The following is a 53,354-nucleotide window of genomic DNA, read 5'->3' as shown; positions in this document are numbered from 1 at the left end:
CGTATTTTTTTGGAACGCGGCTGGTTCAAACCATTGTCCAAAAAACTGCCAACTAAAAAAGCACCTAGACCAATTGAGGTCTAAGTACTCCTATAAATCTAAATCAACTCTACTTGACGAAGTGCCAATTTAACTACGAGTGAAGGTGTTAAAGCGGTGGCTTTGGCACCTTCTTTTAAAACGTATGACTGAGTGACTTGTAGAAAAAATTCTTAGTCGATATAATTTAGGCAAGAAACAAGGTAAGTCACAGCGGAATTGAATCTGAACTAAAAGCAAACCATGTGATTGAAGATGAGCATCAGTCAGTCGTCTTTGGAAGTCGAGGTAACTATTTTGGCGATAAAAATTAAGGGAATTGCAGCTAGTGATGGTATTGGAATTGCGAAGGCCTATCTGTTAGTCACGCCTGATTTAAGCTTTAAAAAAGTGGCTATCAAAAATCCGGAGGCTGAAATCAAACGCCTGCAGCAGGCACTTGATGTCTCAGTTAAGGATCTAGAGGCAATCAAGGCACGGGCCAAGGGGCATTTGGATAACGAAGTATTAACGATCTTTGACGCGCACATCGCACTTTTAACTGACCCAGAAATGATCAAACAGATGGAACAGTTGATCACAGTGCAAAAGGTTAACGCAGAACAGGCCCTAAAAAAGGTCACGACTGATTTCATCAACACGCTTGAAGCGATGACTGCGAATCAGTATATGCAAGAGCGGGCCGCCGATGTCAGAGATGTGACTAAACGAGTCCTTAGCCATTTGCTGGGGAAAGACTTACCTGATCTGGCAGCCATTAATTGCCCCGTCATTCTTGTTGCTCATGAAGTGACGCCTTCAGATATCTCACAGATGGATACGCAGTATATCAAAGGTATCATTACTGATCTCGGTGGTCGGACCAGTCATTCAGCCATCATGTCACGGACGCTGGAAATTCCGGCCGTAGTGGGCGCTGGTGACGCGACTCAAAAAATTAAGAATGATGAATCAGTAATCTTGGATGGTCTGACTGGTAACGCCATCGCCAGCCCCGATGATACTGAAATTACAGCTTACCGGCAACAGGCTGAAGAATTTGAAAAACAGCGTGCTGAATGGGCAACGTTGGTGAACGCCCCGTCAGTTTCTGCAGATGGTAAGAAATTTGAGATTGCGGCTAACATTGGGACGCCGACTGATATGGCGGATGTTTTCAAAGCTGGTGCGGACGCTGTGGGCTTGTTTAGGTCTGAGTTTTTATACATGAACAGCAATAGTTTGCCTACTGAAGAAGACCAGTTTAAGGCGTACAAGCAGGTAACCGAAACGATGCACGGCAAACCGGTCGTCATTCGTACCATGGATATTGGCGGTGATAAGCAGCTGGATTACCTGTCGCTGCCAAAGGAAATGAATCCGTTTCTAGGTTATCGGGCGATTCGGATTTCCTTGAGTCGCCAAGCAATTTTTCGGACCCAGTTGCGGGCGCTGATTCGCGCTTCTAAATTCGGTCAACTACGGATCATGTTTCCCATGATCGCAACCTTGGAAGAATTTAGAAAAGCTAAAGCCATCTTTATGGAAGAAAAACAAAAGTTGCAGGTGAATGATCCGGGAATTGGCGATGACATTAAGCTGGGCATGATGATCGAAGTTCCAGCAGCTGCTATTTTTGCTGAAGCATTTGCTAAGGAAGTTGATTTCTTCAGTATTGGGACTAACGACCTGATCCAGTACCTGTTTGCGGCTGATAGGGGCAACGAGTGCGTTTCTTACCTGTACCAGCCTTATAACCCGGCACTATTAAAGCTGATCAAGCACGTGATCGACGCTGCTCATCAGGAAGGCAAGATTGCTGCTATGTGCGGTGAAATGGCCGGTGATGCGGTTGCGCTACCATTACTGATGGGGATGGGGCTTGATGAATACTCGATGAGTGCCAGTTCTATCTTACGGACCCGCAGTACCATGAAAAGACTTGATACGACGAAATGCGCGGCGCTAGTTGATCACGTTTTGAAACACGCGTTAACTAATGACGATACGGAAAAAATGGTGAAACAATTTCTCAAGTAATTAATATACACCACAAAAAGTGGGTTGATAAAATTATTATCGACCCACTTTTTATGATGTATTTTAAATTTAGCGTGTTTCGTTTTGCACCCGTTGGACTTCATCAAATTGACGCATCATCCAGGCCTTGTAGCTGGTGTGCGCTGGCTGTGATTCGGTTACCCGCACGATTGGTACACCGCTTTGCTTTGCCAGTGAGAGTAGATTGGTGGTCATTTTACTAATTTCTTGCGTGTTCACAACGAAGAAGGCAATCTTATGCTGGCGGATATCGGCCTGCATCTGTTTGATATCTGCAGGGGAGGGGTCGGTATCATTTTGGACGGCCTGCGCGTAATGGTTATTGTTTTGCCGATAGCCCATTTCAGCTAAGGAATAGTCGAAAACGGGTTCGGAAACGTTGACCCGCGCGTGGTGACTATGACGACTGAGCTGCGTTATTTTCTGGTCTAGGGGGGTTAGTGAGCGAATATATTTCTGGGCATTACGTTTAAAGTAAGCCTTGTTTTGCGGCTGACGTTTAGTAAATTGGCTAGCGAGTTCATTGGCTAATTTCGGCATCGTTTTCATGTCGTACCAGATATGTTCGTTATCACCATTGTGCCGGTTCATAATGCCTTGAGCAACGTTAACCTTAGTCGTGCCCGTATTATCAGCGGATAGGCGGTTCATCCAGGTATCATAGCCGAGGCCGTTATAAACGATCACGTCAGCATCACTGACCTGCTTGGCCGTCTTGGTCGTGGGTTCGTATTCATGGGGTTCCATACTGGGCTTATCAATGATCGAAGTGACCCTTCCCTTATCACCCAGAACGGCTTTGGCGGTCTCGCCGTAGAAGTCTAGCGAGGCCACCACGTTGATTTGATGCGAATGGTGGGTCGCGGTAGTTTTTGACGTGCAGCCTACGAGTAAAACTGCAACAAAAACGAGTGTGAGTAAAGTGCTAAGTGGACGAATATAACGCTTTAACATGTATCAGGCTTCCTCCTAAGTTAAATGATAATGATTACCATTATATACTTATTACCAGTTAATTCAAAGCTAAAAAAAGTTCAACAGGGCACTTATTCTACTAACCGATAAGTATCCCGTTGAACCACTGATAATATCAATAATTAACGCATTAAGTTTAAGCACCATTAACTCTCAAATTAGTTCAGAAGATTAGCAGTGTGATATCAATTGTTTATTCTTGCCAATAATTACCTTATTTTTAATTCATACTGTGTTGTTCATGACGCTGTTTAGCAGTCAGATTCTTGGCGTGAACTGATTCAATATTACTCTCTGACAGATTAGCCTGTTGAAAGGCGTCTTCCTGCTTTTTCTCAGCTGCGACAACTTTTTCATCCTTGGCTTTAAGGTTGAAGACGCGCCAAAAGATGAGGGCGGCAGACCAGGTAATAATGAAGAGAATCACTAAGCAGATTCCCAAAATATTAAAATTCAGAGCTTGCGCAAATTTGATCACTGGATTGTGCCACTTTAAAAAGCCGCCAATGGCTTGGAGAACGTCCACGATGCCCACAAAGAAAGCTGCGGTTACTGATAATCCAGTCAAAGCCAGATTATAGTAGACTTTTCGAAATGGTGATGAGAAGACCCAACTGTAGGCGGTACTCATGAACAGCCCGTCACAGGAATCCATAAAGCACATGCCAGAAGTAAATAAAATCGGGAATGAAAAGACCGCGAACCACGGAATTCCCTTACTAGTGGCAACGGCGGATGTGGCTAATACGGCAATTTGGGTGGCCGTATCAAACCCCAGTCCAAATAAGATACCGACGCAGACCACCTGCCAGTTATGGTTAATAACGTTGAGTGCCCGTTTAAAGATCCGGAATATCCGGGTATCAGTTGACGCCTTAGCGGATGAAAAATCACCCTTACTAATAGATTTAAAGGACTTCCAGATACCTGCCAGGATGACAAGATTAATCGTACCTAGTAACAATAGCATGAATCCGGCGAACAGGGTACCCAGCACACCGCCAACGTCCTGAATCTTTGGCAACTGATTTTTGGACCATTCAACGAAAAAAATGGTCAGTAGCGCCATGACAATGACCACTAAGGAGTGGCCAAGCGAGAAGAAGAAACCGACGCCATGCGTGTTTTTTCCATCGTTGACTAACTTTCGGGTCATGTTATCGATAGCCGTAATATGATCCACGTCAAAGGCGTGCTGCAGCCCAAATGTAAATGATAAAAAGGCCATTGCTAACAATGATGGGTAGCGGTTAAGGTAAGCAAATACCAGTCCCCAACCGACGACGAATAGAAACAAGACGTAACTGCCGAATTTGAACAGATCCGGTTTTAATGGATAATGTTGAACTTTAGACTCCAAAGGAATGCCTCCATGCTTATCAGCTCGTGCCATACTGGTTAGTGATACCAGAAAAATGGTGCACAGCATAAGTTAACGTTTATTTATAGCTCTCAGGACTTAACTGGACCAACCCGTTTTGATCATACTTAAAAACGCCAATGATAATGACGGTTTTACCCGTTTTGTCCGCAGACTAATTTAAGCGGTTTCACTTACTGGCAAACGGTTCGCTTTAACTAGCTAGATAGCAGATTATTATTTTGGATTTTTGATTAGGTTTGAATTAGGTGTAGCCGGTTAAAGTCACTTTAAGTAAAGTATGCTCATCTCTTATCAAAAGACTACTAATATAGAGTACCACAATGTGACAGCAGGAAACCACTAGTTTAAAATAATTACTAGGTAGAAAAGAAAACTCTTATCATCAGGTAAATAAAGCTATTGATTGATAATACTGCTGATCAGCCGGCCGACATTTTCTGCCAGTTGAGATAAATTCTTAGGTCCCTCAGCAAGAGCTTTTTTTAGTGTTGTCACACCAGGAACGATTGGGAAGATAGCGTCAATCGCTGTTTTATCGTACAAACTATCGATACCATCGCCGACGTTACCGGCTAAAACGATGACTGGCGCGTTGGGTGCAACAGACTTGGTTGCTTGAGCGACACCATAAGGGGTTTTCCCGAATTTAGTTTGAAAATCAATGCCGCCTTCACCCGTAAACACAAAGTCGGCTCCTAAAGCGCGTTGCTTTAAGTGTGCATATTTGATTACGATAGCGATGCCTTTTTGCATATCAGCGTTCGTAAACGCTAGCAAGCCGGCACCCAGTCCGCCAGCGGCACCAGCACCCGGTCGATTAGCTAAGTCGATATGTAGGTCACGTTTAATAATCGCAGCGTAGTGCTGCAGGTTAGCATCTAATTTTGCGACCATGTCAGGCGTAGCACCCTTTTGGGGACCGAAAACGGCGGATGCGCCATTTGGTCCCACCAGTGGATTAGTGACGTCTGAAGCAATTATAATTTTAGTTTGAGCGACTAACGGATTCAGGTGGGCGGTTTCAATTCGGGCTAAGCGGCCAAGTCGGCCACCGCCAAAGCTTAATTCATGCTGATTTTGATCTAATAATTGGACCCCTAAGGCCTGAGCCATGCCAGCACCGCCATCGTTAGTGGCACTGCCACCAATCCCGAGAATAATTTGGTGGACGCCCTGCGACATTGCATCCAGCATCAACTCACCAGTCCCGTAAGTGGTGGTTATCAACGGATTATGTGTCTGGTCAGTCACAAACTGAATACCGCTCGCCGAAGCCATTTCAATGACGGCGGTTTCTTGGTCACCTAGGATACCATACTCAGCTTGAACTGGTGTGCTAAGGGGGCCGGTGACTTGTTTTTGAATGAAATGCCCATCAGTTGCGTCAACCAGCGATTGAACGGTACCTTCGCCGCCATCTGCCATGGGAATCTTTTCAAATTCAGCTGCTGGGAAGATCTTCTTTAAGCCATGTTGAATGGCATCAGCCGCTTCTTTGGCGGTCATGCCGCCCTTAAAAGAATCCGGGGCAATTACGAATTTCATTTTTCCTCCTGTGAGTGCCTGTAATCGGATGTAGGGTAATTAAAGCTACCTTCAATTTAACAGCGTAATGCCAGGACTTTCAAGTTAAAAAAAGCAGCTCGCTGATCAGTCAGTATTTGACCAATCGGTGAACTGCTTATTTTTAATGGTTAATCATAACTAGTCTAAGATCTTTAAACCAGTTGCTTTAATATCAGCTTCAAAACCCTTGACGGTGTTCATGGTAACTTCATCACCAGTTTGACCATACTTGGCAACTAGCTTGTCTAAAATGGTCGGTGGCACGGTCACGATATCAACGCCCAGTGCTTCAGCCTGAGTAATATTGTAAATTTCCCGGGTGCTGGCCCAGAGTAATTCAACATCATCACGCTCAGCAGTTAGTTCAACGCTTTTCTTAACGAACGGCATTGGATCAACGCCAGTATCGGCAACTCGGCCAACGAAGATCGAAACGATACTTGGTGTGCCAGGAACGATGGCAGCCACACTTTCTTTGACCTGTTCGGCAGTGGCAATTGCCGTGATATTGACCTGAACGCCGGCAGCTGTCAGATCATGAATCAGATCAGTGGTCGGTTCGCCAGCAGTGGTTCGAATGGGCACCTTCACGTAAACGTGCGGGCCAAGTTCATGCAGCAACTTGGCTTCTTTTAACATGGTGTCGTAATCGTTACTGAAGACTTCAAACGAAATTGATTCGTCGGGGAAAGTCGCAACGGCTTTTTTAGCAAATGCTAAATAGTCGGTGACGCCAGCCTTCTTTAACAGGCTAGGATTAGTTGTAAACCCAGTGACAAAAGCATTTTGATTGATGGCCTTCATATCTTCCAAATCGGCGCCATCTGAATAAATTTTAGTTTTAAACGTTGGTGTAGACAAATGATTTCACCTCTATATGAATTTATGCGTTAACTGATGTATCAGCGAAGGCATCTAAATAAGTGGCAGTGACGTTTTCAGCAGTGATGCCGAATAATTTAATGATCTCATCTGGATTACCCGATTCGCCAAAGCGGTTGGTGATTCCGATCTTCTTACCCTTCAGGCCGACATAACGCTCCCAGCCAAAAGTGGCACCCATTTCAATGGAAACCCGGTTAGTGACGTGACTTGGTAAGACCTGTTCGCGGTAATCGTCTGATTGGGCATCAAAGAGCTCAAATGAAGGCATGGAGACCACCGAAACATCATGGCCGGTTTTTAGTAACTGTGCTTGAGCGGCCATGGCGACTTGAACCTCGGAACCAGTGGCGATCAGGATACCCTCTGGTGAGTCACCTTGAGCGGGTGATAAGACGTAACCGCCACGCTGGACACCTTCATCAGCTAAATTTTCGGTCTCTGGTAAGGTGGGCAGATTTTGACGTGTCAGCACTAATAAAGTTGGGGTGTGAGCAGAAGCTAAGGCAGCTTTCCAGGCAGCTGTGGTTTCGTTAATGTCGGCAGGACGAATGACGTTCACGTTGGGCATTGCTCGGAAGCTCATTAAGTGTTCAACGGGTTCGTGGGTCGGGCCATCTTCACCAACGGCAACTGAGTCGTGGGTGAAGATGTAGGTAGCTGGGATCTTTTGAATCGCAGCCAGCCGGATTGCGGCCCGCATGTAATCAGAGAACACGAAGAAGGTACTGCCAAAGGCGTGGACACCGCCGTGAAGGATCATACCATTAACGGCAGCGGCTTCGGCGAATTCACGGACCCCAAACCAGATGTTCTTACCCATTGGATCATTGGATTCGTAAGCATCAGCGGTTTTCACGTTAGTCTTATTAGAGGCAAACAAGTCGGCACTGCCACCCCAAAAACTTGGTAATTGTTCAGAGAGGGCAGCAATCACGCGTTGACTGGTATTACGGCCAGATTCGGATTCACCAACGTGGCTGACCGGCAGATCAAGTTCAGCATGGACCGGTTTGAAGCCCATTAAGAATTTATCGGCTAAATCAGGAAACTGGACGGTATAAGCAGCAAATAACGCGTTCCAGCGGTCTTCGCTGGCGATACCGCGCTGCTTAACGTTAATGTCAAAGCCTTCGCGAACGTCTGATGGAATTTCAAATGGCTGGTAATCCCAGCCTAATTTTTCACGAGCGTAAGCCATGTGAGCTTCGCCAAGCGGCTTACCGTGAACGGCATTAGTTCCGGCATCGGGTGCCCCAAAACCAATGATTGTTTTGATATCAATTAAAGTTGGCTGATCAGTATGTTGTTTGGCGTATTCGATGGCTGCGCTGATCTCGGCAGTATCGTTACCGTCAGCAACGTGTAAGACTTGCCAATGGTAGGCTTCAAACCGCTTAGTCGTATCATCGGTGAAAGCCATGTTGGTAGGACCATCAAGCGACACGCCGTTGTCATCGTATAAGACGATCAGCTTACCTAGCTTCAGATGACCAGCTAGACTGGCAGCTTCGTGCGAAATACCTTCCATGAGGTCACCATCACCGGCTAAAGCGTAGGTGTAGTGGTCCATAATATCAAAGCCTGGGCGGTTATATTGAGCAGCTAAGTGCGTTTCCGCCATTGCCATACCCACGGCCATGCCTAAGCCTTGGCCTAATGGTCCGGTAGTTGCTTCTACACCATCGACGACACCGTATTCAGGGTGGCCTGGGGTTTTACTGCCAAGCTGACGGAAGTGTTTGAGATCATCCATAGTCAGCTTGAAGCCCGACAGGTGTAATAAACTGTAAAGCAGTGCGGAACCGTGTCCGGCTGACAGAATAAAGCGGTCACGGTTGACCCATTGCTGATCAGTAGGGTTAATGTTTAAATGTTTAGTCCACAAGGTGTAAGCCATTGGTGCGGCACCAAGTGGCAGGCCGGGATGGCCCGAATTGGCTTTTTCAATCATATCAACACTCAAAAATCTCAAGGCGTTGATTGATCTTTGGTCTAGGTTACTATTTTGCAAGTTAATCACGCTCCTATGCCTAAGAAATATAAGGTAACTGGCGAGATATGTCAACTCGTTAACCATAAATGGTATAGTTGGCATATCCAGCTGTTTCATTAAACTTTCATAGCATTTTGATTAATAGAAAGCACGCTAATTTAGGACTTTCCAATTCATCGAATTAAAAATTCTAACGACTATGAAAGTTTCAGGGCATGAAGCGAAAATCTGAAATAGTTTTCAATTCAAAATAAATTCAGCGAAAAGATCTGAACTTATTTCTGGGAAGGACTGATTAGCTGAGTATTTTATGAAAACAAGTTACATTTAGGAAGTCAGACTAAATTTTGGGAAGGTAGCCTGTCTGTTTTCATGAAAAAATCAGCACTTCAGTAATTATTAAAGGAATATTAAGAAAAATATTTGAAAAGTTTAATTAATAGTACCACGAGTTCCGACATTAAAAAAGGCATTTTAAGCTTTTTGTAGCATTAAAGCATGCTATACTCAAGGTATATTAACTAGGGGCGCAAATTGCTGAGACGGTCATGGACCGAACCCTTTGAACCTGTGAGCTAACCCTCGCGAAGGAAAGTTAACGTGTATTTTGCGATAAAACTGCCGACTAGGGTTTTCTCTGGCCGGCTTTTCTGTACAGCAGTTTGCGCGCCTTGAGGAGGAACTATTTTGGCAAAATTTACGGATCAGATCCAGCAGGCAGCTGCGCCGTACTGGCAGAAGAGCTTTGAACATCCCTTTATTCACGAACTGCAGTCAGGAACGTTGCCCCAAGACGTTTTTCGCTACTATTTAATTCAGGACCGTTACTACCTGAGTGAATTCGGTAAGTTACATGAATTAGTGGCCGACCAAGTCGATGACGCCCACGGCAAACAGTTCTTATTGGCTGGCGCTCAAGGCTTAAAGGACGATGAAATGGCCGTTCGTGAAGGCTTTTTTGAGGAGTTAAAGATTACACCCGATGAAATCAAGCGGACGCCGGTTGCCCCTACCGCTTATAACTACGTGAACCATATGTATGCGGAACTGTATCGGGGAACACCCCAGCAGGCCATTGCTGGGCTGCTGCCATGTTACTGGCTCTACAATCAAATTGGCCAGCAACTGGTTGCTCAAGGGTCGCCAGTACCGCTATATCAACGCTGGATTGAAACTTATGACAGTGATGACTACACTGACAGCGTGACGCAAATGATTGCCTTGACTAACCAAACGGCCAACCAATCGGATGCGGCTATTCAAGCTAAGATGAAGACGTCTTTTGTTCGCAGCAGCGCTTACGAATTGGCCTTCTGGCAAATGGCATTGGATAAGCAAAACTGGCATATTTCGGCCTAGGCTTTTCACATCTTCCTTTAGTTTGATATAATGCTCGTTAAACATATAAGGAAGATGACCTACATATGAAAATTAGAGAAATTAAGCCGGCAGATGACGCTCAGATGGCGAAAATCCTGCGAACGTCTTTAGAGCAACTTCAGCTGAATCTACCGGGAACCGCTTATTTTGATCCTTTCGTGGACCATTTAAGCGAGTGGTACCAGCAGACTGCCAACGCGAAATACTTCGTAGCAGTTACGGCTGCGAATCGCGTAGTTGGCGGCTGTGGTGTGGGGCCGATTGCACCCAAGCAGGGGATTGCTGAGCTGCAAAAATTATACGTGGACCCAGCTTATCGAAAGCAGGGTGCCGCCACGCAATTGCTGCCAGTTTGTTTTACCTACGCTAAGGCACATTATCGCTCACTTTACTTAGAGACTTTTGCGTCAATGAAAGCTGCTAATCAGCTCTACAGTAAGGTGGGATTTAAACCCTTAGCTCAGCCTCTATCGCAATCGGAACATGGCGCCTGTGATACGTGGTATTTGAAGTCGCTAGCAGACTGAGAATTAAAAATTTGCAAACAGGACTTATTTTCCGTTATCATGAACGGTATGAAAAATATCAGAAGCGGGGTAATTTAAATGATTAAGATGGTAGCAGTCGATATGGATGGCACTTTTTTAGATGACAAACGTCAGTACGATAAGGCCACGTTTTTATCGCTTTTTAAGCGGATGAAAGCGCGCCACATTCATTTCGTTGCTGCTAGTGGTTCTCAGTACCAGCGTTTACGTCACGAATTTGCTGAGGTCGCAGATCAGATGGATTACATTTCACAAAATGGTGCGATCGTTCATAGCGGTGGCAAGCTTCAGCACATTGAAGCTATCAGTGATCAACAGGTTCACGATGTGATTCAGCTATTACGTAAAAGCTTTAAACCTGGACTGATCAGTCAAGAAGTGGTGGCTGGGTTAAATGGGACTTACGTTAATCGGGATATGGATCCTAAAATTTTAAAAATTGTGAAGTACTATTATCGACCAGTGATCGGCGTTGATAATTTAGCCACGATTGCGAGCACGGCGGTGAAGGATCAATTTACTAAACTGGCTGTTAGTTTCGCACCCGGCATCAACTTTGATTCGGCTTCAGCAAAATTAGCGCAAGTACTGCCGGCAAAATTAACCAACGAAACGTCGGGCTTTAACACCGATCTGGTGGGGTCGGCTAACGCTACGAAACGTTCCGGCCTTCAGATACTGCAGGATCACTATCAAATCGCCGATGACGAGTTAATGACGTTTGGCGATAACGAAAATGATTTGAGTATGCTGACCATAACGCCGCACAGTTTTGCAATGAAAAATGCCGCTGACAAGATTCGCCAGTCAGCAGCCCACGTCACGCAGTTTGATAATAATCACAATGGTGTCTTGGAGACACTTAAGATGGCACTGTAGAAGTTGAGATAAACGAAAGCAGCTTGATTACTTAGTCAGTAATCAGGCTGCTTTTTAAGGTCCTATTGAAAAATGATATCCATTGGAATGGCACCCTTTAAGGATTCATGGACGGTGCATTGCCGCACCACTTCATTTAAGAAGGATTTATGATCTGAAGGTGACAGGTTAGTTTCGGCTGTGATCTTGATCGTCATGTGAGTCACCTTAGAGCTTTCATCACTGTACGTCGTGGTTTCGCCAGTAACGGCGACCTTGAACGTCTTGATGGTCAAATTTTTGTCGGCGTTTTCGAGTTCTCGGGCTGTGATGCTCATACAGCTGCCTACAGCGCCTAACAGGTACTGAACCGGATTCGGCCCGGCATCGGTCCCCTTAGCGACTAGGGGCTCGTCAGCTAGGTAAGAATGGCCGCCTGTTTGATTCATTACTTGAGTACCCGCTGGTCTTAAGGTTGAATGGACAATATATTTTCCCATTAAAATCCCTCCAAATATAAATTAACATTATTGTAGCACAGGGATTGTAAAAGAAATTGGTCAAGCTTTTAGCAGCAGCATAAAAACCGGTCACCTTTAAATGCTAGGTGACCGGTTAATGTTGTATTCAAATTTTACTAGCCAATGACCCGAACTTGGATCGATTGACGACCAAATTGCATGGCTTGTGAATTGGTCATGGAAATATCTAACTGGTTAGGGTTGCTGTAAGTAAAAGTACCCGTATCGTTAACGACCCGGTTTTCGGTATGACCATCTTGGAACTTGATTTCCAGCTGAGTGCCCTTAGGATAACGGTCTAACGCAGCGGCCACACCAGTACCAGTAGGGATTGAAGTTCCTTGACCACCGGCAGCAACTTGTGGATCATAAGCTGTGGCAACCATGGTCGTCCAGCCGCTAGTCGCATTTTTGGTGTCGGCTTGCTTGGCCTTACTGTCGTTTGAAGCAGTAGAAGTGTTTGAAGCCTTTGCTGAGCTTTTAGTCAGCGGCGTAATTCTAGAGCTCTTATCAGCTTTTGCACCAGTGGGGATATTTAACTTTTGATTGGGTAAAATAACGGCGCTGGCTGAACTGAGAGAGTTAGCATCAACAATTGCTTTAGTTGATGTGTGATTACCTTTTGCGATATCCCAAAGGCTATCGCCTGATTTAACAGTATATTCTTTAGCGGAAGCAGAGATAGTAGTAAAACCGAGACCGATTAACGTACCGAACATGAGTAAACTACGTGAAAAAATTGATTTTGGTAACATAGAATGTTGGACCAACCTTTCGATATTATGCTTAAAAGCATAGGAATTGAATTAATTAAACTATAAGATAAGTATTATTTATCTTTGCCACGAGTAATACTATAACATGCTAAATCTGGTTTTCAGTAACAGAATCACTACATTAAATTCAAAACACGTCATATATTTGAAACATTGTCATAATCATGACATAAGCGGAAATATGAAAGCGTAATGTAACAAATGCGTTACACTAAAATAAGATAACAATTAAAAAATAAGAATTTAGAGTGCTCAATTTTCAGCTATAATTGCCGCGAGTTGTTAAAAAGTAATAAAAAACACCGAATTATCAGTATTTCGAAAATTCGGTGTTTTGATTTATATTTTGTATGAAATGTTAACGGAATGTTACAAAAGGGCTTTAGCGGCTATTTCATCAATTGATAAACCGTTATACAGAAAGGGGTTTCGTGTGAAAAGCGCGTACTCTGGTGCCTGAGCTTTTTCCCAGACGCGGAGCTGTTCAACCGAAATGGGTAACGGAATAGTTGAATGATCGTGATTTAAATTAAGCACAAAAATCAGCTGATGTGAGGCGTAAGTGAGGTTGGCACTCACTAAATCCAAATAGGCCTGACCAAGTTTTTGGGCCAAGCCATTTAAGCTTACTAGGTTGAGAGCAGTAAGCTGAGTTTTAAAAGTGGTTAATTGCGTAGCTGTTAGTGGTGCCATTAAGATGGCATCCCGGGTTGCTATGTATAACTGACGGTATTTGGTAACCTTTTCTTCCATATATACCTCCGATTATGTGATTGCACACAAAAAAACTGTAAAAATATTTTACTTTTGAGTAAAGAGAGTTTAGAATGGTTGTTGTAGATAAGAAAAATTCTAAAGTAAGAAAGAAGGTTGATACTCATGAAGAAGAAGCAAACTTTGGCACAGCGAATTAACATTATGCGAGCATCTGTCATGGGAGCTAACGATGGTATCTTATCAGTTGCAGGTATCGTTATCGGTGTTGCGGGTGCTACGACCAACAACTTTGCTATCTTTATTTCTGGTATTTCAGGAATGCTGGCCGGTACGGTATCCATGGCAATGGGGGAGTATGTTTCAGTCAACACGCAAAAAGATGCGCAGCGGCGAGCAATCATGAACCAGAAAGATGCACTTGCTAAAAATTACGATGATGAGTTCAACTTCGTCAAGCAAAAGTATGTTGATGACGGCATTGATTCGCAGCTAGCTGAACAGGCGACTAGTGAAATGATGGATCAGGATTCATTAGTTACCACGGTTCGAGAACGCTATGGTTTCGATGTTGGCGAATATACGAGTCCTTACGCGGCAGCGATTTCCTCGATGATTTCATTTCCAATCGGTTCCATTCTACCACTATTAGCAATCACCATGTTACCTGCCTCAATCAGAATTATAGGAACTTTTGTGGCTGTCGTGATTGCTTTAGCGATAACTGGTTTTAGTGCGGCAACTTTGGGGAATGCGAAACGTGGCAACGCGGTCGTTAGAAACATTGTGTCCGGTATGCTGACAATGATCGTCACTTATGTCATTGGGACGTTGATCGGTCATCTATAGGGGGGACTTTAAATGAGTGAAGTAGTAATTAAGCAAAAGAAGAAAAAGTCCACCCAAACGATGGAAGAAAAACTAAACACGTTACGTGCGGGTGTGCTGGGTTCTAATGATGGTATTTTAACCGTTGTTGGTGTGCTGTTTAGTGTTGCGGTAGCGACACCGAATCAGTTTACGATTTTTATTGCGGGCCTGTCAGATTTACTGGCCTGTGCTTTTTCCATGGCATCTGGTGAATACGCGTCAGTCAGTACCCAAAAGGATACTGAAGAGTCGGTCGTTCGAACTGAAAAACGGTTGCTGAAGACGGAATATCAGGGTGAGCTGCAGGCGGTGATCAACCACTATACTGATCGTGGTGTTACAGAAGTAACCGCTACTAAGATCGCCAATGAATTAATGTCACAAAAGCCGTTGGAGACCGTGGTGAATGTTAAATATGATTTGAAGTTAAATCACTACATGAACCCGTGGTACGCGGCCCTCTCATCGCTGTTTTCAGCGTCGTTAGGTGGTGTTTTCCCACTGGCAGCAATGACGCTTTCGCCAGTTGCATTTCAATGGCCAGCAACGATTTTAGCCGTCTGTGTTTCCGTTGGGATTACGGGTTTTCTGGCTGCTAAGTTAGGGAATGGTTTAGTTAAAACCGCCGTTATTCGGAATGTCATTGTGGGGATCATTACCATGATCATTCACTATAGCCTTGGGTTGCTTTTGAAATAATAAATGAATGCATAACTAGGATTGTTACAATTCTCCCCGAACGGAAAATGCAACAGTCTTTTTTTGTGGCCCGATTTCAGCGGAAATTTCTGACAGTTTTTGATTTATGATTGAGCAAATGATGCTCGTAATCGCGTCATAGCGGTCATTGGCTAATCTTTGTTCTGTTTTCATAAATGAGACACTTTTTCACCTGATAATATTAGTGATTTTTTATTGTACGCGAACACCGCTTCGGTTACTATAAAATGGTCTATACTACTCAGGCGATTAAACGAAAGGGACTGAGATTGAAAAAAATAGTTGAAACGGTCAAAATCAGTCCCGCAACACTGGCAGTAATCTGCTGTGCACTGATTGCGGGGTGGCTGATCTTTTTGACACCGATTCATGGTTACTCGGATAACGGCGATTTTCAACGCTTCATGGCGACTAATGATCTCTATAGTCTGCACCAAGTTCAAGCCGGCTATGTGGTGCAGCAGTACGGCTTGATGAGGTACTATAATCCGCTCCATTTAGAGCATTTAACGGTTCAGTCAGTGGCGATTCAGCTGGCAGTGAGCCTGAACCGATTATTTTATAGTCATGACCGGTTTGATATTCGTTTCTTAGGCACAGTCCATTACATTCTCTATTTGGGTGGCGTAGCCGTTTTAGTAAAGGGCCTAGTGGGGGAAAAAAGGCGGTTACGGAATTATTTAATTGCGGCGAGCGCAACGTTATTTATTGCTGATTCGTCTTTTACGCTGTACTTTAATTCGTTTTATCCACAGGCAATGACGTTCATTTTACTGCTTTACCTAGTTGGTTTTGGGCTATTGATTAGCCGTTACAAAGCTGTAAACAAATGGTTAACGGTTGGATTTTATCTAAGTGCCGCTGCGTTATTACTGGTACATGAGTCAACGAGCTTACTGATTATTGGTATTTTGCTCATGTCAGTTGGTATTTTAAGATTTCCGAATCGGCAGTGGATTCACGGAACAGCCGCGGTTGTCACTAGTGTGCTGCTGTTTACCTGCTGGCTTTCAGCTAATAATATAACACCGGAAGTGCAGGCAATGAATAAGTATCAAGCATTGACGCAGGGGCGGTTGTTCGCAACTGATCAGCCGGAACAGATTGCCAAAACCAACGATATCGATGAACAATTTTCGCTAATGAAGGGGCAAAGCTATTACCCAACGGCATATACGGCATTAGCGCCACAGGCTGATTACACCAAGCAAAATCTCAGCCAGCACTACAATCTGCCATGGTTGATACGTGAATATACTGAACACCCGCGCCAATTTAATCTATTACTGAACAGAGCGGCTAAAAATATGCTGATTTTAAGGCCTAAGTTAACTGGAACTCAAGAAAAACAAGGTGATAATAAACCGTTTCAAAAAACAACGTATTTTTCGCTATTTAGTTATGTAGCCGGAGCGTATTATCCCAAAACTTATGGGTTCAACTGCTTGTTAGCAGTTGCCATCATGATTATCTACGCCAGTGGAGTGCTGCGAGGTTTAAGAAAGGCTAATCAGCAGCTTAGAAGTCATTTTTGGCTGGTATTGGGACTATTATCCGTTGTTGTCCTAGTACCGCCAGTGACCATTGTGCTGTATGGCATGGCTAATTTGGTTACTCATCTGCTACCGGTAGCCATTTGTTTAACGTTAACTGGGTTGATCTTACTTAGCGACGTTTTGCAGCACCGTCTATGGAGGCACAGTGATGAAGCGTAAAAGTTATTTTGGCTGGTTATTACTCGCGGTGCTGTTGGTTATTGGTGTTGAACGCACCGCCATCCAAGCCGAGGCTACTGATGATCAGCCAGTGCTGCTAGTCTACGATTCAAAGAACGTGGCTGAACATGGTGATCTGAACTTAGATCGCTGTCAGAGACTACTGACCAGTTTAGGTTTACGCGTCCGAACTGTTCAGTTGAGTCAGTACCACCAGCAAATACTCAAAAACAGTCAGTATCAGGGAATTATTACAATGGTGAACTGGGCACAGTCGCGGAGTAAGAACCCGATCTTTAAACGGGACCGAGCTAGGTTTAACGGGATCAAGTTGCATATTGGTCCCAACTTGCAGGCGGAGGAACGTCAAGCATTAGGCGGGACGTTCAAAACGTTAACTCATCAGCAGTTAAATCTCCATCAGGGTCGAGCACGACAGCCGCTTTCGGAAAATAAAACGCTCTTGGTGAATAACCAACTGGCAGATAACGCGCTGTCGATTGGGCAGTTAACGAGCCAGACACAGCCTTCAACCGTTTATTCGTACGGTGTAGTCAGGAAGCAGATGGGTTTTTTACCTGAACTAGGAAAAGACGGTTTATCAATGGCCTTAGCGGGGCAGTTACTGACCCGGCTTTTCCGGCTACCGTCTCGAACACATCGGCCAATACTGACGATTACTGGGATTACGCCCTATACACGGCTTGACCATCTGCAACGGCTGATCGATCAGTTAGCGTCACGGGGGTTCCCGTTTGCGCTCAGTATTGTTAGCGTGGCACAAAATACTGATCTTAAGGCTTTTCACCGGTATACCGCAGTACTGAGGTCAGCTGAGAATGCCGGCGGACTCATCTTTTGGAGTCCAGCTACTGAAACCGGGACCCAGCGGTTGAACGAACCAGATTTAAGGTCAGTCTTCCAAATTGAATTAGCTAGTCTAGGCGCAGATCGGGTAATTCCAGTTGGTGTCAGTGCTGCTGGCTATTGGAACCGTTCAGTGCAGAGACAACGGGCAGTGTTAAGTCAGGCGACCCACGTCTTGATGTTGCCTGATCAGCCGCAAAAACTCGAACAGCCACCCGCTGAGCCTGAATCAGCAGTGACCAATAGTCAACGATTTGATACGGGTATCGTGGGCATCCCGTTTAAGGCATTTGAAACGGCAGCGTTCCCGGAAAAAATTAAATTTGCCCAGCCGACTGCACTGCTGGTAGCTATGCCTGCTAGACAAAGCGAAATTGATGACTTGATGCAACAACTGCAGAGTAGCAGCTTCCAGTGGTTTGATCCCGTTCAAAGCCACCTGAAGACAACGTTAAAAGCGGCTGCCACTTCATACGGTTATCGTTCGGGACAATATCTGGTTAATGATGAGCCGATAACTGACTTGGATGGCGATGTGGCGAATTTTTCAGACCCCCATCAGCGAGTTGCTGAACCATCGTGGATGAATCAGATCATTCAGTGGCAATCCCAAGCGCTGCTATGGTTATTTACGGGTATTGGGCTGCTACTAGCAGGATTATTGATCGTTGGCTGGCGTATTTACCGTGGTAAATTCATTCACTCGCGTTTGAATAAGGATAGGTGATTTCAATTTTAAGCAGTCTGTTATTTATTGCGATAATCGCGATCTGGGGGATTCTGGTCGTTAATTTAATATTGACCATTGCTGGGTATTACTACTATTTAAGATGGTGTCGAACAGTTCCCCCAGCTTTACCAGCAAAGGCGCCGTTCGTGTCGATCCTCGTGCCGGCACATAACGAAGGTAAGGTACTGCTGAAAACGGTCCAAGCGCTATTGAAGTTTGATTACCCGCAGAAACGGTATGAATTGATCGTGATTAATGATAACTCTAGCGATGATTCGGCGACTTTACTGACCAGAATGCAGTCGGTGTATCAGGACCGCAATTTTCAGGTCATCAACACCAACGCGCAAACTGGCGGTAAGGGGAAATCCAATGCCTTAAACATTGGACTGCAACAGGCAAAAGGTGACGTGATTGCTGTTTATGATGCCGATAATACACCGGAAGCCAGTGCACTGCGTTATCTGGTAGCAACCCTTATGCAAGATGCGAAACTAGGTGCCGTGATCGGAAAGTTTCGGACGCGGAACCGAAACGTCACGATGCTGACACGCTTTATTAACATTGAAACGTTAACTTTTCAATGGATGGCACAGGCTGGTCGCCGTCAGTTATTTAAGCTCTGTACGATTCCTGGAACGAACTACGTGATTCATCGCCATGTTTTGGAAGCTGCTGGCGGCTGGGATGTGAAAGCGTTGGCTGAGGATACTGAAATCAGTTTTCAGGTGTACCGGCTGGGCAAGCAGATCACCTTTCAGCCCCTAGCAGTCACCTGGGAGCAGGAACCGCAGACCTTGGACGTTTGGTTTCATCAGCGCACGCGCTGGGTAAAGGGGAACATCTACGTGATTTTGAAAAATTTAGGGCTGTTATTTCAACCGGCTGCCAGAGTGATCTGGTTTGATCTGCTGTACTTTATGAGTACCTATTTTTTACTGCTGTTTGCGTTAGTTTTTTCCGACATCATCTTTGTCCTCTCAGTGGCTAATCTGGTGCATATCACGCTGCAGGACTATAGCGGGATGGTTTGGCTATTCGCGATTCTATTGTTTATTTTGAGCACGTTTGTGACGATCACGACTGAAAAGGGCGAACTGACGATCGATAATTTGGGCATCATCGGTTTGATGTACTTTATCTATAGTCAGATGTGGCTGGCAGTGGCAATCTATGGAATGGTGGGGTATATTCGTGAACAAATCTTTCATCAGCAGGCTAAGTGGTATAAAACTAAGCGTTACTAGTAGTGTTCTCTTGGTGATGGCACTACTTTTACTGTCTTTTACTAGTGACCGGCAGGCAGCAGCTAAACAGTACACGCAGCCGTTTCAAAACGAGACGACTTCGTTAGCTGGTAAAGCCGTTTCGGCCAATATGTACTTTGTCAAAATGGGGTATTGGCAGGTTAAAAAAGCGACTTTAAACCTGAATTTTCAGGTTTCTCAATTAACAGATCGGCAGGTTTCAGATGTGACGATCACCGTGAATGGCATCACCTTCAACTCGTTTCGCCCTTCAAAAGCCAAGGGGCTGCAGACAAAGCAAATTAAGATACCGGCCCAGCTGCTTAAATCACAAAATAATCTGCAAGTGACCGGTCAATTACTGAATCAAAACACCCCAGCCACACCAACCCCAGCAAATTGGCTGACCATCGTTAACACCAGCAATGTCAACTTCGATTATGAGATTGAAAGACCGACCAACCACATTAATGATTTTTATGGTCACATGACTGGTGCGGATACGATTGCGGCAAACCAATCGGCAGTTGAAACACCGCTCCGGGCCACGGATACGGAGTTAACAGCCAGCCTGCGGGCACTAACGGGATTGACACGGTTTGTGACTGCCGAAGATCGTGAATTACCGCTGAGACCGTTGGGGAAAGATAAGCGGACTGGTTTTAGGTTATTGGTAGCTAACTTCGACCACTTACCGCCCGATATACGCAGACAATTACCGCAGCAAAGATTGGTCGATCACGCCGTCATTCAGGTAATGAAACGCAATCAACGGCCGGTGCTGGTAGTGACGTCGAAATCAGATCAGTTACTAGAAAAAGCTGCCCAATTTGTTGCTAATGAAGAATTGATGCGAGAAACGGCACAAACGACCAAATGGATCAGCCCGCAAACTGCTACCTTTACGTCGGTATTACAGTTTCAAGGCCGTCAGCCATTGCTAGAAAAGGATGACCACGTGCAGGGTGCGGGACACCACGTGAAGACCTTTTTTGTTCAGCTACCTAACGATCATTTGAACGCAGCGGGATCAACGATCAATCTGCGACTGCGATACGCCAAGAACTTGGATTTTAAACGGTCATTAGTCACCATCAAGGTCAATAATCAGGCAATTGGCAGTCAGCGACTGAGCAGTGAGCGCGCTGATAATGATACTGTACGAGTTAAACTGCCAGCTAATTTGCCGCTTAACAGCACCTTCACCGTGCAGGCCGACTTTGACTTGGCTCTGCCGGAGGAGACGAAGCAGGCGGTACCTGACCAAAATGCGTGGGCGTCTGTACTGGCGGACTCCTATGCGACTATCCGCTCAACCCCCAACCGGGATCTGCTGTTTGACAACTATCCTAGTGTTTTCATGAAGGATCAGGCGGTCCAGCATTTAGCGTTAGTTCGACCAGACCGGTTAACGGAAAATGATTTTGCCACCATGGCTAATCTATTTGGACTGATCGGTAACTATGCCAAACAAAATACCGGGGAGTTCAAAGTCTATCACGGTCAGCCAAGTGCAGCCGAATTAGCTCAGGCGAACGTACTGGCCTTTGGCACGCCCGCCCAGACGCCGTTGATCAGACAGTTAAATGACCAGTTATATTTTCAATATAACTCAGCGTTTACCGGGTTTAAGTCTAATGAAAAATTAAGCCTGGAAGAGCAGTATGCTCAGCGGGTAGGAACGGCGCAATTACTGTGGTCACCCTTTAATTCACATCACGGCTTATTAGTGGTGACGGGAGCTCATGATGATGCGGTGTATCGGGCATCAACTCAGCTTAACCGGCAAGTGAAGATCGCCCAGTATCGCCAGGCAGATACGATTGTTGTAGACGATAATAATCAGCATTTTAGTTACCGGTTTAAGAAGCAAAAACTGTTAAAAGATGATGCGTTTAACGTCACCTTTCACAAACAGGGGCATTTCTGGGTGTATATGGGGCTGTCACTACTAGCCATCGCCTTCTTTGGTTTTGTGGTGATTTCTATCCTATGGCGTCATGGGTTACTGAAACGAAAGGGGAACTGGCATGAACATCGATGATCGTGGCCGAGCCAGTATTCAAGCGGATATTGGTTTTGTGATTTTTCTGACCCTCATGAGCTTAACGGTAATTTTTGTCGATATATCGGGCAATCTACTCTGGAATACCGTCTATCTGGGAGTGACGGTGGTGGTCATGCTGATTACCTACTTTTATGGGTTTATTCCAGGGATGTTATCGAATTTACTCTTTATTTTCTGCCAAATTATCTCAACGGCCTATATTAACCTTTATTTGCACCATGCTATTTCGTTAAAAATGACGTTTTGGCTGATTCTACCGGGGTTATTGAGCGGCGCACTGGCAATGATGACGCAGCGACAGCAGCAGTTACAGGTCTATAATCATCAGCTGCGTAATCGGCTTACTGAACAGGGAGCCTTTGATGCGCAAACTAATTTACGAACATTGGTGGCGTTTACGATGGATGCCCGCGTTTACATTGAAAATCATCGGCGGTTTGATCTACCGGTGACGATGCTAGTTTTTCGGATTCGCTACTACGCCGAATTACAGCGGATGCTAAGTCCAGATCAGAATCAAACGCTGTTACGCGTGATTTCAGATACCTTAACGACAGTGGCTGCGGACAATAATCTGTCCTACTTTTTAGATCAGGAGGATCCAACTTGGGGGATGATGCTGCATTCGGATGAAGGGCAGGCAGAACAGCTCATTGCCCAAATCAAAGCTAATTTCCTCAATGAGCTGTATGAGCATCATCAACTCAGCCAACTGGACACGTCATTAACAGCTGGACTAGCCAGTTGGAACGCAACGACCATGGACAGTCCTTATGACCTCATGAAACAGGGAATTCGCGAAACCGAATATGATGTTTAGGGAGAAAATGAGACACAAAAACACGTTCAAACGATTTCTGTGAAACCGTCTGAACGTGTTTTTGTGTCTCATTTTTGATCCGGTGTATAACCGAGTGCTGTGAAGCGGGGTTCGGTTCTACCAGCAGCCGCTTCCTTATCAATTGCCAGTTGGGCAACTTGGTTAAGGTAGTTGAAGGGATAATCAAAGTTTGGCTGAAACAGCATATCGACAAACGCTAGATCGTCGATGGTGTTGTTATTTTGGATGGCGACCGATACGGCGTTAGCAGACTGCGTAATATCATGCTTACTTAATAGCTGAGCACCTAAGACTCGTCGCGTTTTTTTATCATAAACTAACACGATGGTGAGGCGGTCAGTGGAAGGCATGTAATCTGGCCGCCAAGTGCCATCAAAGGTAACGCTGTCGGCATCTAATCCCCGCTTCAAAGCGTGTACGAGCGTGAGCCCAGTAGTAGCCAGAGCGTTGCCATAAAGTTCAAGTGCTGAGCTGGCTTGCGTCCCAATGTAAGGGTGCGTGTGACCGAAAATATTATGTGCCACCAGCATTCCCTGACGAATGGCCACACTTGCTAGTGGTGTGTAGGCTGCTGATCTTGAGGGATTGAACCGCACCATACAGCAGTCACCAGCAGCGTAAATATCTGGATCAGAAGTTTGCAGGAAACGGTTGGTTGAAAATGAACCGTGACGTTCCAACTTAACTTGACCAGCTAGAAGGGAAGTGTTGGGCGTAAAGCCGGTGCTGACAATGGCAACATCGGTCTTAAAATCACCCTGATTAGTTTCAATCGTGATCTGGTCGCTATCATCGTCACCGGTAAAGGCATTGACGCGAGTTTCCAAATGAACGTCAATATGGTGATCTTGCAGCTGTTTAATGACCCAATCGGACATTTTACCGTCAACATAGTTATTTAAGACTTGCGGCATGGCTTGGAAGACCGTTACTTGATGGCCGGTCTTAGAGAGGGCTGCGGCGAACTCAACGCCCGCATAACCCGCACCAATAATGGCGATGTTGTGATACTTCTGCGCAGCCTGCTGAATGGTCTGAGCTTGCTGATAGTTTTTGCACAGCAAAACTTTGGTGTTATCAATGCCATATAGGGGTGGTACCAGCACAGACGAACCAGTTGTCATGATCAATTTATCATAGGTATCATCGAAAACTTTACCCGTTTCCATGTTAGCAACACGAATCGTGTGATTGCTGGCGTCAACTTTCAGTACGTCATGCTTATCACGCACCGTGGCCCCCATATCACTGATTTCCTGTGGTGATGAATAAAACATATCTTCCAATCGCTTAACCCGGTTTTCAAGGTATAATGAAATACCGCAAGATAGAAAAGAGAAGTTATCAACACGCTCATAGATTGTCAGATCAGTTTCTGGGTGATTCTTCAAAATCTCAGTAGCGGCGATCGTCCCTGCATGTGTACAACCAATAATAATGACTTTCATGATGATAACCCCTCATTTCATATTAATTAGTGGACAAAATTATAATTTTAGTGAATTTGTTAAAAACGAATTTATACATGATATAATCAGGTTTGTAAACACTTTGGGGGAGGAATAGGCATGTACAGGTACTTTATCCAACCACAATTGAATAAATTCACTAATTCGCTGGTTGGCTACGAAACTTTAATTCGTAAGTACGATGAAAAGCACTGGAGCCTCCCACAAAATTTTGAAGCTATTCCAATTGATGAGCAGGTCAGTTTATTAAAAAAGACTGCCCACCGAATTGGTTTAAAAGTTGGTTCAATCTCGTTCAACTTAAACCGTCGCCAATTTATTGATTCGCAGATGGCAACGGCGCTGATTGGCGTGCAACGCGAAATTTTCCCGGTCGAACTCATTATAGAGGTTACCGAGGAAGAAAGCGACAAGCTGGTTGCTGACGATCAGGTACTTAAAAGTATTGAGCGCTACACCAAATACGGGATTCAAATCAGCGCGGATGATGTCGGCAGCGGTGGTAATACCTACGAGAACATTAAGTTTATGTTGCCGCATATTGATGAAATCAAATTTGCGATGCAGAATTTTCGTGTCGAACATCGGGAGTGTCAGATCGTTGAGCAACTTAAATTTTGGAAGAAAATTGCTGATCAGTACCACTTAAGATTAGTGGTGGAAGGTACCGAAACTACTGAAGAAGATCAGCTGCTTGATGATCTCAATCTACCCTTCCGCCAAGGTTACTTTTATGGTAAACCTCATTTAGTTAAATTGGAATAGATGGTCATTGCATCAAAGGACGGTTACCAGCGAGTGTTTCGCTGATAACCGTCCTTTTTAAATTAATTGACTTTAGCTTTGCCGTGAAATTTGACGAAATAAATGAGCGTCATAATTGCTAGGAAGACGACTCCGACTAGAATGGAAACTCTGGTTTCAGGATTAAAGAACATGAAGACCAGGGTGATCAACAAGAAGACCAGCGTAATGTAATTTGAATACGGTGCAAATGGCATCTTGAAGGGATGCTTGGCCATTAAGTCTTTGTGCTGTTTTCTAAATTCAATTTCACTGATCAAAATAACGAACCATGGAATCATACCTGGTAGCACACTGGAACTGTAGACCATCACGAAAATATTGTCGGCATTCTTAAAGAAGAACGGGGCGACAAAGTCTAGGACGACCCCCAAGAAAATTCCGAGCGAAATTGCAATTACGGAATAGAAGGGAACACCATGCCGGTTGAGTTTCAAGAAACGTTTTGGTAGTTGACCGTTATTTGCCAAGGTATATGACATCCGGCTGGCACTGTAAATACCGGAGTTGGAACCAGACAAAGCTGCGGTGATGACCACGAAGTTAATGATTGAAGCCGCTGCGGTAATCCCAATTTTGGCGAAAGTTTCAACGAAGGGTGACCCCACGTTGCTGAGTTGATTCCATGGATAAATACATAAGATCACAAAGATTGCACCGATATAGAAGATCAAAATTCTAAAGACGGTGGAACGAATGGCTTTTACCAACGTCTGCTGCGGATTCTCAGCTTCACCAGCAGTGACACCGATCAATTCAATCCCTTGATAGGAAGCCAGTACGATCGATAGGGCGAAGAAGAAGCCCTTAAAGCCACCGGTAAAGAAGCCGTGAACCCAGAGGTTAGAAATCCCAATGGGGTGGAAGTGGTTACCAAGCCCAAAGATAATCAGGCCAAGACCTACAATGATCATTAAAATAATCGTGACGACTTTGATCAGAGCAAACCAGAATTCCAGTTCACCAAACATTTTAACGGAAATCAGGTTGGCCACACAAAGAAAGGTGATGGCGACGATGCCGGGGATCCAAGCTGGCAATCCCGGCCACCAGAATTTAAAGTAGCCGCCAATGGCAATCATTTCACTCATTCCCACGATGACGAATTGAAAAATGTTGCTCCAAGCTGTTAAGTAGCCAGCTAATGGGTGAATATATTCAGTTGCAAATTTAGAAAATGAACCAGTATCTGGATCAACGTAAAGCATTTCCCCTAATGCCCGCATGATGAGGTATAAGAATATACCAGCAATGGCATAAGCAATCAAGACAGAAGGCCCGGTCCACTTGATGGTTGATGTGGACCCCATAAACAGGCCAACACCGATCGTTCCACCCAGCGCAATCATCTGCATCTGGCGCGCACTTAACTTTCGTTTCATAATTTCTAATCCCTTTCACATAGAATGAGGCTCTCCCCTGAGATGGAGCCAACAATGAATTTAATAAGTGATATGCTATATTTGATGTCACTATAGCCCAAACGATATTAACAATTTTTAACATCGTTTATTAGTTTTGTATGAGAATAATGTTACACGATGTTGGCTATAAGTGCAAATTAAATCCTGATGATGAATATAGTTGCGTTTGGATTGCTTATATCACTGATATGGGGTAGAAACGGGCATTTGACGGTATATATATGCAGTAAATTCAAATGATGCTGAAAGCTATAAAATAGGAATAAAAAGAATGGTAAAGGGGCAGATTATGATCGAACAACATCAGCTGTGGCAAGGGTTAAACTGGGTTTCAGTGGACCAGCCAGATACCCATAATTTTAATCAGTTACGAGATACTTACCATATTAAGAAAAAATATATTGGCTACATGCGAGATATCCGTGAACGGGCACGTTTTGACTACGATACTGAAACCAGCTGCAGTCTGCTGATCTTTCGTTCAGTGAATCAGGGCGAAGAGGGATTGGATAGTACCGAGATTCTAGAAACCGTGCCCTTTTGTATCCTTATAAAGGGTCAGGATTTGATCACGGTCACGCACCCGCGAAATATGTACGTCACTAACCTGTTAAAGACGGTTATCGATGAAATCAGAGCTGAAAAAGGCTCACCGACAGATAGTTTAATGACCATTGTCTTTAATTTGATTTTTCGATTGAATGAAAAATATTTGGATCGCATTGATGATATGAATAAGGCCCGGGAATCCTTGGAGACGTTTCAAAAACGGCCCAGTAATAAACAGATCACCCAACTGTCGAATCTTGATAAGCGCTTAGTTTATTTGAAGACCGCCGCTGATAATAACGTGATCGCTATTCGTCAGTTGCAGGTCATGTCCGACGCGGACGATGATCCATTGACCTTATCGACTTTGGAGATGCAGCATCTAAAAGATCTCCAGGTGGAAGTGGAACAGAGTCGTGAAATGGCTAATATCGCGGCTGAAATCGCGGAACAGGTAGTTACCAGCTACAGTAATATCTTGGATAATAGTATTAACAACACCATGCGGCTGTTAACGGTCTGGTCGCTGGCGTTGGCCATTCCGCCAATTGTTTCTGGCTTTTGGGGGATGAACATGCCGTTGCCCTTATCCAAGGAGCCGTGGGGCTGGGTGCTTTCAATTGCCATTTCGGTTATACCGATTGTCCTGTTACTCTGGTATTTAAAAAAGCATCACGATATTTGACTGAAGTTGACAAAGTTGAAGACAGAGTATATATTAAAATAGTATTAATAAATGATGAGAAAAATAAATGCGATGATTAGGAAAGTAACTGTTGGTAAGCTTCAAGTGAGCCCCGTTAAGTGAAAAGGGGTAAGCATACCAGCAGTGAAAATCACCTATGAGCAGTGATACGATGATTGAGTGTTCACGGTGTGTCCGCCTTACTGGACTAGCGTATCGTTCCCAGGACCGTACGTGAAAAGGCGGTTTTTGTGAAGAAACCGTAAATTAAGGTGGTACAGCGCACAGGCGCCCTTGATCAAGTGATGAACTTGATCGAGGGCGCTTTTTTTCTCGTCAAATAAATAAGTGGAGTGTGATTTGAATGGAATTTGCAATGGTTGGTGCAGGTGCAATGGGTTTACGTTATGGCGTCTTATTACAAGAGGCTGGCAATGATGTCACGTTTGTTGACACTTGGCAGCCAAATCTTGATAAAGTTCATCAACAAGGCGGTGTTTACGTTTCGCGGGATGGTCAAGACCGTCATCTGGTACCCGTTAAGCTGGTGACACCAGAAACCTATCAGGGTGACCCAGATGTGGTGATTTTCTTTACTAAGCAAATGCAATTAGCGGGCTTCTTGAAACGCTGCGCGCACTTCTTTAACGACAAGCAGTACGCTTTTACCTGCATGAATGGCATGGGCCACGTTGAAAAACTACAGCAGTATTTCGCCGATGATAAGATCATTGCCGGAACGGCGCTGATTGCCACCGTTTTGAACGGCCCCGGCGACGTTGATTTTATGGGTAAACGCGGTGCCGGTAAGATGAACATGGCGAACTTAACTGAAAAACCGGATGAGATGACTCACCGCCTGTTCGATGAATTCAAAAAGGCGCAGATGAACCCCACGTTGACCACGAACTTCAAGGGAACCCTCATGACAAAAGTTATCTTTAACTCCGTGATGAACACCCTCTGCACGCTGTTTGAAATGCAGATGGGTGAGTATGGAAACTTTGACAAAGCCTATGATTTGAGCCGTCAGCTGATCGATGAAGCCTACGACGTTTGTGAACGGGCGGGGATCACTCTGGTATCGACCCGCGATGAAGAGTTGCACGCATTAGACTATAATTGTCGAGTCACAATGCCGCTGCACTACCCATCTATGTATCAGGACATGGTTCATGACCGGCCAACTGAAGTAGATTATATCAACGGCTATATCGCTAAACTAGGCGCGAAATATCACTACGATGCTAAAACCCACGTGTTCTTGACCAACCTGGTTCACTTGTCAGAATACCATCGGGCTAATCTAAAGCAGGCACGAGAAAGACAAGCAGCTCAAACTGAAACGGTTCATACAAGTCGGCAATAACATAGGGTGACTAGATTGCTTTAATTTTCGAACGATACATAGCCAGCTTCGTTTACTTGAAATCGCTAAACTTAGGAAAATAAGGCTTGACGAATTAGAAAACGAGGCATATATTAAAACCACATTAACAAATGATGAGAAAAATAAATGCGATGAGAAGGAGAGTAACTCCTGGTAAGCTTCAAGTGAGCCCCGTAAAGTGCGAAGGGGTGGTGCAGCCAGCGGTGAAAGTAACCTTTGAGCAATGAATGCGATTTTTGAGTGTTCATGGTGTATCCGCCTTACTGGATCAGCGTATCGTCCCCGGGGACCGTACGTGAGAGGTGACCATCTGTGAAGGTGGCACAAATTAAGGTGGTACAGCGCACAAACGCCCTTGATCAAGTGATGAACTTGGTCAGGGGCGCTTTTTTTCTCGTCAAATAAAATAATTGGAGTGTGATTTTAATGAAATTTGCAATGATCGGTGCAGGTGCAATGGGGTTACGTTACGGAATTTTACTACAAGAGGCGGGCAACGACGTCACGTTTATTGATACTTGGCAGCCCAACATTGATAAGATTCACGCGCAGGGCGGTGCCTACGTTTCCCGTGACCATCAAGACCGCCATTTGATTCCTATCAAATTGGAAACACCAGAAACGTACCATGGTGATCCGGATATGCTGATCTTCTTCACCAAGCAAATGCAGTTGGCCGGTTTTCTGAAGCGCTGCGAGCATTTCTTTAACGATAAGCAGTATGTCTTCACCTGCATGAACGGCATGGGACACATTGAAAAATTACAGCAGTACTTTGCAGATGATAAGATTATTGCCGGAACAGCGTTGATTGCCACCGTTTTGAACGGCCCCGGCGACGTTGATTTTATGGGTAAACGCGGTGCCGGTAAAATGAACATGGCTAATTTAACGGAAAAACCGGATGAAATGACTCACCGATTATTCGACGAACTAGAAAAGGCGCAAATGCACCCGACGTTGACCACGAACTTCAAGGGCACTTTGATGACCAAGGTTATTTTCAATTCGGTTATCAACACGCTTTGCACCATGTTTGAAATTCCAATGGGTGAACTTGGCAACTTCGATAAAGCCTATGATCTGGGCCGTCAGCTGATCGACGAAGCTTACGATATTTGCGAACGAGCCGGTATCACACTAGTTTCCAGCCGGGATGAAGAAATGCACGCGCTGGACATTAATACCAGAATTGATATGCCGCTGCATTACCCATCCATGTACCAAGACATGATCCATGACCGCCCAACCGAAGTTGATTACATCAACGGCTATATTGCTAAACTCGGCCGTGAACACAATTACGAAGCGAAGACTCATATTTTCCTGACTAACCTGGTTCATTTAGCTGAATATCACCGGGCAAATGAACGGAAGGCCCGGGATGCTGCTAAAGCGGAAAAAGCAACAGCTAAGACGGCTCAAAGCGCATAGAGTCCCAGTGAATGAATTGTATAAACGGCAGTCATTTGCTTCACAGTTTCAACCAAAACGGCTTCTTGATCAAAGGTACCGGAAATTTCGATATAAAATGAGTAGATACCGATCTTGCGCCGGGTTGGCATAGACATAATGGTGACCAGGTTTAAATGCGTTTTCGCAAAATAGGATAAAATCTGGTAAAGTACACCCACTTCTTCGGTGGGCGGTGTCACAAAGACCACATACTTAAATTTCGCAGGTTGTTCAACAGCCGGTTGTGTTGGTAATTTCAGCACGGCCGGCTGTTTTTTGAAGACGATGAATCGCGTATTGTTGTCGGTTTGATCAGCCACGTTGTCCAGCTTAAAGGAGAAGTCCTGCACGGCTAATTGGGATTGCGGCATGATGGCAGCGTCGCCAGTTTCACCAGCACGTAATTTTGCCACCGAAACCATGTTGCTGGAAGTGGTGATGATCTGGGCATTGGGTAATTGTGAGAGCAGTTTCTGGCACTGACCCTCAGTTTTGAATTGCACGTAGATTCGTTTGATCTCAACTAGACTGCTGACTTTACCAGCTAAGCCAAAATTAACCGGTACAGTGACTTCACCAATTTCATCAATGTCTGCGACCTGCAAGCGCTGCAGGGTGGCTAGAACGAATCCGTCTAGTTGGTTTTCCAGCGGTAATAGGCCGATACCATCGGGCGTGACCGCGTGATAGACCTGATCAAAAGTCGCATGGTAGTCGATTTCAACGTTCTTAATGGGATGTAACGACAGGTATTTCTTAGCTGCGGCATCCGCAAAGGTGCCAGCAGGGCCAAGCACGGAAAATTTCATAAGTAGAGCCTCCGGAGTCTTTTCTTATGATTATAGCGTAAATTGAATCTGAATCGAATTACAGTTGTGCACAATCTAATTGCAACTTGGCGCAATCCGTGGCAAAATGAGTTTATGTAAAAAGGGGGATTTGATATGACAACACTTAAAATGAGCGAAACGGTACAAGAACGGCTTCAGAAACACCTGACCGATCCAAATGACCGTTTAATTCTAGACTTTGATGACGGTGTCGGAGCCTATTCTGAAGTTGGCGTTTGCTCACTGGATGTTAGCTTTCGGTTCTTAGTCGTGGATCAGCAGAAAATTGATACTGTTTATGATGAAACTTTGGACAGTGCCTTAGGTGATGTTCACATTAAGGGTTATGCGGATAACTTTATTAATAAAACCCCAGAACTTAATTTGAGTAAATTAGGGCTGATCACTCTTAAGACGGATGAAGGGCTGGTCGATTCCAATGTGGAAATCTTGGATCATCCAGAAATTGTCGCGTCAGCTAATTAAAATCGCTGCTTCATAAAAAACTAGCTTACCAGTTATTTACTGGCAAGCTAGTTTTTTTACTGTTCACATGATTGATTTTAAACGTTTAAGACCTTATCCAAGAAGTCTTGTAAATGCGGGTTTTGCGGGTGATTAAACATCTCATCAGGCGTGCCTTGTTCTTGAATGTTGCCATCATCGACGAAGACCACGCGATCGGCCACTTCTTTAGCGAAGCCCATTTCATGGGTGACCACGATCATGGTCATGCCTTGTTTGGCCAGTTGCTTCATAACCGCCAGCACGTCACCGACCATTTCGGGGTCAAGGGCGGAAGTTGGTTCATCAAACAGCATTACGTTGGGGTTCATCGCTAGCGCCCGGGCAATGGCAACCCGTTGCTGTTGCCCACCGGATAGGGATTGGACGGTGGCATTGAACTTGGAATCCAGCCCAACCATGTTTAGCAGGTCGTGAGCCTGTTTGGCGGCTTCGGTCTTCGTTCTTTTCTTCAGTTCAACGGGGGCTAACATCACGTTTTCACTGACGGATAAATTACTAAAGAGGTTAAAGTGTTGGAACACCATGCCGATATTTTCCCGAACCTTGTTGATGTCGGTTTTTGGATCGGCAATGTCCATATCATCGATTACGATGGAGCCACTGGTGGGTGCTTCCAGCCGGTTTAAGTTTCTAAGAAAGGTACTTTTACCAGAACCGGATGGGCCAATGACCACGACCACTTCGTTATCATGGACTTCCATATTGATACCCTTGAGAACTTTGTTATCGCCAAAGTTTTTAACTAAATTGCTAACTCTTACTTTAATTTTTGTGTTCATAGGCGAATTCTCCTTTCAACCCAATTTGATAGCCATGTCAACAGGGTAATGACGATGAGGTAAATAATCGCGATGATCGTCCAAACCTTGAAGCCTTCCAAATTCCGGGCAATGATGATCTTCCCGGTTTGGGTCAGTTCAATGATGCCGATGATTGAAAGAATTGAGGTATCTTTCAACGTAATAATGAATTGGTTAATAAATGACGGAATCATGATTCGGATACCCTGTGGTAAAATAACGCGCCGCATGGCCTTGCCAAACGGTAACCCAAGGCTGCGGGCAGCTTCCATCTGGCCATCATCCACGGCGTTTATCCCGCCTTTAACGAAGGCAGCGATGTAGGCACCTTCGTTAAACATCAGCGTAATGGTACCAGCAACAAACGCAGGAATCTTGGAACCGGTCAGGCTGGGAATCCCAGTATAAATAAAGAGGGCTAAAACCAGTAATGGTAAACCACGGAATATGTAAATCAAAGTGGTGGATAACCCGTTAAAGAACTTATTAGGTACGACACCTAACAACCCAACGATGACACCAAACAGGGTGGCAAAGAAGATGGCGACCACGGTGAGCCAAACGGTTTGCTCAAACCCACTTAATAACGCACCTTTGTTTTGTTTGAGTAATCCTAAGAACGTCCGGTCAGAAGTGGTATCGGAACTGCCCTTAGCACCAAGGTAGTGGCGAGTGATTCGAGCATATTCACCATTGGACTTCAAATCGGCGAGGCCGTTGTTGAACATCCGTAGCAGCTTTTGGTTGTGGCCCTTTTTAACAGCGAAGCCATAGGGACCGTTTAAGGTTGGCTTGGTGTAGATCTTTAACTTAGTGCCTTGCCGTACCGCGTATCTCATAACCGGTGAATCTTCAAAGCAGGCGGCTGAGTTGCCGGTCAGGACATCTTGATACATATCATTCGATTCATCGAAAGTGACGATTTTAAAACCGTACTCCTTATGAATACTTTGGGCATATTGTGCACCGGAAGTTCCAGTCTTAACAGCGACTCGCTTACCGCGTAATTGGCTGAGTTTGGTAATTTTGCCGTTAGGTTTCGCTGCCATGACAACACCGGACATAAAGTAGGGTTTAGAAAAATCAAAGGTGGCTTCACGCTCTTTGGTGATCGACATACCCGCGATGACCCCATCCATTTGACCGGATTGGACACTTTGAATGGCTGAGTTAAAACTAGTCGGTTTAATGTTGACCTTAAAGCCTTGATCCTTAGCAATGGCGTGCAGAAGATCAATATCAATACCAACGTATTTATTATGGCTATTGGCAAATTCGAATGGTGGAAAAGTAGAATCAGTTGCAACTTGATAAGTAGTAGTTGCTTTTGCGGGGGTAGCACCTAAGCCAAAGGTGACAAACATGGCAATTAGGACGGCCAAACCGCTCACAACCGAGACAAAGTGACGTTTCATAGAATTCCTCCTTAAATTCATGTTAAAAAAGCTAACATATGATTATGAGAATATAATAACAGTCATTTAACGAAATGTATAGCCAATTTTTTAAATTAAATTATTTATTTTTGAGAAATAATTCATTAAATTGAGGCTCAATATTTGAAATAAACCATTATAATAGGCTTTAAACCAATATTAAATAATTTGAAATGAATTTAATATTATTCGGTACATATATAAATATGCAACGTTTACAGTTCAACAATACTTCTTAAGATGTATTTAAAACAGATATTTTTTAATCTTTTCAGCAGTTATCTAATTAATATTTAATTTTATCGCTAATTTATTATTATTTTAAATAAGGTTTTCTAACATCACGTATTAGTACGGTTATATCAACTAAGTAGAAAAAGAATTTCCACCTGAATTTGCAACCATATATTAATTGTGCTTTAATTATATTTTAATAGGACCTTTAATTAGTCCGAGCTTTATTCAGCAACGTACTATACATATATTTAATGAGGGGGAATTGAGTTTTGAAGTTTGAGGAATCCAAAGTATTGCAACATTTACCCAAACAGTTTTTTGCTAATTTAGTTGCCAAAGTGAACGCTAAGGCAGCAACTGGGGCTGACGTGATCAATCTGGGACAAGGTAATCCCGATCAGCCAACGCCTGATTTTATTGTGAAGGCCATGCAAAAGGCGACTGCTGATCCAGCTGACCATAAGTATTCGCTGTTTCGTGGGATGCCACGGTTAAAGCAGGCTGCCGCAGACTTTTACAAACGCGAATACGGGGTTGACCTGGACCCTGAAAAAGAAGTGGCCATTCTTGGCGGTTCTAAGATTGGGCTAGTTGAATTACCATTTGCATTGCTGAACCCTGGTGACACGATGTTGCTGCCCGATCCCGGTTATCCGGATTATTTATCAGGAGTGGCTTTGGCACAGGTTAAGCTGGAATTAATGTCACTGTCAGCCGACAATCATTATTTACCGGATTATCAGCAATTAGATTCAAAAGTGGTGGAACAGGCTAAATTAATGTACCTGAATTATCCCCACAACCCAACCGGTGCTGTGGCGACGCCGGAGTTCTATCAAGACACGGTTAAGTTCGCTAAAGCACATCATATTGGTGTGGTGCAGGACTTTGCCTACGGTGCGATTGGTTTTGATGGCAAGCGGCCAGTGAGCTTCTTACAGACGCCGGGTGCCAAAGATGTTGGAATCGAAACCTATACTTTATCTAAGTCATACAACATGGCTGGCTGGCGGATCGGTTTTGCTGTGGGTAATGCTGACATGATCGAAGCCATTAATTTGATTCAGGATCACTTGTTTGTTTCGGTATTTCCAGCCATTCAAGACGCTGCGATCGCCGCATTGAACAGTGATCAATCCACCGTTAAGACGTTGGTTGCCCGTTATCAAAAGCGACACGATGACTTTTATGCTGCTGCGCGTAAAATCGGCTGGGAACCCTACCCATCAGGTGGGACGTTCTATGCATGGATGCCGGTGCCAAAGGGGTATACCAGTGAAGAATTTGCTGATTTATTGCTAGATAAGTGCGCGGTAGCGGTTGCACCGGGGACTGGCTTTGGCAAGAGCGGTGAAGGCTTCGTGAGAATTGGGTTGCTGATTGATGAACCACGATTTACGGAAGCTTGCGAACGGATAGGGAAGTTGGGGTTGTTTAAGAAGTAGAGTGCAGAACTCGGCGCTTATGCCCCAGAATGTAAGACGAAAAAACGAGAATTCAGCGTTTCTTGCTGGGTTCTCGTTTTTTTGACTTACATGGCCGGGGCATGCCGAGTGGCGCGCGTTTAGGCTAGGTAAAATAAAGGTGCTAACGTACCCTATTACGCCGACACAATTTGGCTAGATCACAAAAAAATACGATGCCCCCAGCCATCAAATCAGCCAGAGCAACATCGTATTTTAAATCGTAATGATTAAATTGCTATATTATAGTAGTCTTTTACCAAATTTTACCGATCGACATGGAGCAGTACAGCACCTAGACCCTTGTCAAACGTGGCTTTCCAGTCGCCCTTAGTAAGTGATTCTGGTAGGAGGAAGGTACCGCTTGAAACGCGCTGGCCAGCCTTTAGCGGCATACCTTGTGAATCGAGCTTCTTGACGAGCCATTGAAGTGAATTCAGTGGGTTGCCGAGAACTTCTGTCGCTTGGCCATCTTTGAGCTTCTTGCCATCATGGAAGAGTTCGCAGGTGACTTTAGCGAGGTCGTCTGGTGTCTCGAAGAGTTTGTTAGCATCGACTTCTTCACCGTAGACGACGTAGCCACCAACGGCTGCATCGGCCATGACCATGTACTTAGAAAGACTTGGGAACCAGTCGCTAAACCGTGAATCGGGAACTTCAACGGCTGGGGCAACCTTGGTTTTGTTGAAGAGGTCTTCTAGTGAATCGCTAGCGGAAAGGTCTTCTTTAGCGGTAAACAGCATTTCAACTTCAGCCAGGGGATCCATGACGTCCGTGGCAGCCACGTTGTGCGGTGATTTGACGAAATGGCTCTTAACTTGAGCACCGTACAGCGGACTGTCGGAATCGAACATGTCCTGGGTTTGCTTACTGGTCAGTGAAACCTTGTAGCCACCAACGGCTTCGTTCTTATCTTCGGTGAGCTGACGTTGAACGCGGTAAGCAGCGTCTTCACTATCGGCGTAACCTTTGTAGTCTGATTCTTTCAATGGTTTGCGAGTCGTGTATGCGGTAAATAGATCCTTTGCTAACTTAGCTTCTTTTTCTGATAATTCCTGTTTGCTTAATAATTGTTCACTCATGGGCGAGGCCTCCAAAATTATGTTTGTTATGTTATAAATTATGTTGCTATGTGCTGAAACAATATGTGGTAATGCTATATGCTGACACGATATGTTGTGAAACTATGTGGGTAATTCATGAATCATATGTTGGTTCAATATGTGTTGAGAAATCAAATGTTACTTATGTGTGACCCGCCCGAGTTCGGTGGGTTCAATGAGAAATTGCACTCCATTCACGCTGAAAGAAACAGTAATATGTGTCATCTTAATCTGAATGTCGCTATCATCTGAGCTTGTAATGCCAACTTCCAATTGTCCTCACCACCTTTAATTTTGATTTTTTAAATTCAGGAAACGAAAAAGCGTCCTTAACTGCAAACTGCTTGCAATTAAGGACGCTTTCACGTGGTACCACCTTAGTTTATAATTTCATTACTGAAATTACCTCTCACGTACAGTATAAATGCGATACGCTTGGCACGATAATGGGTGCACCCAATGTGTTCTAATACGGTCTAGCCGATTCGACACACAGCTCGGAGATGATCATCGCGTCCGTTCGTCATTGCCTTGCACCAGCCGGCAACTCTCTATATCCGAAACGGAGTTGATGTTTCTCGTCAACGCCTTTCATCTGAATTTAATGATTGCCACTAATCTACACCCTGATTTACGGGTTGTCAATACAAAAATGTGAAAAAGATTAAAACTAATTACTAGAACACACGGGACTCTAATGCTTTGCGATAAACATAAAAATTTTCAGTTTTCTAACCAGCCAAACCATGGATAACCACATATTGAACAGTATGGTATACTTTGTACACAATCAGAATATAACTATTAATAGACGAACTAACAATTAAAGCGGGGGTAAAACTGTGAAATTTTCAAAATTTCTTTTTGGAACAACCATTGGCTTAGCAGCTGGCCTGCTCGCCCTTTATTACAAAGGTGATAAACGGGTACAGGCACCAGCTAAGAAGCCTAATACTAAGGTTTTCGACGATTTTTCTGCCGTTGACTTAAGCGAATTTACCGATCATTTGACGCTGGCTGCTGCGGACAAGACCGCGCTGGTACTGGATCAAAATGATGACGAGTATGTGAGCGCTGGTAGTTTAACAACGCCAGTCTTTACACTGCCACCATTTAAAAACCTGGTGGCTTCTTGGAACGCTTTAACCCCAGATGGGACAGCGGTTCAAGTCGAAGCCCGGATTAATCAGGCTGGCCGCTGGTCTGGCTGGCACAGCTGGGGCCGCTGGTCGACTAAGCATTTGAGTGGCAGTGTCAAAAATGATCAGGCAGATTCACTGGCTGGCATTGACACGGATACGTTAACGGTCAAAGCGGGTGTGGGCACCAAAGCACAGTTACGGGTTCACCTATATACCGAAAATGCCCAGCAGACACCGGTTCTAAAATTGTTGGCAGCCAGTGTTAAGCCGGTTCACCAAGATCTAATGGTGGATTCGCACGCTGTCACGGTTGATAAAGTTATCGCGACACCAGCGTACTCGCAGGAAATTCGCGACCCCAAACTGGCACCGGGCATCTGCAGTCCAACTACCGTTTCCATGGCGATCAATCGCCAAAACGCCGATATTTTGCCAGAAGAATTAGCCTTGCATAATCTCGACACGACCTATGATGGTTTTGGTAACTGGTCATTTAGTACCGCAGCTGCCGGCAGTATGGGCTATCGCGCTTACGTTGCTTATACGGATCTGGATGGCTTGCGTCGGCAGATCCTGGCCGGTTATCCGGTGGGGGTCAGCGTGCACTATACGAATGATCCTAACAACGGCAAGCTGCCTTACGTTGAAAATGCCACTGGTGATACGGTTGGCCATCTCTTATTAGTAACCGGTTTTACCACGTTGAACGGGGTTGATTACGTGGCGGTCAACGATTCCTACGCGGACAGTAACGAAGATGCTAAGCGATTATACCGGCTGGAACAATTCAGTGAAGCCTGGCATTCCCGAGTTGCGTATATCATCGATGATAACTATCAGGGATACAAACAGCTGATGCAGCCTAGCCGGGAATCAGCCGATTTAGTGGCAAATGATGATCAAACCGCCTTTACCTTACAAAAAGACGGAGAAACAATTTCAATCACCGCAGAGATGCTGAATCAAACTGAGCCATTTGACGAGAATGCCACGACCATCGCCTATACACTAAATGACGGCGGTCAGTTCGATACCACGGCTCAGCAGCACTTCGATTATGCGACGGTGGATGATGAGGGTCGGATCAAATTAGATCTAGCCACAATCAAACAGGCCCATCCCAAGGCAACCACACTGACCGTCTACGTTGTCAGAATGGTGGACTCGACCTTGGTTGGTACCATTTCTTTGGCCAATAAAAATGCCTGAATTTAAACCTGCACTGAGTGATAATTACACCGCTGCTAACCGGCCTAGTGATGTTAGCATTCATTACATTGTGATTCACGCGACTGAACTTAGCTATGCGGATACGATTGCGCGTTTTCAAAGTCCGCATCACGTTAGCGCCCATATGGTGGTTCGGGGTGCAGATGGTCAGCGAACAGCCATGGTGACACCGGATAACGTTGCCTGGCACGCTGGTAATTGGGACATGAATTGCCGCTCGCTGGGAATTGAACAGGAAGCTTATGTTGCTGATGCAGCGAGCTTTACCGCGCCAATGCTGGCGGCGTTGGCTGATCAAATATTAACGTGGTCGGTGCAGTATCACATTCCGTTAGACCGGGCACACTTACTCGGTCATGATAATGTGGCAGCCCCCAGTCGAGAAGCAGCCAAACAAATGCACCGCGATCCCGGCTGGCAGTTTGACTGGGCCCAACTATTTCGGCTACTAGGAGTTTCTTCTGAACCGTCAGCACCGGTAAAAGTTGGTCAAGCGCTTAAGATAACTAGTCAATACGTGGACTTGGTCCAGCAACCGGATGTGACTGGTGAGGTCATTGGTCAAAAGACCGATCCACTGTCATACCGTGCTAGTTATGGACAGGAGTTTGTCTGCGTGGCTAAACAGGGTGAGTGGATTGCCATTGATTTCGGTGGACAGCAGGCTTGGTTCAATCAGCGAGATGCGACTGGTGTGATACGGTCAATCTATACGGTTGATCAAACATCAATACCGCTCTACGGTTCTACCCAGCCCAATGCGGCGACCATCGCGGAATTGCAGATCGGTGAACAGTACGTGATTTCAGATACGCTAAAAGGGTTGCAAACTAGTGATACTGATGGGTATCTAAGCGCTAAGGCAACCAGTGAGCTGTATGCGCAGATCTGGTACAATCACCGAATTGGCTATATCAAAGCCGCTCAAAAATAATTTAAATGCTTGCAAATACAGGTTTGATGCTGGTTTCAGCCTTGAAAGATTAAAATAATATTACAAAAACATTTGACTTTTATGGCAAAGATAACTAAATTAGAAATCGTTCAAGCAAGTTAATCCCCAATTAAATAACAAACGTGATGACAAGAAACATCGTAACCGTGATCAAACCAGAGAGTCTTCGGCAGGTGGAATGGAGACATGAGTGAGGCTATGACTATCATCTTCGAGCGGACTGGGCCAAGTTAAAACTGAGTTCAGGCTGGGAGGCGCCCATTAAAGCGCCAGTCTATCGCAATTCTTGCCGTAGACTGTAAGGTTCAGTGTGTGAATGCTGGACGATGATAGGTGGCACCGCGGAAACGCCCTATAGAGATTATTTCTCTGTAGGGCGTTTTTTGTTGTTTGATTGATTGAGATTAACGAATTAAATGATTGAGGTGATAGGATGCAGCAAGGAAGTCGAATCGTCACTCTAGACAATGGGTTTCACTTGTTTACCCGCACGGTCGGCACTGGCAAGGTTAACCTATTGTGCGTGCACGGTGGTCCGGGCGGTACGCATGAGGAGTTCGAAAATTTCGCTGAACACTTGAAAGCACACCATGTGCGAGTTTCAATGTATGACCAGCTGGGGTCGTTTTATTCGGATCAACCCGATTTTAACCAGCCGGAGAATCGGAAATACTTGACGATTGATTACTATTTGTCGGAATTAGAGGAGGTTCGAAAAAAGCTCGGCTTGGATCAATTTTACTTATTGGGGCATTCGTGGGGTGGCTTATTAGCACAGGAATACGCGCTGCATTACCCACAGCACCTTAAGGGATTGGTGATCATGTCCATGATCGATAATCTCGAGGAGTATACCGCTAATGTGAATCAGGAGCGGGAAGCAACTTTGACCTCCCGAGAAGTTCGTTACATGCGAGAAGTTGAAGCGGACCACCGTTTCGATGACCCGAAGTATCAGGAACTGGTGAACGTTTTGAATCGGCATTTCGTCATGCGGCATCCGGAGAACGGGTTCCAGCATAACGTGGCAACCATGGCCACACCGGTATATAACTATTTTCAAGGCGACAATGAGTTCGTGATGGTCGGACAACTCACCAAATGGGATCGGCGGGCAGACACACATCAGATCAAAACGCCCACGTTACTGACATTTGGCGATCACGATACCATGCCGCTGGATACGGCAGAACGGATGCATCGGGAAATGCAGAATTCCCGGCTGGTGTATACACCAGATGGCGGGCATTGCCACAGTACCGATAATCCCAAGGCTTTCTTCCACACGCTAGGTGAATTCCTAGATGATGTGGAAACACATAAATTTAAAACAGTTGAAACAGTAGGGAGACATACATATGCGAAAAAATAGGGTTTTATTAGGCGGCTTAGCGTTAACGCTATCAGTGGTTTTAACCGCTTGTGCCAGTGCTAATGGTAAGAGCAGTGACAGCAGTTCCAGCAGCAGTACGGATAAAATTTCGTTGATGCAGGATACGGATCTTTTATCACTAGATAATTCCAATTACGCGGACCTCACCATGTGGAACGTGTTGGAAAACAGTATGGAAGGACTGTATCGGCAAGATAGCAGTAATAAAGTGGCACCGGGGATGGCCGAATCAGTGGTCAAGCCGACTAACAACGGTAAGACGTACACCTTCCACCTGCGACCAAATGCTAAGTGGAGTAACGGTGATGCAGTAACTGCGACCGATTTCGTTAAATCCTGGCAACGCTCTGTATCAGCTAAATCGAAGTCTGGGTATAATTACATTTTCTCTGGTATCAAGAACGCGGATCAAATCAGTAATGGTAAGATGGCGCCGACTCAATTAGGTGCAAAAGCGGTAAATGCACATACATTACAGGTAAACTTGGAACACCCAATGCCGTACTTTAGCAAGATGATGATCCTGCCAGCCTTCTTCCCGCAGGATACTAAGGTCGTTCAAAAGTATGGCAGCAAGTATGGCACTAATTCTAACCGGGTCGTTTCTGACGGGCCATTCAAAGTCACTGGCTGGACTGGGACGAACGACAATTGGAAGCTGTTACGCAATCCTCACTACTATGATCAAAAAGCAGTCCATCTAAAGGAAATCGATATGCAAGTGGTTAAGGATGCCAACACTGCGCATAATTTATTTGCTAAAGGGCAACTGGATGATGCTACTATCAGTGGGGTTACAGCCCAAGGACTGCAGAAGAATAAGGATCTGCGTCACGTTCAAAAGGCTGGGACGTACTATGTTCGTTTGAATAACAAAGCTGGTAAACCATTTAATAACCAGAAGTTGCGGCAAGCCGTTTCCTTGGCTGTTGACCGGAATCATTTGACCAAGGATGTTTTAGCGGATGGTTCAAAGCCGGCTTATACCTACGTTGCCCAAGGATTGGCAACTGATCCAACGACTGGTAAGGACTTTGCTACTGAAATGACACCAACGGAAACCCACAACGTTGCTAAAGCCAAACAGCTTTGGAGTCAAGGCTTGAAGGAAGCTAACTTGAAGGGCACAGTCAACCTGACTTTGGTCGGCGATGATGATACTGTCACTAAGAACGTTGCCCAATACCTCCAAGGCACTTTGCAGCAGAACCTAGGTAACGTTAAGGTCAATATGCAAAACTTGCCAACCAAGACGGTTTCGAATAAAGAAGCTGGCGGGCAGTTCGACTTTGATCAAACCTTATGGCTGGCGGACTTTGGGGATCCAGAGAACTTCTTCTCGATCTTAACGAAGGACAATCCGCAAAACTATGCCCACTATGAAGATCCGCAGTTTAATGCAGCCATGAAAGATGCTACAACATCTAACGCTGCGAATACCGGTGCTTACTGGAAAGACATGAGAACCGCCCAATCACGGTTAAATGCTACCATGCCAGTAGTACCGCTGTACTCAATGGTTGAATCTCATTTAGTTAACCCGAAGCTGAAGGGAATCGAATATCACCCAGTTGGTGAAAACGATTATACGCGCGCTTACTTAGAAAAATAGGGTTAACTGCTAGCAGCGCTGAAATGGTCTATGATGATCATTTCAACGCTGTTTTTTGTTATAGAAGTCATTTTAAGCAATTTGGGCTTGAAAAATGCTATGCGAAAAATATACATTACTTTTTTAAACATATATAGTATTAAAGCCGGTAATATAGTAATCAAACGGTCTTAAACGATTCTTATAAATATAAATGCTAAATAGAGTAGAAATTTCATATTTTCCCCATGATTTGTTAACTTTACTCCGGTAAACTAAGACTATCTAAAAAGGAACCACTGTATATTGAATGTATATGATATACAGCGATTCCAAGAAATGAGGGAAGTCCTATGGCATCAGAAGCTCACAAAATCAACGGTGTTTCACTTACTGCCATGGTTGTCACGACAGCGATTGGCTCCGGTATTTTTGCGTTGAGCAGTGATCTGGCTGCCGCTGCATCGCCTGGGGCTGCCATTATCTCCTGGATAATTGTTGGGTTCGGGATCTTAATGTTAGCTGCCTGTTTAAATAATCTATTGACTAAACGCTCTGATTTAGAAGGTATTTTTGCGTATGGCAAAGCAGGGTTTGGTCCCTTTGTCGGTTTCATCAGCGGCTGGGGCTATTGGATGTCGGCTTGGCTAGGCAACGTGGCGTTTGCCACCGTCTTTATGAGTACGTTGGGGTACTTTTTTCCCGCGTTCCAGCGTGGCAATAGTCCGCAGTCGATTTTAGTGGCCAGCCTAATTGCCTGGTCGCTGACACTACTCGTTAACCACGGTATGGAATCGGCTGCGTTAATGAATACGGTGATCACAGTCTGTAAACTGATTCCGATATTTACCTTTATTATCGTAGCAATGGTGCTGTTTAACGGGCACATCTTTACCGCTCAATTTTGGGGTAATATTTCGGGTCCCGTGACGTTTGGCGCCATTGCACCGCAAATTCGCCGGAGTTTAATGATCATGATGTGGGTCTTCGTTGGGATCGAAGGCGCCACAGTGCTGTCATCGAGAGCGAAGTCGCGTCGGATCGCCGGTCGTTCAACTTTGATCGGTGTCAGTTGTTTGTTGTTGATTTACGTACTGGCTTCAATTCTGCCGTACGGGTATCTCTCCCGTGCCGAATTAGTACAGATGAAGCAGCCTGCCATGGTCTATATTTTCGAAGAAATGGTGGGTCAATGGGGCGGCAGCTTTATCAGTATCGGTCTTCTGGTTTCCATTTTAGGTGCTTGGCTGTCTTGGACCATGCTACCAGCTGAAACGTTGGGGATGATGGCTGAACAAGGATTGCTACCGAAGCGGTTTGCGAAGAAGAATAAGCACGGTGCGCCAACGTTAGCCTTAATGACCACGGCTGGTATGGTGCAAGGGTTTATGATTATCCTGATCTTTGCTGAAAAAGCCTATGAATTTGCTTATAGCTTATGTACCGCGTCAATCGTAGTATGCTATATGATCGTCGCGGCGTATCAAATTAAATACTCGTGGCAGAACCGAGATACCAAGGGTAATTGGTTACAGGTCGGTATCGGGGTGGCAGCGTTAGCCTTCCAATTGGTCGGCATCACACTGTCTGGTCTGCAGTACGTCTTTATCTGTCTGATCGTTTATGTACCAGGGATAATACTGTACGCAATGACTTTGAAAAATAACACGGGACGCTACTTAAACCGGGCAGAGTGGTCGGCAACAATCCTCATTGTTAGTGGCGCGGCGATCACCATAACGTTGATGGTGATGGGCAGAATCACGTTATGAGCCTGCTTAACTGATAATGGTGAACTACTTGTCACTAAAGTAACAAGCTTTTAGGAACACCGCTGACTTCCACAGCATTCTACGAATGTCATGCAGCGGTTACGGCTATTTACTAAGGCACGTTCCATGCCAGATAGTCTTTTAGACTCCAAGTTACGCAGTCGCTTGTAGAATATTAACTGCGGCATTAATGTCCCTATCGTGATTGACACCACAATTAGGACAGGCCCACTGTCTAATATCTAAAGTATGCTTACCATCATCATAGCCACAGCTTGAACATATTTGGGAAGTCTTTCTGGGATTAACAGTGACTAACTGTTTTCCATACCAAACACATTTATATTCCAGCATTCGACGCAATTCCCGCCAGCTTTGGTTAGCAATCGCTCTGGCAAGTTTGTGATTTTTAAGGAGATTTTTGGTTTTCAAATCTTCAATATAGATCACATCATATTGGGCTACCAAAGTTTTTGTTAACGTATTTAAGTAATTGTTACGTTGGTTGGCTATTTTTTCCGCATACTTAGCGACCATTCTTTTAGCTTTTTGATAGTTTTTAAAGTCAGATAGCTCTCTAGGTTCAATTACTTTGTTGTGCTTATCCCAAGCAATTTCTTGCTGGGCTTGCAATCTTCTCCGAGCTAAACGTTTCTCCCAGTAATGTTTCTTTTTACTGAGTCGTTTATCAAAGCGAATCGTTGGGTACTTCACGCCATCGGAGGTGATCATTAAATCAGCAACCCCTAGATCAATACCGACTGGATTACTGGTCTTAGCTAAAGGCTTGATATCAGTGTCGACTAGAATAATGGCATAGAACTTACCCGTAGCCGAAAGGCGAATAGTCACATTCTTGATTTTACCAACTGGTTTTCTACCTGATTTAAATTTTAGCTTTCCCAATTTGGGTAACTGGATGTGGTGATCATCAACTAGTTTAATATTGTGATTGACCGACTTGGTCTGATAGCTCTGCTTCGGGTACTTACGAGATTTGAACTTAGGGAAACCTTTATGCAGTCTAAAGAACTGCTTATAGGCTTCTACTAAGTCATGATTGGTTGACTGCAAGCTAGTGCTTTCAGCGTCTTTTAACCATTCGTATTCAGTCTTTAAAGCTGGTAGTAAATTATTTAAGGCAAACGCATTTAAGAATTTAGCTTCTGGGTTATTTTGATATCTTTCAACCATCATAGTTAGCATTTGATTCCAAACAAAACGGTTATACCCAAAGTTGAGTTTGATTTTGAGTTGTTGGTCTCGATTAGGATATAGCCGTAATCTGATCCCTTTTAAAGTCATATAACTTCACCTCTTTTCCATTTTTAGTATATCATAATGGTATACTAAAAATGAATATAAGCGGCTATATATCAACGGAATTAGGTAAACGTATGATTAAGTACGAACATACAAATGTGTCTGATTTTAACTTTCAACTGGTTTGGACTACCAAGTAGTGAAAAAAGATATTTACGACTGAAAAACAAGTTGATGCTATGAAAGCTATCGTGAAAAAGATTGCTGAAAGAAACTCGGTTGAAATATCTCGCATGGAGGTAATGCCTGACCAGGTTCAGATGGTGATCAGCTTTCCACCTAAGTCAGCGCCATCTTCAATCGTTAAAGTTTTTAAAGGTGGTTCATGGTTTATTCAGTTTCCACAAAACAAAAATCACTCCGGGGCAGACATTTATGGTCTCCTGGCTTTTTTATGAGTACCTTTGGTAATCCTTCAAAAGAAACAATAGTTCAATACGTTGACTCACAATTAGACCAATACAACGGTGGACGTCCAAGACGTTGATTCATCTCGGCATTAAAATACCGAGTTTTCTCAACTGACGCCACTTATAAATTGATTATAAAATTAAACAAATAATATATTTATTTGAAATAAAATGTTTGGCTAGCCTAAATAAGTGCTTGTGTTCCCGTTGATACATGGTATAGTTATCCTAGAGGAACGGAGTCAAGTCCTGTAGAGACTAGGAGGATATTATGTATGCTTACAGAAGATGATTTTGATGCAGAAGAAATGAGCTATAGTCGGTTGCTGTTGGCCGTCGATGATGACGATGATGAGTCGTCACGCAAGGCGTTCAACTACGCTTGCACGTTAGCACGAACATTTGATTTACCACTGGGGATCGTATCCGTTATGGAGACTGGCGATATGAACATTTATCAGTCACTTTCTCCGGATATTATTAAGTCACGTCGCGATGACATCTCTCATGATTTAAACACCTACGTCAGCAAGGCGAAGGCCTTTGGTGTAAAGGAAGTGACACCGCTGATCGGTGAAGGTAAGCCTGAACGGGTTATTTTGGAAGAAATTATTCCAGACTTCAAACCAGATCTAATTTTGCTAGGGTCGCACAGACGCCGCGGCAATCTGAGAATTGGCCATGTGGCCAGCACGATTATGAGAGAATCAAAGGTATCGACGATTATTGTGAAGTAGAGAGTGTGAAACAACTCGGGTTGACTCCAAAGTGTAACGTAGCAAAGTGAGGTTCCTGAACTTGGGAACCTTACTTTGCTACGTTACGCGGCCGGAGTTAGAGTTGCTGAACACGTTTGGACAATGTAAAAGCAAAACAACTCATACGAACAAAAAGAGCCGCAATCCATTATTCAGGATTGCGGTTCTTTACGTTCATTTTAACGGCGTATTTTTAATTCGATCTAACAGTTTCTGGTTATGATTTATCCGGGCAAAGGCCTTAGCGTCATTGATCAAATCAGTGACGGCAGCGGTGTCTTTTCCTTCAGCAATCGCATTTTGCGCTCGGCGGTAACAGATGCGGGCGGCATAGTAAGTGACATGGTTATTGGCACAGATCTCGTAGCCGTATTGCAGAAGTGAATCGCTGGTTTTGTAATCTTGAACGCGAGCGAAATACTCTGCGGTATAAAAGATCATGTTTAATGCTCGCCAGATGGCCTTGTTATCAGTCAAAGGTAAGGTATGCAAGTCATCAAAGACTTTTTGGAAGAAAAACTCACTCTTCTGATTCTCGTTGTTATACCCATAAGCAATACCACTACCGGTATAAGCCAGTTGAGTAAAAATCGTGCTATGGGTATCGTCGAGATCGTTAAGAATTAGGTTAAAGTAGTACAGGGTATCAGCAATGGGCTTTTCCAGCAGTGCTGATAGGTAGCCCTTTACGAAGTAGTACTGCATCTGACCATGAATTGAAAGGTTATCAAAAACAACCTGATTGAGATCGTTATTGGCACTATCGTATTCGCTGGTGATCAATTTGAACTCGGCGTGGTCCAACAGTCGGTTAGCTGCGGATTGAGCCGGTGGGTTCACTGGAAAACATCATCAAGGGTCAAATTTAACCGGGCACAGAGCTGCGTCAAAATACGGATCGCAGGTGCCTTGCCGGAATTTTCAAATTTACTTAGCGTCGCTTGCGTACAGATACCATCACAGAGTTCTGCTTGCGATAGACCCATCGCTTTACGGGCTTTGATAAAGCGTTCAATGTTCATAAGTAATCATCCCGTATCTAGTATTTGAATATATTATACCAGATATTTTATGTTACTGTAATAAGTCAGATGATTAAGACTGTCTATCGGTGTAAGTTATTTTAATGACGTGACCGAGTAAGATAAAGCGTATCTAATTAGTTGGCCTTCAAAGGGGCTTCCAGTGCAGCATACTTGGAATTCCTGTGAAGGCTATTTTTGTCCTTTTGAATATTCAAAATAAAATGCATATTAGCTTTAAAAATGCAGATAATATACACAAATTAGCTATTTTTTGATAAATTCACTAAAAAATATTGCATTTTTTAAATTAGGCGACTATAGTAAGACGCATACGAAAGAACAACTAAAAAATTTGTGAGGTGAAACCAATGGACGTTGCGATAGTAGGCGTTACCGGATACAGTGGCACCGTGTTATACACGCTGCTCGCTGCACACCCGGCAATCGACCAAATTAATTTATATGGACATAAAGATGAAGGGAAAGATGGTGATGTCCGCTATCTCGATGAACTGATTTCTGGTTTTCACGGCGAACACGTTAAGATTCAACCATTTGATCCGCAGCAGATCATGGTGGACAACGAAGCAGTCTTCTTTGCAACTTCCGCTGGTGTCAGCAGTCAGCTAGCCGGTCCATTTATCGATGCTGATTTTCCAGTGATCGATCTTTCCGGTGATTATCGGCTGCCTGATCCGGCTGAGTATGAGCGCTGGTATCATAAGCCAGCAGCTCCAGCCGAATATTTACAAAAAGCGACCTATAGTCTGGCGGATTTTTACCAGCCAGAGACCAACTACATTGCCAACCCAGGCTGTTACGCCACCGCAACCTTGCTGGGGTTAGCCCCCATGGTTCAGGCAGATTTGATCGACCCAGATACGATCGTGGTTGATGCCAAGTCCGGTACATCCGGCGCGGGGAAGAAGCTAACAGCCATCACGCACTTCACTGAAGCCAGTGACAACCTGCAGCTCTACGGGTTAAATACCCATAAGCATATTCCAGAAATCGTCGCTCAGCTTAAGAAGTGGAATCCAGCAGTGAATGCGATTCAATTCAGTACCACGCTGTTACCACTGACTACTGGGTTGATGGCTAGTATTTACGCCAAAGTTAAACCGGGTGTTGATCAGACCAAACTAATGGCCGCTTTCAATCAAGATTACGGCCAGGCTAACTTCGTTCACGTTCTTGATGGCACCACGCCAGATCTAAAGGAAGTCGTTGGCACCAATAACTGCGACATCGGCGTTGTGTACAATCCCGTCACCCAGACCGTGATGGTGATCAGTGTGATCGATAATTTGATGAAGGGGGCGGCCGGACAGGCGGTTCAAAATTTTAATCATCTGTTTAATTTGACCGAAACAACCGGTTTACCAACTCTGCCAGCTTTCGTGTAAGACACCGTTACAGATAAGAAAGAAGAATGCATATGATAAAAACTAATGAAGTGACATTAACCGATTTCCAGTGGCCCATGGGTTATTACAATGATGGGATCGAAATGGGTTTAGGTAAAAGCGACAAATTAGATTTTGGTTACTTGGTTTCCGAAGTACCAGCCAGTGCGGCCGGTACATATACCACTAACAAATTTCAGGCCGCACCAACGAAACTGACCAAGAACACGATCAATCAAGATCACAAGCTGCAAGCGGTAGTCATGAACAGTGCCTGTGCCAATTCATGTACCGGTAAGCAAGGTGAGCAAAACGCCCTGACGGAACAGCAGCTACTGAGCGAGAAGTTGGGCATTGATATTAACTTAGTCGGCGTTGCCTCAACTGGACTAATTGGTGCACAGCTGCCAATGGATAAAGTTACCGCGGGGATTAAACAATTAAGCCCTCACCATGAGGATAACGTGACTAAAGCAGTGCTAACCACTGACAAGCATCCCAAGCAAGCCTGTGTGCAAATTACAATGGGCGGTAAAAAGGTTACAATTACCGGATTTGCTAAAGGTTCTGGGATGATTCACCCGAAGATGGCTACTATGCTGGGGTTTGTGACCACCGATGCGGGGATCGATGGTGACCTATTACAGCAAACGTTAAGTGACAACGTGGATACAACCTTTAACCAGATTACCGTTGATGGTGATACTTCCACTAACGACATGGTGGTGGTCATGGCAAACGGTAAGGCTGGTGCACCGCAGTTAACCAGCACGGATGATGCCGATTATCCAACCTTCAAAAATGGTTTGCATCTGGTCCTTGAAGAACTGGCCAAACAAATCGCAGCCGATGGGGAGGGGGCCACGAAGCTAGTAGAATGCAACGTGGCTGGCGCTTTCAACGATCTGGAAGGCCAAGAAGTTGCTAAAGCCATCGTGGGATCGAACTTAGTTAAAGCTGCCATCTTTGGTCAGGATCCCAACTGGGGCCGGATCATTTCAACGATTGGCATGACGAACGCTCACGTGGATATTGACCATGTGGATATTGAAGTCAACGGGATCCCAATGGTCAAGGATAGTTTAGGATTACCATTTGACGAGAAGCAGGCAAGTGATAGTATGGGGGCAAATAAAGTTACCATTGATGTTGATTTGCACGTTGGTCCGGCCACCGGGCAAGCTTGGGGCTGTGACCTGACTTATAACTACGTCAAAATTAATGCCAGTTACCATACTTAGACTGAACTGAGACCACAAAGGGAGCGCATAAATCGTGAATCTAATCATTGTAAAAATCGGCGGCAACGCCATTTCAAAACTGAACAGCGAGTTTTTCGAGCAGCTGCGGCAATGGCGTCAAGCTGGTAAAAAAGTGTTATTGATTCACGGTGGCGGACCTCAGATCTCGAAATTATCCGCTCAGCTGGCTATTCCCACGCATAAGAAAAATGGCATTCGGATAACGGATGCGCGAACCTTAGCACTGACTAAAATGGTGCTACTGGGCAATACCCAACCGGCATTACTGATGCGGCTGGCAAATGAGGGTCTAGCTGCAATTGGCTTAAACGCGTCAGACCAACAGTTGTTAACGGGAACTTATATTGATCAAGATACTTACGGAGCCGTTGGCAGTATTACTGGTGTGAACGAACTGGCACTCTCTAAGATCTTAAACGGTCAGATTGGGGTCCTAGCACCACTTGCGCTGACCCCCACCGGCGATTGGCTGAACGTTAATGCCGATACGGCGGCAGCGGATATCGCGCGGGTACTAAAAGCCAGCCAGCTTTATTTGCTGACGGATGTCCCGGGAGTTCTGAAGGATGGCAAAGTGATCTCAGCCATGATCCCGCAAGACATTCCCCATTTAATAGAAGAAAAAGTGATTACAGATGGGATGCAGCCGAAGCTTTCGGCCGCTGCTAAAGCGGTTCACGCCGGTGTGCACGCGGTATGTATTACCGATCAATTAACCCATCCAGGAACAACTTTAAAAACGGAGGCTAATGATTAATGAGTATGACACACGTATTTCCAACTTATGACCGGTTTGATTTCGAACCGATCTCTGGTAACGGGGTCATTGTGACCGATGATCACGGCCGGGACTACTTAGATTTCACTTCTGGTATTGGGGTCTGCAACTTTGGCTATCAAAACGTCAAAATTCAAAACGCCGTGAATGTGCAATTAACCAAGATGTGGCACATTTCTAACCTCTATCAGAATCATCTGCAGGAATCCGTCGCTGAACTGTTAGTCGGCGACGAGGATAAATTGGTGTTCTTTGCTAACTCTGGTACTGAAGCTAATGAAGCTGCACTGAAATTAGCCCGTAAAGCTACGGGTAAATCCAAAGTACTCTCATTCAACCACTCCTTTCATGGCCGGACGTATGGTTCGATGTCCATGACCGGTAATGACCACATTAAGGAAGGTTTTGCACCATTCGTTCCCGACATTAGTTTTGTGGATTACAATGATGCAGCCTCGCTGGATGCCATTACGGATGATCTGGCGGCGGTGATCTTGGAAGTGATTCAGGGTGAAGGCGGCGTGATCGTTGGTGATCAAGACTGGTTGCACGCGGTTCAGGATAAATGTAAAGCAACTCATACTCTGTTTATCATTGATGAAGTACAGACGGGCATTGGCCGGACTGGTTACAAATTTGCCTATCAAGGTGTTGGACTGGATCCGGACATTGTCACGTCAGCCAAGGCGCTGGCCAATGGTTTGCCAGTTGGTGCCATGATTGGTAAAGCTAACTTAGGACCAGCCTTTGGTCCTGGTTCTCATGGATCCACTTTTGCTGGGAATCCCCTGACGATGTCGTCTGCACAAGCGGTTTTGACGCAGTTAACACCCGCTTTTCTGGAAGGCGTCCGGGACAAGTCAGCGGCCGTTTGGGATGAATTAGATCACTTTGACGATTTAAAGACGGTTAAGTCCGTCTCTGGCCGTGGCTTGATGATCGGTATTCACCTGGTGGATGACGTTGCGGTTAACGATGTGGTGAAAGCACTGCACCAAAAGGGACTGTTAACACTTTCTGCGATGGGGAATACGTTGCGGCTCCTACCACCATTGATCATGAGCAAGTCGGACCTATTGAGCGGTTTGCATACGATTTATCAAACGTTGGATGAAAAATAGGTTATAAAAAATACGCCTCCCCTGATTAAAAGGGAAGGCGTATTTTTTTGGGTCTTTGTCAAACGGTGTTGATTAACGACTTGATTATATTTAGAGCTTTCTCTTCGGAGGAAGCTCTTTGTTGCTTACGGGATTTGAGTGGTCGAGATCGGAAATATCGGGACTTTGTACCCTTTAAATGGATTTTGGGTACACTAAATAACCCTTTGTTCTAGGGGCATTCGCAATAGGGACTAAGCAGCGATTTGGAAGATTCGGATAAACATGTTTTCTTGGTT

General features: G+C 44.7%; 46 protein-coding genes, 1 riboswitch and 2 other annotated features. Of the genes, 29 read left to right on the top strand and 17 right to left on the bottom strand.

Annotated elements, in window-relative coordinates; genetic code table 11:
• The first annotated feature begins 336 nt into the window (after positions 1-336).
• Positions 337-2,058 (top strand): phosphoenolpyruvate--protein phosphotransferase, encoded by a 1,722-nt coding sequence (gene ptsP, locus FFM73_RS05545; RefSeq protein ID WP_137630788.1) that lies wholly within the window; start codon positions 337-339, stop codon positions 2,056-2,058.
• A 69-nt stretch (positions 2,059-2,127) separates the two neighbouring features.
• Here ptsP and FFM73_RS05540 read toward each other — a convergent pair whose 3' ends face one another.
• From FFM73_RS05540 to tkt, 5 genes are all read right to left on the bottom strand, one after another.
• Complete coding sequence (locus FFM73_RS05540; RefSeq protein WP_137630787.1) at positions 2,128-3,033, bottom strand: metal ABC transporter solute-binding protein, Zn/Mn family; 906 nt, start codon at positions 3,031-3,033, stop codon at positions 2,128-2,130.
• A 241-nt stretch (positions 3,034-3,274) separates the two neighbouring features.
• Complete coding sequence (locus FFM73_RS05535) at positions 3,275-4,414, bottom strand: HoxN/HupN/NixA family nickel/cobalt transporter (protein WP_235874460.1); 1,140 nt, start codon at positions 4,412-4,414, stop codon at positions 3,275-3,277.
• Positions 4,415-4,834: 420 nt separating this feature from the next.
• A complete protein-coding gene (locus tag FFM73_RS05530; protein WP_137630785.1) occupies positions 4,835-5,983 on the bottom strand; it encodes a glycerate kinase family protein in 1,149 nt (382 codons plus the stop codon).
• 159 nt (positions 5,984-6,142) lie between these two features.
• Positions 6,143-6,865: a transaldolase gene (locus FFM73_RS05525; protein ID WP_137630784.1), complete on the bottom strand. Its 723-nt coding sequence runs from the start codon at positions 6,863-6,865 to the stop codon at positions 6,143-6,145.
• Positions 6,866-6,887: 22 nt separating this feature from the next.
• Positions 6,888-8,900, bottom strand: coding sequence for a transketolase (gene tkt, locus FFM73_RS05520; protein ID WP_268920505.1), 2,013 nt, complete (start codon positions 8,898-8,900; stop codon positions 6,888-6,890).
• Positions 8,901-9,395: 495 nt separating this feature from the next.
• Positions 9,396-9,492: riboswitch (TPP riboswitch) on the top strand.
• A 77-nt stretch (positions 9,493-9,569) separates the two neighbouring features.
• Here tkt and tenA point away from each other — a divergent pair.
• The 3 genes from tenA (at position 9,570) to FFM73_RS05505 (ending at position 11,689) form a co-directional block, all read left to right on the top strand.
• Positions 9,570-10,241 (top strand): thiaminase II, encoded by a 672-nt coding sequence (gene tenA, locus FFM73_RS05515; protein ID WP_137630783.1) that lies wholly within the window; start codon positions 9,570-9,572, stop codon positions 10,239-10,241.
• Positions 10,242-10,306: 65 nt separating this feature from the next.
• A complete protein-coding gene (locus FFM73_RS05510; RefSeq protein ID WP_137630782.1) occupies positions 10,307-10,789 on the top strand; it encodes a GNAT family N-acetyltransferase in 483 nt (160 codons plus the stop codon).
• A 78-nt stretch (positions 10,790-10,867) separates the two neighbouring features.
• On the top strand, positions 10,868-11,689 hold the full coding sequence (locus tag FFM73_RS05505) for an HAD-IIB family hydrolase (RefSeq protein WP_137630781.1): 822 nt from the start codon (positions 10,868-10,870) through the stop codon (positions 11,687-11,689).
• Between the two features lie 62 nt (positions 11,690-11,751).
• Here FFM73_RS05505 and FFM73_RS05500 read toward each other — a convergent pair whose 3' ends face one another.
• The 3 genes from FFM73_RS05500 to FFM73_RS05490 form a co-directional block, all read right to left on the bottom strand.
• Positions 11,752-12,168 (bottom strand): OsmC family protein, encoded by a 417-nt coding sequence (locus FFM73_RS05500; protein WP_137630780.1) that lies wholly within the window; start codon positions 12,166-12,168, stop codon positions 11,752-11,754.
• Positions 12,169-12,305: 137 nt separating this feature from the next.
• Positions 12,306-12,908, bottom strand: coding sequence for a LysM peptidoglycan-binding domain-containing protein (locus FFM73_RS05495; protein WP_171001216.1), 603 nt, complete (start codon positions 12,906-12,908; stop codon positions 12,306-12,308).
• 426 nt (positions 12,909-13,334) lie between these two features.
• Complete coding sequence (locus FFM73_RS05490) at positions 13,335-13,718, bottom strand: hypothetical protein (protein WP_137630778.1); 384 nt, start codon at positions 13,716-13,718, stop codon at positions 13,335-13,337.
• Positions 13,719-13,844: 126 nt separating this feature from the next.
• Between FFM73_RS05490 and FFM73_RS05485 the strand changes: the two genes are divergently transcribed.
• The 7 genes from FFM73_RS05485 to FFM73_RS05455 all read left to right on the top strand — a co-directional run bounded on the left by FFM73_RS05485 (position 13,845) and on the right by FFM73_RS05455 (position 22,716).
• Positions 13,845-14,528: a VIT1/CCC1 transporter family protein gene (locus FFM73_RS05485; RefSeq protein WP_137630777.1), complete on the top strand. Its 684-nt coding sequence runs from the start codon at positions 13,845-13,847 to the stop codon at positions 14,526-14,528.
• A gap of 12 nt (positions 14,529-14,540) precedes the next feature.
• Positions 14,541-15,248 (top strand): VIT1/CCC1 transporter family protein, encoded by a 708-nt coding sequence (locus FFM73_RS05480; RefSeq protein ID WP_137630776.1) that lies wholly within the window; start codon positions 14,541-14,543, stop codon positions 15,246-15,248.
• Between the two features lie 290 nt (positions 15,249-15,538).
• Positions 15,539-16,984, top strand: coding sequence for a glycan biosynthesis hexose transferase WsfD (wsfD, locus tag FFM73_RS05475; protein ID WP_137630775.1), 1,446 nt, complete (start codon positions 15,539-15,541; stop codon positions 16,982-16,984).
• Positions 16,974-18,578: a hypothetical protein gene (locus tag FFM73_RS05470; protein WP_137630774.1), complete on the top strand. Its 1,605-nt coding sequence runs from the start codon at positions 16,974-16,976 to the stop codon at positions 18,576-18,578. Before wsfD ends, FFM73_RS05470 begins: the two co-directional genes overlap by 11 nt.
• Entirely contained in the window at positions 18,578-19,828 is a 1,251-nt protein-coding gene (locus FFM73_RS05465; protein WP_137630790.1) for a glycosyltransferase family 2 protein, read from the top strand. The genes FFM73_RS05470 and FFM73_RS05465 overlap by 1 nt, the downstream gene beginning before the upstream one ends.
• A gap of 16 nt (positions 19,829-19,844) precedes the next feature.
• The gene (locus FFM73_RS05460; protein WP_171001215.1) at positions 19,845-21,872 is read left to right on the top strand and encodes a cellulose biosynthesis cyclic di-GMP-binding regulatory protein BcsB; all 2,028 of its coding nucleotides are present in this window, start codon (positions 19,845-19,847) and stop codon (positions 21,870-21,872) included.
• Positions 21,859-22,716: a GGDEF domain-containing protein gene (locus tag FFM73_RS05455; protein ID WP_137630772.1), complete on the top strand. Its 858-nt coding sequence runs from the start codon at positions 21,859-21,861 to the stop codon at positions 22,714-22,716. Before FFM73_RS05460 ends, FFM73_RS05455 begins: the two co-directional genes overlap by 14 nt.
• A gap of 68 nt (positions 22,717-22,784) precedes the next feature.
• Here the strand turns inward: FFM73_RS05455 and FFM73_RS05450 are convergent, their stop codons facing one another.
• The gene (locus tag FFM73_RS05450; RefSeq protein ID WP_137630771.1) at positions 22,785-24,185 is read right to left on the bottom strand and encodes an FAD-dependent oxidoreductase; all 1,401 of its coding nucleotides are present in this window, start codon (positions 24,183-24,185) and stop codon (positions 22,785-22,787) included.
• 120 nt (positions 24,186-24,305) lie between these two features.
• On the opposite strand from FFM73_RS05450, the gene FFM73_RS05445 reads away from it, so the two are divergent.
• Positions 24,306-24,971, top strand: a complete 666-nt coding sequence (locus FFM73_RS05445; RefSeq protein WP_137630770.1) for an EAL domain-containing protein — start codon at positions 24,306-24,308, stop codon at positions 24,969-24,971.
• Positions 24,972-25,033: 62 nt separating this feature from the next.
• On the opposite strand, the gene FFM73_RS05440 is transcribed toward FFM73_RS05445, so the two are convergent.
• Positions 25,034-26,392: an amino acid permease gene (locus FFM73_RS05440; RefSeq protein WP_137630769.1), complete on the bottom strand. Its 1,359-nt coding sequence runs from the start codon at positions 26,390-26,392 to the stop codon at positions 25,034-25,036.
• 331 nt (positions 26,393-26,723) lie between these two features.
• Between FFM73_RS05440 and FFM73_RS05435 the strand changes: the two genes are divergently transcribed.
• From FFM73_RS05435 to FFM73_RS05425, 3 genes are all read left to right on the top strand, one after another.
• Entirely contained in the window at positions 26,724-27,668 is a 945-nt protein-coding gene (locus FFM73_RS05435; RefSeq protein WP_171001214.1) for a magnesium transporter CorA family protein, read from the top strand.
• Positions 27,669-27,731: 63 nt separating this feature from the next.
• Positions 27,732-27,967, top strand: a binding site (T-box leader).
• A gap of 65 nt (positions 27,968-28,032) precedes the next feature.
• The gene (locus tag FFM73_RS05430; RefSeq protein WP_137630767.1) at positions 28,033-29,037 is read left to right on the top strand and encodes a ketopantoate reductase family protein; all 1,005 of its coding nucleotides are present in this window, start codon (positions 28,033-28,035) and stop codon (positions 29,035-29,037) included.
• 447 nt (positions 29,038-29,484) lie between these two features.
• Complete coding sequence (locus FFM73_RS05425) at positions 29,485-30,492, top strand: ketopantoate reductase family protein (protein WP_137630766.1); 1,008 nt, start codon at positions 29,485-29,487, stop codon at positions 30,490-30,492.
• Here FFM73_RS05425 and FFM73_RS05420 read toward each other — a convergent pair.
• Positions 30,480-31,322, bottom strand: a complete 843-nt coding sequence (locus tag FFM73_RS05420; protein ID WP_137630765.1) for a prephenate dehydratase — start codon at positions 31,320-31,322, stop codon at positions 30,480-30,482. The genes FFM73_RS05425 and FFM73_RS05420 overlap by 13 nt on opposite strands.
• Positions 31,323-31,457: 135 nt before the next feature.
• On the opposite strand from FFM73_RS05420, the gene FFM73_RS05415 reads away from it, so the two are divergent.
• Positions 31,458-31,829, top strand: a complete 372-nt coding sequence (locus FFM73_RS05415) for an iron-sulfur cluster biosynthesis family protein (protein WP_137630764.1) — start codon at positions 31,458-31,460, stop codon at positions 31,827-31,829.
• Between the two features lie 77 nt (positions 31,830-31,906).
• Here FFM73_RS05415 and FFM73_RS05410 read toward each other — a convergent pair whose 3' ends face one another.
• Both FFM73_RS05410 and FFM73_RS05405 read right to left on the bottom strand, forming a co-directional pair.
• Entirely contained in the window at positions 31,907-32,650 is a 744-nt protein-coding gene (locus tag FFM73_RS05410) for an amino acid ABC transporter ATP-binding protein (protein ID WP_137630763.1), read from the bottom strand.
• Positions 32,647-34,086 (bottom strand): amino acid ABC transporter substrate-binding protein/permease, encoded by a 1,440-nt coding sequence (locus FFM73_RS05405; RefSeq protein ID WP_137630762.1) that lies wholly within the window; start codon positions 34,084-34,086, stop codon positions 32,647-32,649. The genes FFM73_RS05410 and FFM73_RS05405 overlap by 4 nt, the downstream gene beginning before the upstream one ends.
• 527 nt (positions 34,087-34,613) lie before the next feature.
• Between FFM73_RS05405 and FFM73_RS05400 the strand changes: the two genes are divergently transcribed.
• Entirely contained in the window at positions 34,614-35,789 is a 1,176-nt protein-coding gene (locus FFM73_RS05400) for a pyridoxal phosphate-dependent aminotransferase (RefSeq protein ID WP_137630761.1), read from the top strand.
• Positions 35,790-36,073: 284 nt separating this feature from the next.
• On the opposite strand, the gene FFM73_RS05395 is transcribed toward FFM73_RS05400, so the two are convergent.
• A complete protein-coding gene (locus FFM73_RS05395; protein WP_137630760.1) occupies positions 36,074-36,889 on the bottom strand; it encodes a 2-keto-4-pentenoate hydratase in 816 nt (271 codons plus the stop codon).
• A gap of 370 nt (positions 36,890-37,259) precedes the next feature.
• Positions 37,260-37,504 (bottom strand) — a binding site (T-box leader).
• Between the two features lie 248 nt (positions 37,505-37,752).
• On the opposite strand from FFM73_RS05395, the gene FFM73_RS05390 reads away from it, so the two are divergent.
• The 5 genes from FFM73_RS05390 to arcD all read left to right on the top strand — a co-directional run bounded on the left by FFM73_RS05390 (position 37,753) and on the right by arcD (position 44,993).
• Positions 37,753-39,261: a C39 family peptidase gene (locus FFM73_RS05390; protein WP_198418931.1), complete on the top strand. Its 1,509-nt coding sequence runs from the start codon at positions 37,753-37,755 to the stop codon at positions 39,259-39,261.
• Positions 39,254-40,216, top strand: a complete 963-nt coding sequence (locus tag FFM73_RS05385) for an N-acetylmuramoyl-L-alanine amidase (RefSeq protein WP_137630759.1) — start codon at positions 39,254-39,256, stop codon at positions 40,214-40,216. Before FFM73_RS05390 ends, FFM73_RS05385 begins: the two co-directional genes overlap by 8 nt.
• A 454-nt stretch (positions 40,217-40,670) precedes the next feature.
• Positions 40,671-41,609 carry a proline iminopeptidase-family hydrolase gene (locus FFM73_RS05380; RefSeq protein WP_137630758.1) on the top strand — a complete coding sequence of 313 codons (939 nt, stop codon included), beginning with the start codon at positions 40,671-40,673 and terminating at the stop codon, positions 41,607-41,609.
• Positions 41,596-43,242 carry a peptide ABC transporter substrate-binding protein gene (locus FFM73_RS05375; protein WP_137630757.1) on the top strand — a complete coding sequence of 549 codons (1,647 nt, stop codon included), beginning with the start codon at positions 41,596-41,598 and terminating at the stop codon, positions 43,240-43,242. Before FFM73_RS05380 ends, FFM73_RS05375 begins: the two co-directional genes overlap by 14 nt.
• Positions 43,243-43,574: 332 nt before the next feature.
• Complete coding sequence (gene arcD / locus FFM73_RS05370; RefSeq protein ID WP_137630756.1) at positions 43,575-44,993, top strand: arginine-ornithine antiporter; 1,419 nt, start codon at positions 43,575-43,577, stop codon at positions 44,991-44,993.
• Between the two features lie 153 nt (positions 44,994-45,146).
• On the opposite strand, the gene FFM73_RS05365 is transcribed toward arcD, so the two are convergent.
• Entirely contained in the window at positions 45,147-46,298 is a 1,152-nt protein-coding gene (locus FFM73_RS05365; RefSeq protein WP_137630755.1) for an RNA-guided endonuclease TnpB family protein, read from the bottom strand.
• A 197-nt stretch (positions 46,299-46,495) separates the two neighbouring features.
• On the opposite strand from FFM73_RS05365, the gene FFM73_RS13075 reads away from it, so the two are divergent.
• From FFM73_RS13075 to FFM73_RS05355, 3 genes are all read left to right on the top strand, one after another.
• Positions 46,496-46,714 (top strand): transposase, encoded by a 219-nt coding sequence (locus FFM73_RS13075; RefSeq protein WP_268920504.1) that lies wholly within the window; start codon positions 46,496-46,498, stop codon positions 46,712-46,714.
• A complete protein-coding gene (locus FFM73_RS13180; RefSeq protein ID WP_373278636.1) occupies positions 46,642-46,803 on the top strand; it encodes a transposase in 162 nt (53 codons plus the stop codon). The genes FFM73_RS13075 and FFM73_RS13180 overlap by 73 nt, the downstream gene beginning before the upstream one ends.
• Before the next feature lie 198 nt (positions 46,804-47,001).
• Complete coding sequence (locus FFM73_RS05355; RefSeq protein WP_137630754.1) at positions 47,002-47,463, top strand: universal stress protein; 462 nt, start codon at positions 47,002-47,004, stop codon at positions 47,461-47,463.
• A 195-nt stretch (positions 47,464-47,658) separates the two neighbouring features.
• Here FFM73_RS05355 and FFM73_RS05350 read toward each other — a convergent pair whose 3' ends face one another.
• Entirely contained in the window at positions 47,659-48,324 is a 666-nt protein-coding gene (locus FFM73_RS05350; RefSeq protein WP_137630753.1) for an XRE family transcriptional regulator, read from the bottom strand.
• Positions 48,321-48,506, bottom strand: coding sequence for a helix-turn-helix domain-containing protein (locus FFM73_RS12980; RefSeq protein ID WP_137630752.1), 186 nt, complete (start codon positions 48,504-48,506; stop codon positions 48,321-48,323). The genes FFM73_RS05350 and FFM73_RS12980 overlap by 4 nt, the downstream gene beginning before the upstream one ends.
• 371 nt (positions 48,507-48,877) lie before the next feature.
• Between FFM73_RS12980 and argC the strand changes: the two genes are divergently transcribed.
• Genes argC through argD form a run of 4 tightly spaced genes read left to right on the top strand, consistent with a single transcriptional unit; the run spans position 48,878 to position 53,076 of the window.
• Positions 48,878-49,915 (top strand): N-acetyl-gamma-glutamyl-phosphate reductase, encoded by a 1,038-nt coding sequence (gene argC, locus FFM73_RS05340; protein WP_137630751.1) that lies wholly within the window; start codon positions 48,878-48,880, stop codon positions 49,913-49,915.
• Between the two features lie 26 nt (positions 49,916-49,941).
• Complete coding sequence (argJ, locus tag FFM73_RS05335) at positions 49,942-51,156, top strand: bifunctional glutamate N-acetyltransferase/amino-acid acetyltransferase ArgJ (RefSeq protein WP_137630750.1); 1,215 nt, start codon at positions 49,942-49,944, stop codon at positions 51,154-51,156.
• A gap of 31 nt (positions 51,157-51,187) precedes the next feature.
• On the top strand, positions 51,188-51,934 hold the full coding sequence (argB, locus tag FFM73_RS05330) for an acetylglutamate kinase (RefSeq protein WP_137630749.1): 747 nt from the start codon (positions 51,188-51,190) through the stop codon (positions 51,932-51,934).
• Complete coding sequence (argD, locus tag FFM73_RS05325; protein ID WP_137630748.1) at positions 51,934-53,076, top strand: acetylornithine transaminase; 1,143 nt, start codon at positions 51,934-51,936, stop codon at positions 53,074-53,076. Before argB ends, argD begins: the two co-directional genes overlap by 1 nt.
• The last annotated feature ends 278 nt before the right edge of the window (positions 53,077-53,354 follow it).

The organism is Secundilactobacillus hailunensis, from assembly GCF_005405185.1.
GTDB classification, from domain to species: domain Bacteria; phylum Bacillota; class Bacilli; order Lactobacillales; family Lactobacillaceae; genus Secundilactobacillus; species Secundilactobacillus hailunensis.
The sequence above is the reverse complement of the archived record's forward strand: the minus strand, read 5'-3'. Positions and strand labels throughout refer to the sequence as shown.

Bases quoted from the DNA above. Each gene is read 5' to 3' on its own strand.
- FFM73_RS05500 (WP_137630780.1), bottom strand. From the start codon at position 12,168: ATGGGAAAATATATTGTCCATTCAACCTTAAGACCAGCGGGTACTCAA.
- FFM73_RS05455 (WP_137630772.1), top strand. From the start codon at position 21,859: ATGAACATCGATGATCGTGGCCGAGCCAGTATTCAAGCGGATATTGGT.
- FFM73_RS05530 (WP_137630785.1), bottom strand. From the start codon at position 5,983: ATGAAATTCGTAATTGCCCCGGATTCTTTTAAGGGCGGCATGACCGCC.
- FFM73_RS05540 (WP_137630787.1), bottom strand. From the start codon at position 3,033: ATGTTAAAGCGTTATATTCGTCCACTTAGCACTTTACTCACACTCGTT.
- FFM73_RS05375 (WP_137630757.1), top strand. From the start codon at position 41,596: ATGCGAAAAAATAGGGTTTTATTAGGCGGCTTAGCGTTAACGCTATCA.
- FFM73_RS12980 (WP_137630752.1), bottom strand. From the start codon at position 48,506: ATGAACATTGAACGCTTTATCAAAGCCCGTAAAGCGATGGGTCTATCG.
- argJ (WP_137630750.1), top strand. From the start codon at position 49,942: ATGCATATGATAAAAACTAATGAAGTGACATTAACCGATTTCCAGTGG.
- FFM73_RS13180 (WP_373278636.1), top strand. From the start codon at position 46,642: ATGGTTTATTCAGTTTCCACAAAACAAAAATCACTCCGGGGCAGACAT.
- FFM73_RS05445 (WP_137630770.1), top strand. From the start codon at position 24,306: ATGTACAGGTACTTTATCCAACCACAATTGAATAAATTCACTAATTCG.
- FFM73_RS05420 (WP_137630765.1), bottom strand. From the start codon at position 31,322: ATGAAATTTTCCGTGCTTGGCCCTGCTGGCACCTTTGCGGATGCCGCA.
- FFM73_RS05435 (WP_171001214.1), top strand. From the start codon at position 26,724: ATGATCGAACAACATCAGCTGTGGCAAGGGTTAAACTGGGTTTCAGTG.
- FFM73_RS05430 (WP_137630767.1), top strand. From the start codon at position 28,033: ATGGAATTTGCAATGGTTGGTGCAGGTGCAATGGGTTTACGTTATGGC.
- arcD (WP_137630756.1), top strand. From the start codon at position 43,575: ATGGCATCAGAAGCTCACAAAATCAACGGTGTTTCACTTACTGCCATG.
- FFM73_RS13075 (WP_268920504.1), top strand. From the start codon at position 46,496: ATGAAAGCTATCGTGAAAAAGATTGCTGAAAGAAACTCGGTTGAAATA.
- FFM73_RS05395 (WP_137630760.1), bottom strand. From the start codon at position 36,889: ATGAGTGAACAATTATTAAGCAAACAGGAATTATCAGAAAAAGAAGCT.
- FFM73_RS05470 (WP_137630774.1), top strand. From the start codon at position 16,974: ATGAAGCGTAAAAGTTATTTTGGCTGGTTATTACTCGCGGTGCTGTTG.
- FFM73_RS05495 (WP_171001216.1), bottom strand. From the start codon at position 12,908: ATGTTCGGTACGTTAATCGGTCTCGGTTTTACTACTATCTCTGCTTCC.
- FFM73_RS05480 (WP_137630776.1), top strand. From the start codon at position 14,541: ATGAGTGAAGTAGTAATTAAGCAAAAGAAGAAAAAGTCCACCCAAACG.
- FFM73_RS05450 (WP_137630771.1), bottom strand. From the start codon at position 24,185: ATGAAAGTCATTATTATTGGTTGTACACATGCAGGGACGATCGCCGCT.
- FFM73_RS05410 (WP_137630763.1), bottom strand. From the start codon at position 32,650: ATGAACACAAAAATTAAAGTAAGAGTTAGCAATTTAGTTAAAAACTTT.
- FFM73_RS05365 (WP_137630755.1), bottom strand. From the start codon at position 46,298: ATGACTTTAAAAGGGATCAGATTACGGCTATATCCTAATCGAGACCAA.
- argD (WP_137630748.1), top strand. From the start codon at position 51,934: ATGAGTATGACACACGTATTTCCAACTTATGACCGGTTTGATTTCGAA.
- FFM73_RS05485 (WP_137630777.1), top strand. From the start codon at position 13,845: ATGAAGAAGAAGCAAACTTTGGCACAGCGAATTAACATTATGCGAGCA.
- FFM73_RS05355 (WP_137630754.1), top strand. From the start codon at position 47,002: ATGCTTACAGAAGATGATTTTGATGCAGAAGAAATGAGCTATAGTCGG.
- FFM73_RS05440 (WP_137630769.1), bottom strand. From the start codon at position 26,392: ATGAAACGAAAGTTAAGTGCGCGCCAGATGCAGATGATTGCGCTGGGT.
- FFM73_RS05425 (WP_137630766.1), top strand. From the start codon at position 29,485: ATGAAATTTGCAATGATCGGTGCAGGTGCAATGGGGTTACGTTACGGA.
- argC (WP_137630751.1), top strand. From the start codon at position 48,878: ATGGACGTTGCGATAGTAGGCGTTACCGGATACAGTGGCACCGTGTTA.
- FFM73_RS05405 (WP_137630762.1), bottom strand. From the start codon at position 34,086: ATGAAACGTCACTTTGTCTCGGTTGTGAGCGGTTTGGCCGTCCTAATT.
- FFM73_RS05510 (WP_137630782.1), top strand. From the start codon at position 10,307: ATGAAAATTAGAGAAATTAAGCCGGCAGATGACGCTCAGATGGCGAAA.
- FFM73_RS05490 (WP_137630778.1), bottom strand. From the start codon at position 13,718: ATGGAAGAAAAGGTTACCAAATACCGTCAGTTATACATAGCAACCCGG.
- FFM73_RS05505 (WP_137630781.1), top strand. From the start codon at position 10,868: ATGATTAAGATGGTAGCAGTCGATATGGATGGCACTTTTTTAGATGAC.
- FFM73_RS05415 (WP_137630764.1), top strand. From the start codon at position 31,458: ATGACAACACTTAAAATGAGCGAAACGGTACAAGAACGGCTTCAGAAA.
- FFM73_RS05460 (WP_171001215.1), top strand. From the start codon at position 19,845: ATGGCACTACTTTTACTGTCTTTTACTAGTGACCGGCAGGCAGCAGCT.
- FFM73_RS05380 (WP_137630758.1), top strand. From the start codon at position 40,671: ATGCAGCAAGGAAGTCGAATCGTCACTCTAGACAATGGGTTTCACTTG.
- FFM73_RS05385 (WP_137630759.1), top strand. From the start codon at position 39,254: ATGCCTGAATTTAAACCTGCACTGAGTGATAATTACACCGCTGCTAAC.